This is a genomic window from Pseudomonas sp. MIL9 (assembly GCF_016887925.1).
Classification (GTDB): domain Bacteria; phylum Pseudomonadota; class Gammaproteobacteria; order Pseudomonadales; family Pseudomonadaceae; genus Aquipseudomonas; species Aquipseudomonas mohnii.
This window is the reverse complement of the sequence record NZ_JAFEHE010000027.1, coordinates 1-57,671: the sequence shown is the minus strand read 5'-3', so window position 1 is coordinate 57,671 and position 57,671 is coordinate 1. Positions and strand designations below refer to the sequence as shown.

Sequence of the window (57,671 nt, the reverse complement as noted above, 5' to 3'; positions counted from 1 at the left end):
GCAATATTCTTGATGGCACCGACCATCGCCTGTTCGTGGTCATCGGGCCTTGCTCGATCCACGACATCAAGGCAGCGCACGAATACGCCGAGCGCCTCAAGGTACTTGCCGCGGAAGTGTCCGATACCCTGTATCTGGTCATGCGCGTGTATTTCGAGAAGCCACGCACCACCGTCGGCTGGAAAGGCCTGATCAACGATCCGTACCTGGATGACTCGTTCAAGATCCAGGACGGTCTGCACATTGGTCGCCAACTGCTGCTGGACCTGGCCGAAATGGGCCTGCCTACCGCCACCGAAGCCCTCGACCCGATCTCCCCGCAATACTTGCAGGACCTGATCAGTTGGTCGGCCATCGGCGCGCGCACCACAGAATCCCAGACTCACCGCGAAATGGCCTCCGGCCTGTCCTCGGCCGTCGGCTTCAAGAACGGCACCGATGGCGGCCTGACCGTGGCGATCAACGCCTTGCAATCGGTTTCCAGCCCGCACCGTTTCCTGGGTATCAACCAGGAAGGTGGCGTGTCGATCGTGACCACCAAGGGCAATGCCTACGGTCACGTGGTCCTGCGCGGTGGCAACGGCAAGCCGAACTACGATTCGGTCAGCGTCGCCCTCTGCGAACAGGCGCTGAACAAAGCGAAGATCAAGCCGAACATCATGGTCGATTGCAGCCACGCCAACTCCAACAAGGACCCGGCCCTGCAACCGCTGGTGATGGAAAACGTCGCCAACCAGATCCTCGAAGGCAACAAGTCGATCATTGGCCTGATGGTCGAAAGTCATCTGAACTGGGGTTGCCAGGCCATTCCGAAAGACCTCGCCGACCTGAAATATGGCGTTTCGATCACCGATGCCTGCATCGACTGGTCGGCCACTGAAACGACCTTGCGCAGCATGCACGCCAAGCTCAAGGATGTGCTGCCTAAACGCGATCGCACCTGATCGCGCCATTGGCTGCAGACAAAAAAACGCCGGGCTGAACCCGGCGTTTTTTTTATGCGTTCGTTTTTTTCAAGCTTACTGGCTCAGCTTGGCGGCATGCCGCTGGTGACGCTCCATGTAGCGCTCGACGTAGGAGCACGATGGAATGACGGTGTAGCCCATTTCCTCGGCGTACTGCAGCGCCTGTTCGGTCAGCGCCGCCGCGATGCCACGACCACGCAATGCGTTGGGCACAAAGGTGCGATAGATATCCAGGGTCTGCTTCCCCAGATCCATATAAGTCAGGTAGGCACGATGACCGTCCACATTGGTCTCGAACTGATGACCAGCCTGGTCATGGTGGATGGACAACGCCTCGCTCATCACTACTCCTCGCGGGTCTTGGATTCCGACCCCTACCTTACCGATGTTTTTCCGGCGAAGAAACATCTACGCCACCCCGTGCCTGAATGGACACCGAGAAGAGCTACACCGATCTCGCGCAACCGAGCACGTACAAATAGTAGGCACCATTGGCAAAAATGCTCAAGGTACACTCGTCATCATGCTGGTTGGCGGGTGCCGCTCCGGGTGACGCAGGGCTGGCTCGACCGAAGATCGCCCCAAGGTCGATAGCCTGAACATTGCCGGATGTTGAGACTTAAGACGAACGCCCTTTGTTAAAGTCACCTGAAGATAGAGAAAGATATGAGAGGCGCCACCCAAGATCCGAACAAAAGTGTAGACGAATCCATCTAGACACTCTTCAGCCAAGACAGAGGAAAAGTGCTACGAGAGCGGTAAGCTTTTCCTCACTGGATCGCTCAGCTCGGGCTTTGCAGCTGTATATTTTTTAAACAGAGCAGTTAAAAGTTGCTCGAAAAAGAATCAACGCCTACAATTTTTTTGGCTTCTTGCTTTACGTCAGTTTACTTACGACAAGTAATGGGTAGTATGTACGCCGGCTAATTCCTCACTGTGAGGAGATAGCTAATTTAATGGAAAGTCCTTGAAGGGGAACACGATGAACAACGTTCTGAAATTCTCTGCTCTGGCCCTGGCCGCAGTTCTGGCTACCGGTTGCAGCAGCGCATCGAAAGAAACCGAAGCACGTCTGACTGCTACTGAAGACGCAGCAGCTCGCTCCCAGGCTCGTGCAGACGAAGCTTACCGTAAAGCTGATGAAGCTCTGGCTGCTGCTCAAAAAGCACAACAGACTGCTGACGAAGCTAACGAGCGTGCTCTGCGCATGCTGGACAAAGCTAGCCGCAAGTAATAATCCTTCGGGATTGTTATCAAGCCGACCCATTTTTGGGTCGGCTTTTTTATTGCCCGGCGTTTGTCGCAAGCAATAAAAAACCCGCCGACGCGGCCTGCGTCGGCGGGTCCTTTTCCAAGCTTACTGCATCGGGTCGAGCGGTGCGCTTGTGACCATCGGCGCGGAAGTGCTCGGCACGGCGATTTCCACCGGCAGGCCGTCTTCAGCAGCAACGACGTCACGCACCACATCCCAGTTCATGCGCAGATTGTTGGTAATGTCTTCACGCTTGAGCATCGCGTTGATGACCGCCGTGTGCTTGTCGACCACCGACGGGTTGCCATTGTCATCCAGCGGGGTGTGCGCTTCGAGATACACCTTGCCGCCACTGACGCCGAACTTGTACGGGTCATTGATAATCCGCACCGACGTACCGACCGGCACCATGCTCGCCATTTCCAGCACGTTGTTGTTGAACATGCGGAAGCAGCCGTGGCTGGTGCGCATGCCGATGCCGAACTTCTTGTTCGAGCCGTGAATCAGGTAGCCAGGTGTGCCCAGGCTGAACTTGAACGGCCCCAGCGGGTTATCCGGGCCCGCCGGCACCACGTTCGGCAACGGATCACCGTCGGCGGCGTGCTCAGCCTTGATCGACGCTGGAGGCGTCCAGGTCGGGTTAGGCGTTTTCGCGGTGATGGTGGTGTGGGCGATGGGTGAGCCCCAGCCCTCACGCCCGATACCCAGCGGGAAGGTGTACACCACATTCTTGCCTTTCGGGTAGTAGTAGAGGCGGTATTCGGCCAGGTTGATCACAATGCCTTCACGCGGACCCGGCGGCAGGATGAAACGGGTCGGCAGGATGACTTCGGTACCGGCCCCCGGCAGCCAGGCGTCGACGCCCGGGTTGGCCGCGACCATTTCCGTGTAGCCCAGGTCGTAGGTGGTACCAAGGTCGGCGAAGGTGTCTTCGTACTTGGCCTTGATGACTTGCACCTGGCCGACGATATCTTCACCGGGCGGTGGTAGTGGCAGCTCCAATGCTGCAACAGGACCCGCCACACAGAGGGCGGCAAGTGTCAGGCAGCGGGTGACGGCAGGAAAGCGCGGCAACATCCGGAAAATCCTTCGCATGATCAACAGAGGGTATAAGGACGCGATTGTACACTGACGCCCGTTATTTCGGGGAGCTGGCCGATAGCTTGCTATCGTTGATGATTTACAGCTCGAACCGCAGCTCTGGCCAGATCGGCGAGGTGCCGCGCTTTTGCGACTCGAGAATCGCCCGGCACAACGAGCACAGGCGCTGGTCCTGAAACACCCGGCGATCGACACTCGACCAGCGTGGCTGCGCCGGCAACAGGCTGCCGCACAAGGTACGGTCCGCCGAGCCGCCCAACTCCAGCTGACGCGTCACCAGATGCACCCGCACTTCCTGGCAGGCGAACAGATCCAGCTGTTCGTCAGGCTCGATCAGTTGATAGGCAAAAAGTGACCAGGCGGGACGCGGCATCGGGGGCTCCAAATCGGGGGCGCCACCTTAGCCGAAAGCCCGCGCCTAGAAAAGAGTCATAACAGCGGTTTTAGGGTAGGCCAGACATTCTCCAGCAACTTGTCCTGGGCCCCGGCTGCCGGGTGTATGCCGTCGGCCTGCATCAAGTCCGGATGACCGCCCACGCCGTCGAGGAAAAACGGTACCAGCGGGATGTTTTTCTCGGTGGCCAGATTGCTGTAGACCTCGGCGAAGGCATCGGTGTAACGCTTGCCATAATTGGGCGGCAACTGCATGCCGAGCAACAGCACCTTGGCACCGCTGGCACGGGAGCTGTCGATCATTGAGGCAAGATTTTGTTGCAATTGAGTGGGCGGCATTCCGCGCAGGCCATCGTTACCCCCAAGTTCGAGGATCACCAACTCCGGTTTATGCTCTGCAAGCAGCGCTGGCAGGCGCGCCTGGCCTCCAGCACTGGTGTCGCCGCTGATGGACGCATTGAACACCTTGTCGTCGAAACCTTCGCGCTTGAGCCGCTGTTCAAGCAACGACACCCACCCCACCCGGGTATCCAGGCCGAAACCGGCGCTGATACTATCGCCAACGATCAGGACTGTACCCGCCGCTGCGTTCTGGGCCATGCACATCAAGGCCAGGCCAGCACTCAAAAACCACACACGCATCGGATTCTCCATGGGCGCAAGCATTCTCACCGCGAAGAACCTCAGCAAAGTGGTCCCCAGCGCGGAAGGTGAACTGACTATCCTGCATGAACTCAGCCTGGAACTGAACAAGGGTGACAGCCTGGCCATCGTCGGCGCCTCCGGCTCCGGCAAATCCACCCTCCTCGGCCTGCTCGCCGGACTCGACCTGCCGAGCAGTGGTGAAGTCACCCTCGCCGGGCAAAGCCTGAGCCACCTCGACGAAGACCAGCGCGCCCGCATTCGCGCCGAACACGTGGGTTTCGTCTTCCAGTCATTTCAGTTGCTCGACAGCCTCAATGCCCTGGAAAACGTCATGTTGCCGCTGGAACTCGACGGCCGCAAAGATGCCCGTGAACGCGCCACCGAACTGCTCGAGCGCGTGGGCCTTGGCCAGCGTCTCACCCATTCGCCACGCCAGCTCTCCGGCGGCGAACAGCAGCGCGTGGCGATTGCCCGTGCATTTGCCGCCGAACCGGACGTGCTGTTTGCCGATGAACCCACTGGCAACCTCGACAGCCACACCGGCGAGCGCATCAGCGACTTGCTGTTCGAACTCAACAAGGAACGCGGCACGACCCTGGTGCTGGTGACCCACGACGAACGCCTGGCACACCGTTGCCGGCGCCTGATCCGCCTCGAAGCCGGCCTGCTGGTCGCCCCCCTGGAGCCTTGATGGCACGCCTGCCGTTTGTGCGCCTGTTCAGCCTCGCCATTCGCCAATTAACGCGCGACGCCCGCGCCGGCGAATTGCGCGTATTGTTTTTCGCCTTGGTGGTGGCCGTGGCCGCGAGTACGGCCATCGGTTATTTCGGCGCCCGCCTGAACGGCGCCATGATGCTGCGCGCCACCGAGTTTCTCGGCGCCGACCTGCTGCTCGAAGGCAGCTCACCGGCGCGCCCGGAGCAGATAAGAAGCGGCACCGATCTGGGCCTCGAACATGCGCAAGTGGTGGAGTTTTCCAGCGTCATCGCCACCGACAACGGCATTCAGCTGTCGAGTATCAAGGCTGCGGATAGTGTCTACCCATTGCGCGGCGAACTGAAAAGCGCCCCAGCGCCATTCGCCCCGGAAACGTCCGGTGGCGGGCCGAAACCCGGCGAAGCCTGGGTCGAAGCACGATTGCTGACTGCATTGGATTTGAAGATCGGCGACAGCATCGATGTCGGTATGAAAACCCTGACCCTGTCACGGGTGCTGACCTACGAGCCCGACCGCGCCGGCAACTTCTACAGCCTGACGCCACGGGTGCTGATCAATCTCGACGACCTTGCGGCAACCGGCGTGGTGCAGCCGGGCAGTCGGGTCAGTTATCGCGAACTCTGGCGTGGCAATGCCCGGGCACTGGAAACCTATCGCCAACTGATCAAGCCTGGCCTGGCAGCCAACCAGCGCATCCAGGATGCCCGCGATGGCAACCGGCAGATCGGCGGTGCGCTCGGCAAGGCCGAACGTTATCTGAACATGGCCAGTCTGGTGGCGGTCTTGCTCGCCGGCGTGGCGGTGGCATTGTCAGCGACACGCTTCGCCACCCGCCGCTTCGATGCCAGCGCGCTGCTGCGCTGCCTGGGCCTGTCCCGGCGCGAAACCATGATGCTGTTCAGTTTGCAATTGACCGTACTCGGATTGCTCGCGAGCATCAGCGGCGCCGCGATCGGCTGGCTGGCGCAACTGGGGTTATTTGCCTTGCTGCACGACTTGTTGCCCAGCGACGTGCCACCGGGCGGCCTGTTCCCGGCCTTTGCCGGAATCGGTACCGGGCTGGTGGCATTGGCCGGGTTTGCCTTGCCGCCATTGGCGGCGCTGGGCCGGGTGCCACCGTTGCGGGTGCTGCGCCGCGACATGCTGCCCATTCCGTCCAGTACCTGGATGGTTTATGGCGCCGCGTTGGCTGCACTGGGCCTGATCATGTGGCGCCTGAGCCTGGATCTGCTGCTGACGTTCGCCCTGTTGGGCGGCGGTATGATCGCCGCGCTGGTGTTGGGTGGCCTGCTGTTACTGCTGCTGAAAAGCCTGCGACGCATGCTCGCCCGAGCCTCCCTGCCGTGGCGCCTCGGTCTGGGCCAATTGCTGCGTCATCCGCTGGCGGCCGCAGGCCAGTCCCTCGCGTTCGGCTTGATCCTGCTGTCGATGGCGTTGATCGCGCTGCTTCGCGGCGAATTGCTGGACACCTGGCAAAACCAGTTACCCAAAAATGCACCGAATTATTTCGCGCTGAACATCCTGCCCGCGGATAAACAGGCCTTTACCGATCGCCTGATCTCACTGTCGGCGCAATCGGCGCCCCTTTACCCGGTGGTGCCAGGGCGGCTGATCAGCATCAACGGTGAACCGGTGCAGCAAATCGTCAGCAAGGATTCGGCCGGTGATCGGGCGATCCAGCGTGACCTGAGCCTGACCTGGGCGGCGGACCTGCCGGCGGGCAACAAACTCACCGCGGGCAACTGGTGGCAAGACCAGATTCCGGACGAGGTGCCTGGCGTATCGGTCGAAGGCAAGGTCGCCGAAAGCCTGAAGCTCAAGCTCGACGACCACATGGTATTCAGCGTCGGCGGGGTCAACCGCGAGGCGAAGGTCACCAGCCTGCGGGAAATCAACTGGGACAACTTCCAGCCGAATTTCTTCATGATCTTCCAGCCCGGCACCCTCAAGGATCTGCCGGCGACCTATCTGACCAGCTTCTATCTGTCAGCGGGCCACGATCAGCAGATTGTCGATCTGTCCCGCAGCTTTCCAGCGGTGACGATCCTGCAGGTCGAAGCGTTGCTGGAGCAACTGCGCAGCATCCTCGCCCAAGTCACCCTGGCGGTGGAATACGTGTTGTTGTTCGTGCTGGCGGCTGGCATGGCGGTGTTGTTTTCCGGCCTGCAGGCGACGCTGGATGAACGCATTCGTCAGGGCGCGCTGCTGCGGGCACTGGGGGCGGAACGCCAGTTGCTGGTCAAGGCGCGGCGGATCGAATTTGGTTTGCTGGGCGCCGTCAGCGGATTACTGGCCGCGCTGGGGTCGGAAGTCGTGAGCCTGGTGCTCTACCGGTTCGCCTTTGACCTGCCCTGGCATCCGCACCCATGGCTGTTGCTGCTGCCACTGATCGGAGCCGTGCTGATCGGCGGCGCCGGCGTGTTCGGCACCCGTCGCGCCTTGAACGCCAGCCCCCTGACAGTCCTGCGCGAGGGTTGATCCATCAACCCTCCTCCACCCCATGACGATGCCGTTATCCGAGTGTTTCATCCTGTTTTCGGTATGAAATCCCGTTGATCCACCACAGCACTTCTCCACTGGGTGTCTGCACAACGGCCTCGTCCCCCACCTCTTTCTTCAACAGCGCACGGGCCATGGGGGAATCTATCGAGATGTAATCGTTGCGACCGTAGATCTCGTCATACCCCACGACCCGGAATTTCTTGATATCCCCGGCCTCGTTTTCGATCTCGACCCAGGCCCCGAAAAACACCCTTCCTTCCTGTTCGGGTGAATACTCGACAACCCTTACATCCTCGAGCCGTTTGCGAAGGTAACGGACGCGCCGATCGATTTCCCGAAGCAGCTTTTTGTTGTACTGATAATCCGCGTTCTCACTGCGGTCGCCGAGCGATGCCGCCCAGGTGACCTTGCGTGTCGTGTCCGGGCGTTTTTCTCGCCAAAGGAAATCAAGCTCCTGCTTCAAAGCCTCATGACCTTCCTTCGTGATGATGTTGGTGCTCAAGACGGGCCTCTCACTTACGGTTATCCGGGCACGATTGTGTAGCGCCCTGTCCACAGGTTCACAGCGAAGACGCCAGCATCCCGGCGCGTTCGTATCATAACTTCAGCCAGCTGCATTCAGGTAAACCGCATCAGGGATGAACCTTAGACGCTCCTGGCCATGCAGGTTGCGTGTCGCTTATACGGCCCACACCGGGAGCCAATGACACGGAGAAGAGTGACGACCATTGTCAGTCGGTTTTTTTCGGCCTATCTTATACAAAACCTATACAAGTAGTTATGACATGTATAACAAACAGCCATGGCCACTCACACTGTACTTTGACGGTGAATGCCCGCTCTGCGCTCGGGAAATCAGGTTCCTGAGCCGACGCGCGATTAACGCCCGACTGCTGTTTGTTGACATCAGTGACGAAGCGTTTGACGCAAAGGCCCTGGGGTTCACTGTCGAGCAAATGCAGTCCTCCCTTCATGCCAGATTCGCCGATGGCCGCTGGATGACGGGCCTGGACGCCACGCTCTGGAGCTGGCGAGCAGCCGGCCTGGGGATTTGGGCCACAGGGCTTTGACCAAACCCGCGTAAAACCTTGAGTGACCAGCACTCCCCTGCTCCAGGGGTGTCCCTTTCCTGAAGGCCGTATGGCTGAGAAAAATCAACGTGACCCCATCATTAGCCGAGCACTACCGTGAAATTCTCGTCAGCGTCGGCGAGAACCCTGAGCGCGAAGGACTGCTGGACACACCCAGGCGCGCAGCCAAAGCGATGCAATACCTGTGCAACGGCTACACGACGCGCCAGGAGTTCCTGCAACTGATTGGGCGCCGATAGCGGCAGTTTCTTTGCTTTTGACGGCGAACGCCTACCCGGGTAGGCAAGGAGTGCACCTTGAATCTGCAAGCGTTGACCGAGCGGGCCTTGAAGCGTGAAGTCCGCGAACTGGAGCTGCTGTCGCTGGAGGGCGGTTTTTATCTGGCTCGCGTCAGGCTGGATCACGGCCAGTTCACCCTGCTGGATGATGCAGCGAAGCCGATGCACCTGCGCTCTGTCAGTCATCTGCGTGAAATGCTGCAGCTTGTCCCGCCCTTTCCCTGCGTGCTGGTGCAGCAATGTGTCCACGATGAGATGTGCGGCGTGCGTGAAGGCCCCATCGAGTCGATGCGCATTCCTTTTTCACTGGCTGCGCCCTGGTGAACCTGTGACCCCGGCCCCTGCCTCATGAAAAACACCCGTCGGCTGTGCCTGGTGCTGGGCGACCAGTTATCGTTTGATCTGGCCTCATTGAAAGGGCTGGATAGCAAGCTCGATGCCGTGTTGCTGGTAGAGGTGATGGAGGAAGCCAGCCATGTCCCTCATCACCCGCAAAAAATCACGCTCGTCTTCAGTGCCATGCGCCATTTTGCCGAGGCGTTGCGCCAGCGTGGCATCCATGTGCAATACGTTGCCCTCGATGATCCGCACAACACCGGATCAGTGCCCGGCGAGCTACGGCGCTGGCAGTCACTGTTGCAGCCGCGCGAACTGCACCTGACCGAGTGCGGTGACTGGCGTCTGGAGCAGTCGCTCAAGGATGGCGGGCTACCGATTCAGTGGCATGCCGATACACGCTTTCTCTGTTCCCGTGACGAATTCTCGGCGTGGGCGAACGGCAAAAAGCAGCTGCGCATGGAATTTTTCTACCGGGTAATGCGGCGCAAGAGTGGCCTGTTGATCAATGGCGATGGCACGCCGGTGGGCGGCGCCTGGAACTTTGATGCAGAAAACCGCAAGGCCTTGCCCAAAGGCGTGAAACCGCCGTACCCGGCACGCTTTGGCGCAGACTCGATCACCCGAGACGTGATGGCACTGGTGGGCAAGCATTTCTCTCACCACTACGGTTCCCTGGATAGCTTCGACTATCCCGTGACCCACGCCGAGGCACAGGTGCTGTGGGACTACTTTCTAGACTATGGCCTGGCCGCCTTCGGCGACTATCAGGATGCCATGGCCAGCGACGAACCCTTTCTGTTCCATGCCCGCATCAGCGCCGCGCTCAATATCGGCCTGTTGGACCTGCGCCAACTGTGCAGTGATGTGGAGGCCGCCTATTGGTCAGGCAGCATTGCGCTGAATGCGGCCGAAGGGTTTATCCGGCAACTGATCGGCTGGCGTGAATACGTGCGTGGCGTTTACTGGCTGAAAATGCCGGACTACGCCGATGGCAACCTGTTCGGCAACAGCAGGCCGTTGCCGGCGTTCTACTGGACCGGCGACACACAAATGAACTGCATGCGCCAGGCAATCGGCCAAAGCCTGGAACTGGCCTATGCCCATCACATCCAGAGGCTGATGGTTACGGGCAACTTTGCGCTGATCGCCGGCGTGGCCCCGAGCCAGGTTTGCGACTGGTACCTGGCGATCTACATGGATGCCTTCGATTGGGTCGAGCTCCCCAATACACTGGGCATGGTGATGCACGCCGATGGCGGATATCTGGGCTCGAAACCTTACTGCGCCAGCGGACAGTACATAAAACGCATGTCTGACTACTGCCGTGACTGCGTGTACAAGGTGAGTGAAAGCACAAGCGAAGATGCCTGCCCCTTCAACTCGCTCTACTGGCATTTTCTGATGCGTCATCGCGACCTGCTGCGCGGTAATCAACGCATGGCCATGGTTTACAAAAACCTCGAACGCATGCCTGACGCCAAGCAGCAGGCGCTCTGGCAACGGGGCCAGGCCCTGCTCGCCAGACTGGACGCCGGGGAATCGTTTTAACACTCTGAGTTTCAGCGACGGGTGATAAGTCCTTGGCGAGCCACACGGGTCAGCTGCCTGATCACTTCGACCGCCTCGGCGGCGCTGGGCGATTGAATCACCGCCAGATCGAAACTGTCGCTGGCAAACCGGGCCAGGGACTCTCCGTCTTCGACGAACTGGATCAGAAACGCTGCGGGCCCACCGGTACGGCGTGGCCAGCCATCGAGATAACGCAAGAGCGTTGGCTGGTGTTTACCGCCAAGCAGGATTTTTGGATTGCGCTGGGTGAGATGTGCCGTGATCGGCGCGGGGCGTACAACGGGGCTTAGTGCATTCATCGTGTCGTGTCTCTGCCTCAAAAGTCTGCATGGCAGGTGAGAGGCAACACCGAACCAGCGCTTTAGCGGTATTTCGAAGCCTGTTTCAAGCTTCTATCAGCAACTCAATGAGTCACCTGGCGCCCCGCAAGTAGCTGTTTAAATCGGCGCATGGGCAACATCCTATTGAAGCTGACCGGACAGTGTCAAGAATGACGCGCAACAAAAAGGCCCGCTCGAAGCGGGCCTCATTCGTTGAGCCAGAGCGGTCAGCCGGCGATGGCGCGGTCGGCTGACAGCTTGCCGGCACCTTCGATCATCACGGCGATGCTGCCACCCAACAACGCCAGGGCGAACTCATAACCGTTGTTCGCCATAAACAGACCGTTGTGGATGTGCACCGAGAAGATGGCGACCAGCGACAGAAAAGTCAGGCCCAGTGCCGCCGGACGAACCAGCAACCCGATGATCAAGGCCAGGCCGGCGAAAAACTCAGTGCCACCCGCCAGTGTCGCCATCAGATAGCCCGGCGCCAGGCCGATGCTTTCCATGTACTGTGCAGTGCCGGCCAGGCCATAGCCGCCAAACGCGCCGAAGAGTTTCTGCGAGCCATGGGCAGCGAAGATGATGCCGACAAAAATTCGCAGAACGGTCAGGCCGTAGCCAGCGCGGGTAGACAGAACCTTGTTAATCAGTGTGCTCATGCTGCGTCATCCTTAGAGAGTATGGGTGGGTTGGCCGCTATATTAATCAGTAAATTTCATGTTAAAAGCGCAAAAAATCCGCCATAACAATCAGTTTATTCGATCACTTTCGTAGGGCAACCTTCTGCCCCTGGGGCTCCAACGACTCCCGCTCCCGATCGAACGCCAAGTAATACTTGTTCACACTATTAACATAGCTGACAGGTCCCATCCCCACCTGCTCCATGGCGATGCGTTCAACCTGAAAAAACCATTGATTCGGATTCAACCCTCGACGCCGTGCCTCGGCGCGCATCCCCTGGACCCGCTCCGGCCCTATGTTGTAGGCCGCGAGCACGAACGCCATGCGCTCACGTTCGTTGAGTTTCGGGCTGGAGAAGAACTTGCGGCGAATCATCGCCAGGTACTTGGCGCTGGCCTGCACGTTCGCATCCAGATCCTGAATATTGTTGACCCCTACCCGCTGAGCCGCGGACGGGGTGATCTGCATCAGGCCCGTCGGCCCGCCACCACCTCGAGACGAGGGCTGCAAGGCGGACTCCTTGAACGCCAGTGCCGCCAGGTTCAGCCAGTCGATGCCTTGGGCATCCGCGTGTTTCTGCAGCACCGGTCGCAGCTGTTCCAGGCGCTGCCGGTGAGCCTTGGCCAATGGATCGTGCACTTGATACAGGCGCCGATAAATCCGCAGGAAAGCGACATCCTGGTCCGACGGCTTCTTGTAAGTGGTCAGGAAGCGATCGATGCTGGCCCGCAACATCGACGCATCGCGGCGCACGAACCAGAACTCCTCCCCAGGATTGCTGATGTGCACCTGACGATCGAAACGCAACTTCGGCAGAATTTTGCCCCAACGTTCGGCGATCGGTTGTTCGACGATGGTCAGGTGAAAAATCCCGCCCTGAATCATTTCCAGCACATCCTCGACCGCCAGGGTCGGATCGACCCATTCGATCTTCACTGGCGGCAGTTTGTGCAAGGCGAGTTTCTGATTGATCTGGCTGATGGCGTCCCCGGCGGCGCTGCCGGTGGGCAAGGCCAGGGTTTTACCCGAGAGTTGTTCGAGACGGGTGTAGCTGCGCTCGCCCTTTCTGCCGACCAATACCAGCGGAATGCCGCTGGCAATCGGTTCACTGGTGCTGACGGCTTGACCCGCTTGCATATCGAGCAGTTCCCCTGGAGCCACCAGATCCCCTTCCCCACGCTGCAACGCGCCGAGCAATTGATCCTTGGCTTTGGGAATGATCTTCAGGGTGATGCCCTGACCGTCACGGGCATACCCATTGAGGTATTGCTCGAAGGCGCGCAAGCGATGGTACTCGACGCCGATGGCCTGGCCCTGGACTTCGCCGGAGCTGTTGCGGCTCTGGTTGACCAGCACCCGCAGGACGCGACTGCTGCGGATTTCCGTCAGATCACGCGCCTTGCCCGCCGGAGCGGCTTGCAGCGGCCCGGGCAGACGCGCAACCGCCGGCATCGGCAGTAGCAGCGAACAACACAGCAGTAGCAAAACCGAGGAACGCTTCATCCACTCTCCGGAAAGAATTCGGGTTGATCCCATGAGTTTTTTCATGAAATCAAACGAAAAAAACAGAGCGCCTGAAGCGCTGGCAACGGGCGAAAGACTGGCACAGTGATAGCACACTAACCACTCCCTCCTGGCTCGCAGCATCAAAAGACAGCTTTAACTCGTTGTAGTTCTTGGCTTTTCTTATAAATCGACAGCTCTGATATGCTTTCCGGCCTTTGGTCCGAGGTAGCACCATGCAACTCATCGATATCGGCGTCAACCTGACCAACCCCAGTTTCGCCGACAAACACCAGGCTGTACTCGACCGCGCCTACGCCGCCGGCGTCTGCCAATTGGTGCTCACCGGCACCAGCGTCGAGGGTAGCGAACAGGCGCTGGAGTTGTGCCAACAACTGGATGAAAGCGCTCAACGGCTGTTCGCCACCGCCGGTATTCACCCCCATTCGGCCAGCGACTGGAATGCAGACAGCGCCCGGCGTCTGCGCAGCTTGCTCAAGGAACCGAACGTGGTTGCCGTGGGCGAGTGCGGACTGGACTTCAATCGCGACTTTTCTCCGCGCCCGCAGCAGGAAAAAGTCCTCGAGGAACATCTGGCGCTGGCAGTCGAATTGCAATTGCCCGTGTTCCTTCACGAGCGCGACGCCAGCCAGCGTTTGCTGGACATCCTGCGCGACTTCCGCGATCAACTACCCGCCGCCGTGGTGCATTGCTTCACCGGCGAACGCAAGGCGCTGTTCAGTTACCTCGACCTGCACTTGCACATCGGTATCACTGGCTGGATCTGCGACGAACGCCGAGGCACTCATTTGCATCCGCTGGTGAAAGAGATCAAGCGCGGACGCCTGATGCTGGAAAGCGATGCCCCCTATCTGCTGCCACGCAGCCTGCGACCCAAGCCGAAGAACGGTCGCAATGAACCGGCCTACCTGACCGAAGTGCTGCGCGAAGTGGCGTTGCATCGCGCAGAGAGCCTGGAAGATGTGGCCGCCCACACGACCGCCTGTGCGCGGGCGTTCTATGGTCTGCCTTCCATCCCGGAATAAAACACACCTCCTGTGGGAGCAAGTTTGCCCACAGGGTAAAGGGTGGCCCATTGACGCATGTCAACATTCGTCAGGCTGCATAGCGGCACAATAATGGCACCTTGCCAATGCTGTTTCCGCTATCAGAGAAAACCTCCATGGGTGCCTGGCTTAGCAATATCTCGCTGAAATACAAATTCTGGGCGGTGAATGCCGTCGCCTTCGTCACCACGCTGCTGCTGGTGCTGTACGCCGTGCAGCTCGAACAGCAAGCCCGGATTCAGACCGCCCAGGCATCGGCCCAGGCCCAGGCACGATTGCTCAGTGCCTGGCCCATGGGGCAGCCACTCCCGAAAGCGGACAATGTCCTGATCTCCGATCACGGTCGTGCCCCGCTGCTCAACGAGCAGCCTGTGCTGGAACTGACCGATGCCAAGGGCTGGGTCGAGATCGACAGCATGCCCTTGTTCGGTGACAACCTGCTCATAGGCGCCGAGGTATTCACCCGCGCCGACGGCCAACAAGTCGCGGTGATTGCCCATGGCCCGAGCCTCAGCCAAGTGTTCAGCGAGCGTTTTGCCAACTACGCGGTCGCCGTGTTCATCCTGATGCTGGCGATGCTCGGTGCTTCGCAACTGCTGATCCGCTTCCTGCTCAGCCAGCTCAACACCTTGAAAGACGTGATGCTCCACGTCGAAAAAACCGGCGACCTCTCGGCCCGCGTCCCACTGGCGTGCAGCGACGAAGTCGGGCAAATGGCCAATGCCTTCAACGCCATGCAGGCCGGCTATCAACGGGTGGTCAACACCGTCGCCAATACCGCCCGGCAACTGGATGACGGCGCCGCGCAGCTGGCGTCGAGCATGAATGACGTGCGCCAGGGCATGCTCGGTCAGCAAAGCGAAACCGATCAGGCCGCCACGGCAATCAATGAAATGACCGCCACCGTCTACCACATCGCCCAGCACGCGGGCGCCACCCGTGACCTCTCGCAATCGGCCGACACCCTGGCCGGCAGCGGGCATGAAGTAGTGATGCGCGTGCAGAAGTCGATTGCCGGGTTGTCGACCGGGGTGCAGCAGACCGCCGAAATGATTCAGCGCCTGGCCGAGGACAGTCAAAAAATCAATGGTGTGGTCAATGTGATTCACAGCATTGCCGAGCAGACCAACCTGCTGGCGTTGAACGCTGCGATTGAGGCGGCCCGTGCCGGTGAAATGGGTCGAGGATTTGCCGTGGTCGCCGATGAGGTACGCAACCTGGCCAAACGCGTGCAGACCTCCACCGACGAAATCACCGTGATGGTGTCCGCGTTGCAGGCCGGTACCCGGGATGCCGTGGACTTCATGCAGGAGAGCTCGTTCAAGGCCGACGACTGCGTGCAACAGGCGCAGGAAGCCGGCGCGGCGCTGGCGGAAATCACCGGCGCGGTGGCGCAAATGCGTGAAAGCAATACGCAGATCGCGGTGGCGGCCGAGCAGCAGAGTCAGGTGGCGGAGGAGATGAATCGGGCGGTGGTGAGCATTCGCGATGTCACCGAGAACACGGTGCGGCAGACCGTCAATTCGGCAACAACCAGCAATGACCTGGCGGCGTTGGCCGGGGAGTTGAGCAGGGCCATAGGGCAACTCAAGCTCTAAGGGACTCATCGCGAGCAGGCTCGCTCCCACAGGGGATAATCAGCGGCCACATATTTTGTGTCTGACAAAACGCCATTGTGGGAGCGAACTTGCTCTCGAAGAGGCTGGCCCGCTCGGCATCAATATTGACCATGACCTCTATCACCTCCATAGCCAACCTTGATTCGCCGCTCGCATCAGCCAGACCTATTCTTTATTCATGTGTTCAACATGGATCGAGGATAAACATCATGGGTAAACGTCACCCCAACCTTCCCGCCTGGCAATGGCGCGCCTACCCGAACAATCATCAGCATCCGACCAATCTGGTGTTACACCTGATTGCCGTGCCGCTGTTCATCCTGGGGTTCCTGTTGATTGTTACCGGGGTGTTCGGCTTGAGTTTCGTGAACATCGCCATCGGCGTGATCGGCCTGTTGGCCGCGCTGGCCTTGCAACGTCACGGCCACAGCCTGGAGGCGCAAGCGTCCGAGCCGTTCAGTGATCGCAAGGATGCCGTCTCGCGCCTGCTGGTCGAGCAGTTCCTGACATTCCCACGGTTTTTCTTCAGCGGCGGCTGGTGGCGCGCCTGGCGGGAGCGCCACCGCCGTCATTGATCAGGCGAACACCGTCACGGTCTGCCGGCTCATGGCAATCAACCGCCCCCGCGCATCCCACAGGTTCGCGGCGGCATGGCCGTAGCCGTCGGCGGCGTGTTCGGTTTCGACGAGGTATTTGCACCAGTCCAGGGTGCTCAGTTCGAGCAATGGCTGCACGAACTCGATGGTCCAGGTCAGGGTGCTGCCCATCGCCGGCTTCTTCAGAAACGGCATCAGCGCCGGCGGCCAGGCGTCGACCAGGGCCAGGATGTGCGACTCCGTGACCGCCTCTTCCTTCACATCGCCACGCAAGCGCACCCAGCCGCCCATCTCACGGGATGTGTTGCCCGTGAACGGCAGCCCGCCGACACTCCAGCGCATCGCCAGATGCCGCATGAATTCCGGGGTCACGCCCTTGACGTAGGGCAGCTCCTGGCAGTCATCCCAGTTTTTCATTTCCGGGGCCGGTTGCGCCGTCACCGCCACTTCCGAAGGGCGCGAGGCGCCGAAACTGCCCTGGATCAAGGTCACCACCTGCCCCTTCTGCATCGCCCGGCCCAGCACCTGGCTGACGGCTTTGCCTTCGCGCAGCACATCGACTTCGAAACTGACCGGTACTTCCGGTTCGACCGGGCCTACGAAGGTGATCGCCAGCGAACGCACCTGCCGATCCGCTGGCACCCTGGCGCGCATGGCTTCGTATTGCAACGCAGCCACCAGACCACCGAAGCTGGCTCGCCCCTGTGCCCACTCAGCCGGAATCGACAACGCCAGGGGCTGGCGGCGGACGGCGTCAAGCAAATCGGAAAAACGCATGCAAACCTCAAGGGCAGGAAAAGGATCAGGGAATCTTAACCAGCCGGCGCGTCGGCCACAGTGATGATTACCGCCAAAGTGCACGACAGATAAGCCGTGCAGGAGGGCCGAGGAACAGTCAGGACTTGAAGCAGGCCTTGCTGAACTTGTCCAGGACACGATCGGCACGGAGCTCTGCCTTGACCATGGTGGTTTTCCAGACCGCGACACAAGGATGCAAATCCGCCTCCTGCTCGGCCCTGACCAGCCATTGCCAGCAATCGTGCCAATCGCCCAATGCCGCCTGGGCCGATCTCAGCCTGGGCAACGCCGCCTTCGGCAAACGGTCCAGCTCGGGGTAAGCTTCGATGCCATAGCGCACCCGCTTGATCAGCAGGCGCAAACGATGGCGGTCGTGGGCAGGATCGTGCAGCGCCTCGTCGAGTTTCTTCCACTGCTTGGCCAGGCGCCTGACGATGCGCTTGCGCAGGCCCTTGAGCAGATCCTGACGCTGGGCGGCCCGCAGGAAGCGCGGAAAGGCATCGAGAATTATCAGCAGCTGGTTGAGCTCGGGGCTTGCCGCCACCGCCGGATAGGCTTCGTCCATCTGCGCCATGCGTCGCTGAGCCGCTTCGGGTTGACCGTGCTGGAGCAAATACGCCGCCAGCACTTCGCGATCACGCAAGGGGGTGGTCAGGCTGCCGACCGCAGACGCTGCCGCTTCCAGCTGTTCGACACCGGGCAAGCCACGCAAGGGACGTAACAGGCTGCGCATGCGGCGCACCGTGGTACGCAGATCGTGCAGCGCTTCCGGATCGGTGCGGGCACTCAGGCGAGCCTGACAGGCCAGCAGACGAACCTCCAGCCCTAAAACCTGCGCCACCAACCGATCAATCAAGTCAGACATTGCTAGCTCCTTGAATCGAACTTCCCCAATGACCTTACATCATGCCTCAACGCCCTGCCCGTGACTCACGAATATAGAACCGGGCTTTCTCGGCCTTTTTGGTGCAACCTTCGAACCCTTCGAATTGCTGCTGGGTCTTGGCCGCAGTCAACAGCGACAAGGCCTTGGAGTAACTGACCGTCCCGGCGAAACCCTCGGCTTTGGCCAGGTCCAGTTCATGCCACGCCGCGTCAAGGTTGCTGCCACAACTATCGCGGTACGCGGTTTTTCCGGCGCAACCGGCCAGTGCCAGGGCAATCAAAGGCACACAAATCCAGGCTTTCATCACTCACACCTCAAAGATAGGTAAACAATTGTGCAGGTAGGACGGCCTGGGGCATGAAAAGTGCCGTCCATCGCCACCGCAAACTATAGCGTTCGAGAGAATAACCATCTGCCGCCATGGAGTATCGAAATAACGACGCGTTGACCCATCGAACGACCTTAACGATTGAAGCACGCCCCTCGATGGGTGCATTGTTGAACCATTCAAAACGAGGGCGATTCATGAAGAAGCGTGTCGCACTGGTACTGGGCTCAGGTGGAGCCCGCGGCTATGCCCATATTGGCGTTATTGAAGAGATCGAGCGGCGTGGCTACGACATCGCCTGCGTCGCCGGTTGCTCCATGGGCGCGGTGGTGGGTGGCATTTATGCCGCCGGCAAACTCAAGGAGTATCGCGACTGGATCGAGAGCCTGGATTACCTCGACGTATTGCGTCTGGTGGACGTCAGTTTTCGTCTGGGGGCGATTCGTGGAGAAAAGGTCTTCGGACGGATCCGCAAGATTGTCGGCGAGATCAATATCGAAGAGCTGCGCATCCCCTACACGGCGGTGGCCACCGACCTGACCAACCAGCAGGAAATCTGGTTCCAGGAAGGTTGCCTGCACCAGGCCATGCGGGCTTCGGCGGCGATTCCCAGCCTGTTTACCCCGGTGATGCAAGGCAATCGCATGCTGGTGGACGGCGGCATTCTCAATCCGCTGCCGATCGTGCCGGTGGTGTCGAGCCATTGCGATTTGATCATCGCGGTCAACCTCAACTCCACCAACCAGCGCCATTACCAACTGCCGGTGATCCAGCGGCCCGCCGCGTTCAGGAGCCGCTTCGACAGCCTGATCAGTTCCCTCGGTTCGAAGCTGCCGTTCCGGCGCAAGCAGGCCGAACAATTGTTGCTGCTGGAAAGAGAAGCGTTGATGGCCGAAGCCGCCGAGATCAACCCCTGGGTCGAATCCGCCGAACCCGAAGCCCAGCAACCGGCTGCCGCGCCGGAACGCGACGGAGCACCGAAGTCAGCCACCGGTTCATTCATCATCGACAACGTCGGGCCGGCGTCGTTGCTGGATTTGATCAACCAGAGTTTCGAGGTGATGCAGACGTCCCTGGCGCAGTACAAGATTGCCGGGTATCCGCCGGACATCCTGATCAACGTGCCGAAGCGGGTGTGCCGGTTTTTCGAGTTTTACAAGGCGCCTGAGCTGATCGCACTGGGACGGGAGATTGCGCGGGATACGCTGGATCGGTATGAGAGCGAGCGCGAGTCCTGAGATTTCTCGAGTCGACGCAATGGCCTCATCGCTGGCAAGCCAGCTCCCACAAGTTCAGTGGCCTTCACAAATGTTGTGTTCAGCTCAAGCCTGTGGGAGCCGGGCTTGCCCGCGATGGGGCCCGATCAGCCAGAACCTGCCTGAAGACCACCCTCACTCAACAACCGATACCCCACGCCCGCCTCGGTCACGATAAACCGCGGCTGGGTCGGGTCGTCCGCCAGCTTCTGCCGCAAATGCCCCACCACGATCCGCAAATAGTGACTGTCCTCGGTGTGGGTCGGTCCCCAAATGTCCTTGAGCAATTGCTGCTGGGTGATGACCCGCCCCGGATGCCGCGCCAGTTGCGCCAGCACCGCGTACTCCTTACGGGTCAGCGCGACTTCGGCGCCCTCGAGCAATACCCGGCGATAGGCCAGGTCCACGGTCAACGGGCCGAAGGTCAGCGCCGCTTGCTGAGCCTCACCCGCCGGCGCTTGCCGTAACAACGCACGTATTCGCGCCAAAAACTCTTGAATGCCGAACGGCTTGGTCACGTAGTCGTTGGCGCCACCATCCAGGGCTTCGACTTTCTGCCCTTCGCCGGCGCGAACCGAGAGCACCAGCACTGGCACCGTCGACCACTCGCGGAATTCGCGCAGCACTTGTTGGCCATCCATATCCGGCAGCCCAAGGTCGAGCACCAACAGGTCCGGTTTGTTCAAGGCTGCCTGGGCCAGGCCTTCGGTGCCAGTGCCGGCCTCCAGCACTTTGTAGCCCTGGGAAGCGAGGCTGATACGCAGGAATTTGCGGATCTGCGGTTCATCGTCGATGACCAAAATGGTCGCAGTCTGGCTCATGGTTTCCGGTCGCGGCATAGAGAGATCCAAAGGGTATCAGGCTTCACTTTCAACGTTCACTTTCAAAGGCAGGCTGTTCCTGCAACGGCAAGTGCAAGGTGATGCAGGTGCCACGTCCTTCGATGCCGTCGGCGACGCTGATACGACCGCCATGGGCGCCGACCATGCCCTGACAGATCGCCAGCCCCAGCCCTGTGCCCTGCCCGCCGCGATCACCGCGCGCGGCGGTGTAGAACATGTCGAAAATCTTCGCTCGCTCAGCCTCGGGAATGCCCGGTCCTTCATCGCTTACCGAGAAAAACAGCTCTTGGTCAACGACACCGGCGCGCAATTGCAGACGGCCATGCAACGGCGAGAAACGTGCGGCGTTTTCCAGCACGTTGATCAGTGCCTGTTCGATCAGTGCGGCGTGGACATACAGCAGCGGCAACTCCGCCGGGACCTCGACACTGACCTGCAACGGCGCCAGCACCGCACGCAGGCGATTGAGCGAACTGCCAACGATGTCGGCCGGCGACACCCAGTCCCGCGCCAGCTTCAAGGCACCGTGACCGAGGCGGGTCATGTCCAGCAGATTTTGAATATAACGGTCCAGGCGCTCGGCCTCATCGCGGGTGCCTTCGAGCAATTCGCGGCGATCCTCCAGCGGGATCGCTTCACCGAGGGCCAACAAACTGTCGATGCTGCCGCGCATGGAAGTCAGGGGCGTGCGTAAATCGTGGGACACCGAGGCCAACAAGGCGCTGCGCAGTTGTTCGGTCTCGCCGTGCAGCCGTGCGGCTTCCAGATCATCGGCCAATTGCGCGCGAGCCAGAGCCTGGGCCAACGGTTGACTCAACGCGGTCAACAAACGACGACGCTGGCCGCTCAAGGTCTGGCCTTCCTTGGCGCACACGCCGAGCAGCGCCAGCGGTCCATCCTCCACCGACAATGGCCACCACCACCAGCGCCCAAACGGCAGCGTGCCGGTGCCGGCACCGGCCGGTTGATCGTGTTGCCAAGCCCAATCGGCGGCGGCGCGTTCGGCCTCGGTAAACTCCAGCGGACCACCGGTTTCGACTTTCCAGCCGCTTTGACCGTCGCGATTGAGCAGGCACAGTTGCAGGTCACTCCAGCCGTTGAGGTGCTGGGCGGCGGCGCTGATCACGGCCTGACGGTCAGTGGCGGCGGTGAGCTTGCGTGACAGGTCGAGCAGTTCGGTGGTTTCTTCCTGGGTATCGCGCAAGGCTTCCAATTGCCGGCGCTGGCGCGCCGCGAGGTTGCCGGTGAGGGCCGCCATCAGCAGGAAGAACAGCAAGGTGAGCACGTCTTCTTCGCGCTGGATGCTGAAGGAAAAATTCGGCGGAATGAACAGGAAGTCATAGGTCAGAAACGACAACGCGGCGCAGGCCAGCGCCGGCCCGAGACTGCTGCGCACCGCCACCAGCAACACCGCGGCGAGGAACACCAGCGAGATGTTCGGCAACGGCAAAATACTGGCCACTCCCCAGGCCAGGGCACTGGCCAGAATCGTCGCCACCACCGCCAGCGCATAATCGAACCAGACCAGCGAGTGCGCCGGTCGTTGGCGGGGCAGATAATTTTCTTCGTCACTGGCAAGGATGTTGATTTCCAACCCGTGTGCATCGCGCAACAAGCGTGCCGCCAGCCCGCCACCAAACAACCGCCGACGCAGTCGCGGCCGGGACTGGCCGACCAATACCAGGCTGGCGCGGCGCTCGGCAGCGTGCTTGATCAGCGTCTTCGCCACCTCGCCAGCGCGCAGTTGCACCACCTCGCCGCCCAGGCGTTCAGCCAGTTGCTGGGCACTTTGCAGACGCAGGCGCGATTGCTCGTCACGCACACTGCCGTTGTCCACATGCACCAGGCTCCAGGGCAGGTGCCGGCGCTGGGCGACACGGCTGGCGTGTCGTACCAGGCGCTCGGCCTGGGCATCGCCGTCGACCCCTACCAACAGGCGTCCCCGTACGGCCGGCGCGGCTTGACCCATCTGGCGATAACCCTGGGCCAGATCGTTATCGATCTGGGCCGCCGCGGTTTGCATCGCCAGTTCGCGCAGGGCGGTGAGGTTGGTCTGGGTGAAAAATGCATCGATAGCCGCCCGCGCCTGCTCCGGCACGTAGACCTTGCCGTCGCGCAGACGCTCGAGCAGTTCCCGTGGCGGCAGGTCGATCAGCAGCAGTTCGTAGGCTTCTTGCAGCACCCAGTCCGGCAACGTCTCGCGCACCTGCACGCCGGTAATGCCACGGACCTGATCGTTGAGGCTTTCCAGGTGCTGGACGTTGACGGTGGTGAACACGTCGATGCCGGCGGCGAGCAATTCCTGAATGTCCTGCCAGCGTTTGGCGTGGCGACTGCCGGGGGCGTTGCTGTGGGCCAGTTCGTCCACCAGCACCAGTTTCGGTTTGGCCGCGAGCAGGCCGTCGAGGTCCATCTCTTCGAGCATCACGCCACGGTATTCCGAGCGCACCAAGGGTTGCTGTGGCAAGCCGCCGAGCAACGCTTCGGTTTCGGCGCGACCGTGGGTTTCCACCACACCGGCAATGACTTTCACGCCTTGGCGCAGTTGGGTGTGCGCTGCTTGCAACATGGCGTAGGTCTTGCCGACACCGGGTGCCGCACCGAGGAAAACCTTGAGTCGGCCACGGCCATCCCGGGGCAGGTCTGCTAACAGCGCGTCGGCGCGGCCGGAGTCGCTCATGCTTGAAGCTCACTTATTCAGATATTGATGGGGCGATTGTTCTATTGCCATCGCGGGCAAGCCCGCTCCCACAAGGTTCTCCAAAAACTGAAAAACCCTTTGGGAGCGGGCTTGCCCGCGATTGGCGGCGCCATTCACTTACAGCTTTTCGAGGGCCAGATTCAACGCCAGCACATTCACCACCGGCGGCCCTACCAACGGTTGCTCGATGTGCGCATTCATCAATTGCTCAAGCGTAGACACCGGTACGTTGCGCGCCGCCGCGACACGCGCCAGTTGATAGGCAATCGCCGCCGGTGGCAAGTGTGGATCGAGACCACTGCCGGAGGTGGTAATCAGCGCCAACGGCACCGGGCCCTGACCGGGTACGAGCAGTTTATTGGCATCGTCGATCACCCGAGTGGCCAGCGCCGGGTTGCTCGGCGACAGGTTGCTGGCACTGCTCGACACGGTGGCAAATGCACCGGCCGATGGCCGTGGGTGGAACCAGGCGTCGCCCACGAAATCCTGGGCGATCAGTGCAGAGCCCCGAACCTTGCCCTGGGCATCGCGCACCAGGCTGCCATTGGCTTGATCCGGGAACGCAACCTGGGCCACGCCAGTGACCACCAAGGGGTAAGCCACGCCGGTGATCAGGGTCATCAAAACCAACAGGCTCAAGGCCGGACGTATCATTGTGGACATTTCAAAAATCCTCGAATTCGCAGGAAAACCTGTAGGAGCGAGCTTGCTCGCGATGGATCTGAAGGCGCCGCGCTTTGTCAGAAAGGGCGCGTTATCGTTGACCACCATCGCGAGCGGGCTCGCTCCTACAGTGGGGGGTGTCAGATCAAACCAGGTGCAACGCCGTCAACAACATGTCGATCGCCTTGATGCCCACGAACGGCACCAGAATCCCGCCCAGCCCGTAGATCAGCAGATTGCGTCGCAGCAATGCCGCTGCACTGGCCGCCTGGACGCGTACACCGCGCAACGCCAGCGGAATCAGCACCACGATGATCAAGGCGTTGAACACGATCGCCGAGAGAATCGCGCTCTGCGGGCTGCTCAGGTGCATCACGTTCAACACGCCCAGTTGCGGGTAGATCGCGGCAAACAGCGCCGGCAAAATCGCGAAATACTTGGCCACGTCGTTGGCGATCGAGAAGGTCGTCAGCGCGCCGCGGGTCACCAGCAATTCCTTACCGATCTGCACCACGTCCAGCAGCTTGGTCGGATCGCTGTCGAGGTCGACCATGTTCGCCGCTTCACGGGCGGCCTGCGTGCCGTCGTTCATCGCCATGCCGACATCCGCCTGGGCCAGGGCCGGGGCGTCGTTGGCGCCGTCGCCGCACATGGCAACCAGGCGACCGTCGTTCTGCTCGTGACGGATGCGCGCCAGTTTTTTCTCCGGCGTGGCTTCGGCCAGCACGTCATCCACGCCCGCTTCGGCGGCAATCGCCGCAGCGGTCAGCGGGTTGTCGCCGGTCACCATGACCGTGCGAATCCCCAGTTTGCGCAACTCGGCGAAACGCTCGCGGATACCGGGCTTGACCACGTCCTTGAGGTGAATCACGCCGAGCAGTTTGCCGTCGGCACAGACCAGCAACGGGGTGCCGCCGCTCTGGGCGATCTTGTCGATTTCCCGCGACAGGGCCGGGGCCAGCTCGGCGCGTTTCTGACCAACGAACGCGAGCAGCGAATCCACCGCCCCCTTGCGGTACACGCGACCTTGATAGTCGACACCCGACAGGCGTGTTTCGGCGCTGAACGGCACGCCGGTGAGCAACTCAGCCCTCGGTTCGGGTTGTGGATGCAGGGCACGCAGGTATTCGACGATGGATTTGCCTTCGGCGGTGTCATCGGCCAGCGAGGCGAACAACGCACCTTCGGCCAGCTCTTTCGAGCTGACGCCCGGGGCCGCGTAAACTGCCGTGCAACGACGGTTACCGAAGGTGATGGTGCCGGTCTTGTCCAGCAACAGGACGTGCACGTCCCCCGCCGCTTCCACGGCGCGACCGGACTTGGCGATCACGTTCAGACGCACCAGGCGATCCATCCCGGCAATACCAATGGCCGACAACAGACCGCCGATGGTGGTCGGAATCAACGTGACCAATAACGCCACCAGGAACACCAGCGGCAGGCTGCCGTTGGCGAAGTGGGCGAACGGCTGCAGGGTGACGACCACCAGCAGGAAGATCAGGGTCAGGCCGATCAGCAGAATGTCGAGGGCCACTTCGTTCGGGGTTTTCTGGCGTTTGGCGCCTTCGACCAGCGCGATCATGCGGTCCAGGGTCGACTCACCGGGATTCGCGGTGATCTTCACCAGCAGCCAGTCGGACACCAGCCGTGTGTTGCCGGTGACAGCCGAACGGTCGCCGCCGGATTCGCGGATCACGGGTGCGGATTCGCCGGTAATCGCCGCTTCGTTGACCGCAGCGATGCCTTCGATCACCTCGCCGTCACCGGGGATCATCTCCCCCGCTTCGACGCGCACCACATCGCCCTTGCGCAGGCTGGTGGCCGGCACCACTTGAAAGGTGCCGTTGCTGGTTTTGCGGCGAGCGCTGAGGCCTTCACTGCCGGCCTTGAGGCTGTCGGCGCGGGCCTTGCCACGACCTTCGGCCAGGGCTTCGGCAAAGTTGGCGAACAGTACGGTGAACCACAGCCACACGGCGATTTGCGCGGCGACGAAGGTCGGCACCGCCGTGTCTGGAATGAAGCACAGCACGGTGGTCAGGATCGCAGTCAGTTCGACCACCAGCATCACTGGCGCACGCTGCAACTGGCGCGGGTCGAGCTTGACGAAGGCTTGCACCAGCGCCGGGCGCCAGAGGGCCGATATCGCGGTTTTCGGTTGCTCCGGCGCTTTCGCGGCGACGGTTTTGGTTACGGGCATATTCATCAAATAGTCCTCAGAAACCCATGCTCAAGTGTTCAGCGATTGGACCCAGCGCCAGGGTCGGCAGGAAGGTCAAACCACCCACCAGCAAAATGGTCACGGTCAGCAGGGTCACGAACAGCGGGCCGTGGGTCGGGAAGCTGTTCTGGCCGATCGGTGCGCTTTTCTTCATCGCCAGGCTGCCGGCCAGGGCCAGTACCGGGAGGATGTAGCCGAAGCGACCAATCAACATGCCCAGGCCCAGCATCAGGTTGTGGAACGGGGTGTTGGCGCCGAAGCCGCCGAATGCCGAACCATTGTTGGCACTGGCCGAGGTGTAGGCATAAAGCAACTGACTGAAACCGTGGGCACCCGGGTTGCTCACTGCTGCTACCGGGCCTGGCAGGCTGGCGGCAATCGCACCGAGTACCAGCACGCCGATCGGCATGACCATCAACGTCACCACCAACAGCTGCACTTCCCTGGCCTGCAGTTTCTTGCCGAGGTATTCCGGGGTACGGCCGATCATCAGGCCGGCCAGGAACACGGCGATCAGCACGTTGAGCAGCATGCCGTAGAGCCCGGCACCCACCCCGCCGAAGATCACTTCGCCGACCATCATGTTGACCAGCGCGACCATGCCGCTCAGCGGGTTAAGGCTGTCGTGCATGCCGTTGACCGAGCCGTTGGAGGCCGCAGTGGTAGTCACCGACCACAGCACAGTGGCGGTGGTGCCGAAGCGCGCTTCCTTGCCTTCCAGCGGTGCGGTCTGTTCGACAGCGACGTTGGTCAGTGCCGGATTCGGCTGGTATTCAGCCCACAGCGAGGTGGCGCCGCCGATCAGGAACAGCGCCAACATGCAGGCGATGATCGCGCGGCTCTGGCGCAGGTCTTTCACGTAGTGGCCGAAGGTGAACACCAGTGCTATGGGGATCAGAATGATCGACGACAGTTCGAACAGGTTGGCCCAGGCAGTCGGGTTCTCGAACGGATGCGCCGAGTTGACGCCGAAGAAGCCACCACCGTTGGTGCCCAATTGCTTGATCGCAATCTGGCTGGCAGCAGGACCGAGCGGAATCACCTGATCGACGCCTTGCATCGTCACGGCATTCACATACTGCGCGAAGGTTTGCGGCACACCCTGCCAGACCAGGTACAGCGCCAGCAGCAGGCACAGCGGCAACAAGCCGTAGAGGGTGGCGCGGGTCATGTCGACCCAGAAGTTGCCGAGGCTTTTGGTCGACTTGCGGCCAATGCCACGGCACAGCGCAACCAGCACAGCCAGACCAGTGGCGGCGCTGACGAAGTTCTGCACGGTGAGGCCGACCATCTGGCTCAGATAGCTCAACGACGCTTCGCCGCTGTAGGCCTGCCAGTTGGTGTTGGTCATGAAACTGACGGTGGTGTTGAACGCCAGTGTCCACTCCAGACCCGGCAGGTTTTGCGGGTTGAGTGGCAGGTGATCCTGGAACACCAGGATCGAGAACAGCAGCAAGAACCCTGCGAGGCTGAAGGCGAGCAAGGCCAGCGCGTACTTCTGCCAGCTCTGTTCGGCCTGCGGATCGACACCGGCCAACCGATAACAGCCACGCTCGACCGGGCCGAGGATCGGCGTCAACCAGGTACGCTGACCTTCCATGACCTTGTAGTAGAAGCGCCCGAGAAACGGCGCCGGGACCAATACCAACGCGAAAAACGCGAGGATCAGCCAATAGTCATAACTGTGCATAGCCGCTCCTAGTTCCGGTCCGCGCGCAACAGCGCAACCAACAGATAAATGAACAGCCCCACTGCCAGCAGCAGTGACACCCCGTCCAGAACGCTCATGGAAATTCTCCGTGTTACGGCGCATTGCCGCGTGTGGAGTCATTGTCGACAGGGAGGCTGTAAAGGAACGAGATCGAGGGGTGTGGCGGGGCATAAAGAAAGCGTAAAGAGTGGGTTTATGGCTTTATTACAGCGGTGTTCTGACGGGCGTTATCGCGAGCAAGCTCGCTCCCACCGTTGGAATGCGTCCGCCTTTTCAATGCGACACCCTGTGGGAGCGAGCTTGCTCGCGATGGCGGCATAACTGACGACGACGCTCTCATCTGGAGCAAAAAATACCGGCATACAGAGCCGAACATCCCCGATACGACAGCTTTCATCGCTTTACGACGGCAAATCACGAAATGGCACGCCCACTGCACACGCCCTCCCCCGAGCTGTCCAATCCGTTCAGGGAGCAAACGCATGAACACACAACTCAAACCCACGCTGGGCACCCTGCACTTGTGGGGCATTGCGGTCGGGCTGGTCATTTCCGGTGAATACTTCGGCTGGAGCTATGGCTGGGGCGTGGCCGGGACGCTGGGCTTTCTGGTGACCTCATTCATGGTCGCCACCATGTACACCTGCTTCATTTTCAGCTTCACCGAGCTGACCACGGCAATTCCCCATGCCGGTGGTCCGTTTGCCTACAGTCGCCGAGCCTTTGGCGAGAAAGGCGGATTGATCGCCGGGCTGGCGACGCTGATCGAGTTCGTCTTCGCCCCGCCGGCCATCGCCCTGGCCATTGGCGCCTACCTCAACGTGCAATTTCCCGCCCTCGACCCGAAACACGCTGCGGTCGGCGCGTACATCGTCTTCATGGGCCTGAACATCCTCGGAGTGAAACTCGCGGCGACCTTCGAACTGGTGGTCTGTGTGCTGGCCGTCGCGGAACTGCTGGTGTTCATGGGTGTGGTTGCGCCGGCGTTCAGCTTCAGCAACTTCGCCCTCAATGGCTGGGCCGGTTCCGATGTGTTCGGCGCACCGGCGATTGCCGGGATGTTCGCGGCGATTCCTTTCGCCATCTGGTTCTTCCTGGCCATCGAAGGCGCAGCCATGGCCGCCGAAGAGGCCAAGGACCCGAAACGCACGATTCCCAAGGCCTACATCAGCGGGATCCTGACCCTGGTGTTACTGGCGATGGGGGTGATGTTCTTCGCCGGTGGCGTCGGCGACTGGCGCACCCTGTCGAACATCAACGACCCGCTGCCACAGGCAATGAAAACCGTGGTCGGCGAAAGCTCGGGCTGGCTGCACATGCTGGTGTGGATCGGCCTGTTCGGGCTGGTGGCGAGTTTCCACGGGATTATCCTCGGTTACTCGCGGCAATTTTTCGCACTGGCCCGCGCCGGTTACCTGCCAGCCTCCCTGGCCAAACTGTCGCGTTTCCAGACACCGCACCGGGCGATCATTGCCGGCGGCGTGATCGGCATTGCAGCGATCTATAGCGATGGCCTGATCAACCTTGGCGGCATGACCCTGACGGCGGCGATGATCACCATGGCCGTGTTCGGCGCCATCGTGATGTACATCATGAGCATGCTCAGCCTGTTCAAACTACGCAAAACCGAGCCGAACCTGGAGCGCACCTTCCGCGCCCCGTGCTACCCACTGGTGCCGTTCATTGCATTGGTGCTCGCCGTGGTTTGCCTGGTGGCGATGGCGTGGTTCAACATGTTGATCGGGCTGATCTTCCTCGCATTCATGGCGGTTGGGTTCGTGTACTTCATGCTCACCGGGCAGTTACGTGCCAATGCGCCGGCGGATGCGATGTTGACCGGGCTTTAAAACAATCACAGTGCAGCTGACCTATCAGGCATAGAATGGAACCACTGCGAAAGTCATTCGCTCAAAGTGGTATGCACGCGCGGTTGTCGAACCTCGCCAACCGGCCTGCCTTCAAGGAGAGTCCTATGCCCTGGTATGCCTGGTTGATTCTGGTAATAGCCATCGGCTCCATCGTTGGCGGTTTGATGATGCTGCGTGACACCGCCAACAAGGTCGATCTGACCGATGAGCAACGTCGACGCGTAGCCGAGCGTAATGCGGAAGCGGACGCCAAGGATGCGCAGGACCGCTGAACAAAAAAACGCTGTGACTGACGGTTTTGTTTTGTGTGCGCAAATCAATGTGGCGAGGGGCCGCTTCGCGCCCCGGCGGGAGCAAGCTCCCTCGCCACAGCAGCTCTCCAAGACGTTTCTACTTTTCCCACTCAGCCTTCGCGATGTGCAAGCCGTGCATGCCTTTGTACGCTGCACGCTCAGGCTGGCTCCACCCCTCCAGCAATGATTCCTCCAACCGATAAATCTCCACGCCCAACGGACGGCAAACGCTGAGCGGATCCTGCGCGTCAGGCCCCCACATGGCCAACGACAGGTCTCCCCCCGGACAGGTCGACAGTGCACACAGCAAGTCGATCTCGGCGAAAAATTCCAGGTAATCGCCCTTCTTGGCCGGACAGGCTTTCATGAAGTACATGTCGTCGTGGTTCAGCCCCGTGCACTGGAAAATATTCAACACATCGTGCACGTCGAACTCGGTCAGGCCATGGGGCAGCACTGCACGGGTCAGGTTGGAGTGGCAGTGGTGGTGAAAATCTTCGCCGGTGAGCATTTTGTTCACATAGGGATCACAACGGGTGCCAAGCAAGTCGTGCAAACGACCTCCGTGTTCGTCGATGCCGTAGCCAGCCAGGCTGTCATCGGTGATAGTCACCAGCGGCCGCAAAAACGGCAGGTTCGACCAGAGCCGGTCATGGGTGCTGACGTGTGCGCCCTGTAGTTGCCGGGTGCGCGACGCCCACAAGCGCTCGCGCGGGTCGTTGGCATTCCAGACGTTGAAATCACCCACTTGCGGCCCGATGGGCGTCGTCACGCGAAACACATGGCCGGCCGGGACTTTCCAGGCGCGGCCGGTGCGAATCGGTACTTCGAAGGACTCGATCAGCGTGCGTCCGTCCTTCGCATCACGCACCCGCTCATAAAAGGCTTTATCCACCTGCAAGGCGGAGCCTTTGCTGACTTGATAGGCCGCCGGATAGTCTTTGTACATGGCACGAATCCTCGATCAGTGATGGGAAGAAGGAGCAAGCATTTGCAACAGCAGGTGTTCGGAATCGTCGAGGTACAGGCCCATGGCCTCCTCGGCCGCGCGCTTGTCGCCTTCGACCAGAAGTTCATGGATCTGTCGGTCGCGGGCCAGCCATGGCGCCTGAAAACGTGACTCATCGGGCGCGGTGCAAAACACCAGGCGCAATTGCGCGACGACATTGGTAAAGAACTCATCGAACAGCGGGCTGCGCAGCAACCCGACAATGTGTTGATGAAATTGCAGACTGTGGGTACCGACGGCGCGCCAGTCCTCGCGCTCCCGCGCCAACTCTGTGGCTTCCAGGGCTTCGAGCATCCGGTCGGACTGATAGTCACGCAGGGGGCGACTGGCACCGATGGCTTGCAGTTCCAGCGTGCGCCGGACCTTGAACAGGTCCCGCACATCATCACTGCCCAACTTGCGCACCATGACGCCTTTGTTGCGCACATAGCGGGTCAAGCCATCCTGACCAAGACGATGCAAGGCTTCGCGGATGGTGTTACGCGAGGCGTTATAGGCAGACACCAGGTCGTTTTCCACCAGCGCCATGCCAGGCAGCAAGCGTCCACCGATGATGTCGGCGCGCAACTCCAATGTGATGTGGTCAGCCAGTGACAGTCCGCTGTTCATACTCATTGCCTCGGGATTGTTCAACAATCGTCAGCCAACAGGTAATCACTATTCGTGCCAGTTGCAATGCATCACGATCGGGTTCGACGCATCTGCATGCTTTTTAGAAATAGAAGTACAGTCACCATGCAATTTTCATTGGTTAATATGGCGCATTGATGTGGAGATATCAGATGCGTTATTCGCAGGACCATAAATCCCAGACCCACCAACGCATCATCAAGGAAGCTTCAGCGCGCTTTCGCCGTGACGGCATCGGCGCAACCGGCCTGCAACCTTTGATGAAAGCGCTGGGCTTGACCCACGGTGGCTTCTACTCGCACTTCAAGTCCAAGGATGAATTGGTGGAAAAGGCGTTGCAGGCGGCAGGGGACGAGGTTGATATCGTTTGTGCAGAGCTGTTCGCTCAGGATCGACCGCTGGACGCCTTCATCGATGCCTACCTGTCGCAATGGCACCAGAATTGCCCCAATGAAGGCTGCCCATTGCCCACGATGTCATCGGAGCTCGGCATGCGCGGGCAGCCGAGTCCGACTTCAGATGCGGTGCTCAATGCACGACTTCGACAAATCCAGAACACCCTTGAGGGCGACGATGCTGAAGAACGCAGCATCGTCATCATGTCCACGCTGGTCGGGGCGTTGCTGCTTTCGCGCTGCGTCGAGAATCCCGAGCTGGCCCGGCAGATTCTCGACGTAACCCGCGCGTCACTTAAACAATCACAAGGCTAGCCTTCCCAGCGCTTGAACAACACGCTGGCATTGACCCCACCAAACCCGAAACCGTTGGACAGCGCATATTCGATGGCCATCGGTCGAGCCTGACCATGGACGATGTCCACCCCGTCGGCAGCGGGGTCAGGATTTTCGAAATTGAGAGTCGCCGGTACGATCTGATCACGGATCGCCAGCAGCGTGAAAATCGCCTCGACCCCGCCTGCTGCGCCGAGCAAATGCCCGATCGCCGACTTGGTCGATGTCACGGCAATTTTGTTATCCGTGCCAAACAACGCCTTGATCGCCGCCAATTCCCCCAAATCGCCAACCGGCGTCGAGGTCGCATGGGCATTCAAATGCTGGACCTGCTCTGGCGCAATACCGGCCTGCGCCAATGCCAGCGACATGGCCCGGCGCGCGCCGTTGCCATCCTCAGGCCCTGCAGTCAGGTGATAGGCGTCTGCACTGGTGCCGTAACCGACCAACTCCGCCAAGGGTTGAGCGCCCCGGGCCAAGGCGTGTTCCAGAGACTCGATCACCAGCAGGCCGGCGCCCTCGCCCATGACAAAACCATCGCGCCCACTGTCGAACGGCCGTGAGGCACGCTCCGGGGTGTCGTTGTAACCGCTGGACAAGGCACGAGCAGCTGCAAAACCGGCGAGACTGACCCGATCGATCGCCGCCTCTGCTCCACCACACACAGCGATGTCCGCCTCACCGCAACGAATCAGGCGCGCCGCGTCGCCGATCGCTTGGACCCCGGCAGCACAGGCTGTCACCGGCGCCCCCAACGGCCCTTTGAAACCGTGTTGAATTGATACATGTCCCGCTGCCAGATTGACCAGAAACGACGGGATGGTGAACGGTGACAAGCGTCGCGGGCCACGAGTGTCAGTGGTCCGCACCGCATCGGCTATCGCACCGAAACCACCGATGCCGGAACCGATGATGGTGGCCGTGCGCTCCTGGGCAGTAGCGGTTTGCGCTTGCCAACCGGCCTGTTCAATCGCCTGCCGCGCCGCTTCCATGGCGAACAAAATGAAGCGATCCATTTTTTTCTGCTCTTTGGGCGGCGTTGCCCGATCCGGATCAAAACCGGCCTCGGCATCCTCCGTCAGCGTTGGCACCGCACCGCCGACCTTGGCAGGCAAATCGGCAACCACCTCATCCGGCAATTTCCGCAATCCGGAGCGTCCCGCCAACAGACGCGACCAGACAGCTTCGATCCCACTACCCAGCGGGGACACCAGGCCCATGCCCGTTACAACCACTCGACGATTACTCATTACGCAAATACCTCATGCCGATTACTGGCGCTTCATTTATAACGCGCGGCGGCCTGGCTTCTGGACAGATTCGGCGCCATCGCATGACGCGCCGCTACATAAGACTCCCACTCAGAGAGATTCGGCAAGGAAGGAATGGTGATCAACTCACCTTGATCCAGACCCGACAGCGCCGCATCGACCATCTCTCCTGCTTCCATGACCATATCAGCGGGAATCTGGGTCGCATCGATACCGGAACGCTCCCAGATCTCGGTGCGTGTAACACCCGGCAACACAGCCTGGACCTTAACCCCGGTGCCGTCGAGTTCGGCATTCAATGACTGGGTCAGGCTCAACACGTAGGCCTTGCTGGCGCTGTAGGTCGCGTTGAAACGCTCGGGAAACAAAGCCACGACCGAGGCAATGTTGATGATCGTGCCCCGACCCGCCTTGGCAAAACTGGCGGCCGCTGCCGATGCCAAGCGCGTGACGGTAGTGACATTCAACTGGATCAATCGCTCCAACTGATCGGTATCGGCATTGGCCAGCAAACCGTCCGCCGCAACACCGGCGTTATTCAGCACCAGACTGATACTCGAGTCGCTGCGCAGACGCTGCTCGAGTTTCAGCACATCCTCCTTTTGCGTCAGGTCGGCCTTCAACACTTCGACCTGAACCCCATGCTCGGCGCGCAACTGGCTCGCCGCTTCTTCCAGCCGCTGCAGATCGCGAGCAACCAACAACAAATCAAAACCACGCGCCGCCAGACGCTGTGCGTAAACCGCCCCGATACCGGAGGAAGCACCGGTGACGAGGGCCGTACCTTGGGATTGGGTGGAAGTCATGACTGTGCTCCTGGAAATGCTTGAGAAAAGGTCAGCGCATGAACGTCAAAGCGCCTCGACGGGAAAGCAATTTATTATATGCATAATTTAAACGCCATATGATAGTCATAATTTTTAGGCGGCGGACGGAAGGCACAGCTTTGCGAACGCCAGAGCGCAAAAAGGCCGGTCAATGACCGGCCCCCTTGGCGTTGAATGTTTAGCTTAGTTCACTTCCAGCTTATCGCGATTACGATCCAGAATTGCCTTGCCGATTCCTTTCACTTCGAGCAACTCGTCCACCGAAGCAAACGGCCCATTGATATCACGATACGCAACGATCGCCTGAGCCTTCGCCTCGCCAATTCCGGAGAGTTCTTTTTGCAATGTGGAAGCATCGGCAGCATTGAGATTGATTCTGCCCGATTGTGCTGCTGGAGAAACCTCCATCACCATGGAGGCATTGTTGCTCTCCGGCTTTGCAGCGGGAGCCGCAGTAGCAGCGATAGAGGCAGTGGTCAGAAGGGCAAAAACCAGGGAGTTGAAGTAGCCAGTACGCATAAATGACGCTCCATGACATCAATTGAGAAAACAGCTTTCCGAAGCTGCCTCCCAAACTTAGGTGATGTCTGGAGCCTGTCAAAAATGTGTCCGTTACCGGATGTGAAACAATCAGGGTTCGAGGCGACGCTCTTGGTAGATCCAGTCGACTATTTCCCCGTCGGGGCTGTAACCGCTGACAGTTTCACGCAGGAGTTGGCGCACACGGGAGTAATCATCCTGCTCCACGGCAACCAGCAACTCGGTCAACCGCCCCTTGAGCACATCCCATGGCAAATGATCCTCGCTAGCGCTCATGATCATCGGATGCGGCGTTGCCGATACGTTGTCGCCAATCAGCAGTTCTTCATAAAGCTTCTCGCCGGGACGCAGGCCCGTAAATTCGATCGAGATGTCGCCCTGAAGGTTCTTTTCGGAACGCACGCTCAAACCGGAGAGATGAATCATTTTTTCCGCCAGTTCGACGATCTTCACCGGTTCGCCCATGTCGAGCACGAACACATCACCGCCCTGCCCCATGGAACCCGCCTGGATTACCAGTTGTGCAGCTTCGGGAATGGTCATGAAATAGCGGGTGATTTTCGGGTGAGTGACCGTCAACGGTCCGCCTGACTTTATCTGACGGTGAAACAGCGGAATGACCGAACCGGACGAACCCAGTACGTTGCCGAAACGGACCATCGTGAAGCGGGTCTTGTTGACTCGGGACACATTGGCTTTGTCACCGAACAGCACAGGGGCGATCTCGCGGCTCAAGGCCTGCAGCGTCAATTCGGCAAGACGCTTGGTGCTGCCCATCACGTTCGTGGGACGAACCGCCTTATCGGTGGAGATCAATACAAAGTTCGAAACTCCCGCCTGCAAAGCCGCCTGAGCAGTGTTAAGCGTGCCGATGACATTGTTTAGCACACCTTCAGCGATATTGTGCTCAACCATGGGCACATGCTTGTAAGCCGCTGCGTGGTAGACCGTGTCCACGCTCCAGGTCTTCATAACATCCAGGAGTTTGTGTTGGTGGCGGATGGAGCCAAGGATCGGCAGCAATCGAACGCCGACAGACTCCCGACAACCGCGAGCTTCCAGCTCCGATAAAATACTGTAGAGATTGAACTCACTGTGATCGAACAAAATAAGCGTGGTTGGTCCGAGCGCAAAAATCTGGCGACAGAGTTCCGCACCGATCGACCCACCGGCGCCCGTCACCATCACGGTCTTGCCTTTGATGCAGCGCTCCAGCAAGTCCGGCTGCGCCGGCACTGAATCGCGTCCCAGCAAGTCCGCGATATCCACTTCCTGAATGTCTTCGACCTTCACCCGACCGCTGGCCAGGTCGGTGAAGTTTGGAACACTACGGATGTGCAGGGGGAAATGCTCCAACAGCGTGAGGATTTCCCTGCGGCGTGCGCGGGTCGATGATGGCAGGGCCAGGAGGATTTCCTGCGCGCCGGTTTCGTCGATCATTTGTTGGATATGTTTGGGTTTGTAGACTTGGAGGCCGGCAATCGAACGATCGGCAATGCTGGGGTCATCATCGATGAATGCCACCGGACGCATCACTCGCCCCATACGAAGGGCCGCCACCAGCTGATTCCCGGCCACGCCTGCACCGTAGATTGCAACCTTGGTGAGGCCGTCATCGCGATTGGAAAAGGGTACATGGGAAGCGCCATTGAACCAGTCACCCATGAAGTACTGGCGCATGCACAGCCGCAGGCCTCCAATGATGACAAGGCTGAGCCACCAGTAATTGAAGACGATAGAGCGCGGTACTACGGCTTCGTGATTACTGTACCAATAGACAACGAGCGCCAGAATGAGCGAAGAAAGGCTGACGGCTTTGATAATGGCAATCAGTGCATCATTGCCGAAATAGCGCATGACAGCACGGTACATGCCGAAACGAATGAATAGAGGAATGGCAACAAGGGGCGCGCAAACGAACAGCCAGAAATGGACCCTGAACGGGTTGTACATATCATCGACACCCAGACGTACGATGAACGCCAACCACAGAGCCGCCCAGACCAGAATAATGTCTGTGACCACCTGAATCAGTCGCTTACGACGCCTCGGAAGCCCTAATAAGCGAGCCCTGATCTTGTCCATAAACTCTTCAAACACCTCAGTTTTCTCCCTACAACTGCCTCATCACGGTAGTGGAACCTTATAAGCGCTTCTGATCCACTTTTAAACCTAAATGACAGAACGGTTACTCAGTTTTTCACCGATGGTGCTTCAATCTCACCCGCGCGGAATCTGATAGCCAGCGCGACTAAGGGAGCATAGGCCAGAATCAAACCCAAACTTGAATCGAGGCCGAATCGCACAACGCCCAATGCGATAGGCAACAGCCAAAGCAAATTGATCAATGCGACGACGCTTGTAACCTTCAAATGGCTGCCAAACCGACGAGAGGCATATTGGTAGGCATGACTGCGGTGCGCTTCATAGACCTTGTCCCCCCTGAGCAAACGTCGGAACAAGGTGAACGTAGCATCGACAATGAACACGCCCAGCAGGATTAGCCAGCCCCAAAGCATTTCGGCAGAGGCCCACGCAGCCTGAATTGAAAGTGCTCCAAGCACAATTCCGAGAAAACCGCTTCCGGCATCGCCCATGAATATTTTGGCTGGGGGAAAATTCCAAAAAAGGAAGCCCGCCACCGCAGCAGCCAACAACAACGGGGCCCAGATCAAATCCAGATCCTCAGCAACCCAATACAGAAGGCATGCCCCCAGGCAGACGCAAATCGCTTCGACGCTGGCGATACCGTCAATACCATCCATGAAGTTATACAAGTTGAGCAGCCACACCAGGTAAAACGCCGCCAGCACATTACCCAGCCATCCCAGATCAAATGTGTGCCCGAAGAGCTCAACAGCAGGCAAGCCCCCCATCCAGGACAACAACCAGATCGAAGCGGTGAAATGCCCCAATAAACGCCAACGCGCAGCGATGTGCCCGTGGTCATCCATAAATCCGATAATCGCAATCACGGAGCCGGCGCCGGCCATGGCCGCAAACACCGGAGAAGCCATCAATCCTGCAAACAAAAGCATGAACAGTGCCAATGTAAATGCCAGGACTATCGCCACGCCTCCCCCCCTGGGCGTGGGGACCGAGTGAGAGCTACGAGCATTGGGTATATCCATGAGGCTTCGCGACAATGCGTAACGGCGCAGAGCCCAAGTCAGGGAAAAAGACACAGCGACAATGACGGGGATAAACCAGCCATAACTCATGATTTACGGGAATCCAGAAAATGTTGCGCTGTCAGGGCCAACGCTTGTTCAAGAGTGACCGGAGGTGTCCAGCCCAATAGTTGTCGGTTCTTGCTGATGTCGACCTGCAAAGAGCCAAGAATGCGGTCGGCCAACGCTCGCTGCCCCAACATTGTTGCTACACCGCTCATCAGTCCCGCTGGCACAGGCAGTAACCTGGCTGGTTTCCCCAAAGATGCCGCCAGTTTGCGCAACAGTTCAGTGGTTGAAACGTCTTCACCATCGCTTGCCAGAAATACCTGGTTGGCGGCGGCCGGATGATCAGAACAGGTCACGATCAAGTCAACCAGATTGTCCAGAGCAACGAGGCTTCGTTGATTTTGAACTGCGCCGAAGGGTAACGGAACGCCACGATAAAGCCACCGCATCATGCTGAGAAAGTTGGCCTTGACGCCTGGGCCGTAGACCAACACTGGGCGGATGATCACTACCTCCATCCCCGTGGCGGCAGCGAGCGCTGACAATCCCTGCTCGGCTTCAAGCTTGGAGATCCCGTAAGGGTCGATGGGTGCTGGCAAATCATCAGCATGGTATGGGGCACCAAGATCAGTACCTTCACCATTGACTTTGATTGAGCTGATGAAAATAAAGCGTTTGACTCCGCACGCCGCAGCCTGACGTGCCAAATTCAAAGTCGCCTCGACATTGACTTGCCGAAATGCAGCCAACGGGTCGTGAGCCAAATCGTTCATGACATGAACGCGGGCAGCCGTATGCACGACTACATCTATGCCCGTCAGGGCCGTCTGCCAATCGTTTGTGCCATTAAGATCGCTCATGGGCAACGAACGCACGCCCGTCGCCAGCGTTATAGATTGATCACGCAGCGGCGCGACTACGGAGCAATCGGGGTAGCGCGCCAACCGCTCAATCAGCGCCCGCCCCAGAAAACCACTCCCACCCGTCACCAGAAATGCTTTAGATCTCATGCTTGGCCCTTGGAATACAAAACAACGTCAATGCCCGAGCACTGTGCTGCAACACTTCAAAGCAAAGAGCGATAAATCTCTGCATAGGATTTTGCCATCGAATCGGATGAAAACACTTCTTCGAAGCGACACTCAGCAGCCTCTCCCATCGCTGCCGCCAGATCGGGTTGATTCCAGAGCTGGGTCATTGCAGCCGCCAATGCGACAGAGTCTCGAGGAGGAACCACCAGTCCGGTCTCCCCTGCGATGTTGATATACGTGGTGCCCGAGCCGATCTCGCACGAGATCATCGGCTTGCCGTACATCGCGCCTTCCAGCAACGAAATACCGAAAGACTCGGATCTGAGATGCGAAGGAAAAACGAACGCGTAGCACAATGTCAGCAGAGCAGCCTTGTCTTCATCGGGCAAACCGCCAAGGAAATGCACATTGGTCAGGCCTAATTGGCTGGCTTGTGCCTTGAGTTCAGCCTCTAGATGCCCACCACCCAGGATCACGACGGGTAACTGGGTTGTCTTCGCTGCCTCAAGGAGATAGTCCAATCCCTTGTAGTAACGCAGTGCCCCAACGAACAAAAAGAAACGCTCACCTAAACGCTCGCGCCAGAATGCCAGCTTTTCAGGCGATGGCTTCGGATAAGTCTGTCGATCCAGACCGTAAGGCACTACACGCACTTTGTTTTTAAACTGCGTTAGCACCGGACTGCTTTCGGCGTAGTTGGGCGATGAGGCCACCACACAATCGACGCTCGATAAAAAACGACTCATCAAGGGCTGATAAAGTTTAAGCAGCGTCTTCTGTTTAACGATATCCGAGTGATAACTGACTACGGTGGGCTTTTTGATTCGGCTGTAAAAATGCACCAGATCCATGTAAGGCCACGGAAAATGGTAATGAACAATGTCCGCCTTCTTCGCCAACTCGGCAAAATCCTTGAATGCCGATAACGAGAAGCCGGTGGAGGCTACGTGCAAATCGAGCTTGGATCGATGCGTCAGATGGTGCCCGACTTTCTCATTGCGTGCCGCACCTCGCTCACTGAGATAAAGCACTTCGGATTCGAAGCCGTGACGAATTCCGCCCTCGGCAATCTGGAAAATGACTTGTTCGATACCACCCATTGTTTCCGGGTAGTAGGTTTTGAAAAAGTGCAGAACCTTGATCATTGTCCTTTGACCACCTTCTGGTAAACATGAAGAGTTTCCAGGGCGCAGCGCTCCCAAGAAAAACCGGCCGCATGCAGCAGACCTTGCTCAACAGCACTGGCACGCCATGCGTCGTCTTCGAGGCCTCGCCGAATAAGATCAGTCAGCGTCTCGGTGTCTTGGGCATTGCACATCAAGGCTGCATCACCGGCGACCTCGGGCAATGAAGAACTGTTCGAGCAGACCACCGGAACGCCTGAGCTCATGGCTTCAAGTACCGGCAATCCAAACCCCTCATAGAGCGATGGAAAAGTGAAAAGGCGCGCGCCCGCAAACAACAAAGGCAAGTCTTCACTGGGTACAAACCCAAGGTAATAAGCCCAACCTTCGCGCTTGGCACTCTCCAGGCGCTGGTGAATACTTTCGTTTCGCCAGCCGTGATAGCCGGTCAACACCAGCGGCCAACGCTTACGAACGTCAAGCGGAAGCCGGGAATAAGCATCGAGCAATGTCTCGATGTTCTTGCGAGGCTCAATTGTCCCGACAAACAGACTATACCCGCCCACTTCGAGACCATGACGCGAAAGCGTGCTTCTCAGTTCTTCAGCGCTGCGAGGATGAAACTCAGCTGAGCTGGCTAGCGGTACCGTGTGGATACGCTCGATTGGCCAGGAAAAGTAATCCGCCAACTCTTTGCGCGTGTACTCGGAATCCGTAATCAACGCATCCGCTCTTACCAGAGTGGTTTTGAGCTCTTTCTGCAAATAGCGCACAAGCTGCGGCGCATGACAGTGAGACCAGGTAAAAGGCGACAAATCATGGAAGGTTGCAACACTGCGGCCGGTAAAGGGTGGCAGATAATAATTAGGGCTGTGGTAAAGATAGTCACCATGGCCTTTTAATGCTTGCTTCCTGAGCAATGGCATAAGGAGGCGATAGGCCTCGACTGCCAGGAAGTTTTTTTGCACGGCGCGTTTAAGGCCGTAACCGCTGCCAGATGCTTCTGCGGCCGTTGGCAGCGAAGGCAAAAACCGTCGACCCGCAAAAAATTGCAGGTCAGCGATTTCCGGACTCTGCTGCAGTCGCAGCGCCAATTCGTAGGTGTAACGACCAATACCGGTTAGCGGGAAGCGAACCGGTTCAACAGAGAGAATTAACTTCATTTATTCAGCCGTCAGCATCCAGCTCAATGTTTCGCCCAAGGAAGGTGTTGTCCAGCCAGGGACCAGTGCCCGCAATCTGGCATTGTCCCCGCATAGGGTTTTCACCTCATTGGCGCGAACAAAGGCAGGATTTACCTCAACTTCAATATCGTGCCCGGTGAATTCTTTGCACATTTCGATGACTTCACGCAGCGAATGGGTATGGCCTGAACTGACGTTGATAGTCTGTCCAAGCGGATTGACTTCGATTAAACCTCGATAAGCCCCCACCAATGCACGAACATCGCTGAAATCACGCCAGACATCGAGGTTACCCAGCTCAATCTTTGGCGCCTTACGACGGAAATGCGAAACGATTTTCGGCAATAGAAAGTTTTCTGCCTGACCAACGCCCGTGTAGTTGAAGGGGCGAGTGATAACAATAGGCAGGCGATCATGCCAAAGGCTGGCCATGTACTCCATGGCCAACTTGCTCACAGCGTAATCATTGGCCGGCGCCGGTAGGGTGGTCTCTGAAAGAAGTCCACCCGAGGCATTGCCATAGACATTCGCACTGCTGGCGATCAGTACGCAATCCAGTGATTTGCCACTGGCCGCGATGGCTTCCAGCAGATTGCGTGTACCTATCAGGTTTACCTGATAGAACGCATCTGCTGCGCCGTGACCGACAAAGGCCAATGCAGCGAGATGCACAACAACATCCGGCTGAATCTTTGCCAGCAACGCGCGCAAACCCGGGCCGTCGGCCAGATCTACCTGATGATAATTTCGCTCATCGGACGGTTGACTACCCAGTCCGACAACCTCGTAGCCCTGAGCCCGAAGTTCATCAGCCATGTAACGACCAGTGAAGCCTTGAATACCCGTAATCAGTGCGCGTTTGCCAGCAATGGTCATCAGAACGAGAATCCTTGCTCATTTCGACGCAGATCAGCTTCGACCATCATGCGGCACAGCTCTTCCAGGGATGTTTTAGGTTCCCAACCGAGAACTTCCTTGGCTTTGGCAGGGTTGCCGATCAGCAACTCAACTTCAGTCGGACGATAGAATTTCGGGTTGATGGTGACCAACACTTTGCCAGTGGCCGCATCAGTACCCTGCTCGTCTTCTGCAGTGCCGGCCCAGGAAATGGTGATACCCACTGCCTTGAACGCCATGGAAACGAAGTCGCGAACAGTTTCGGTGCGATTGGTCGCCAGCACGAACGTATCCGGCTCATCGGCCTGCAGCATGCGCCACATACCTTCCACGTACTCTTTGGCAAAACCCCAATCGCGCTTGGCGTCCAGATTGCCCAGTTCCATCTTGTCCATCAGGCCGAGTTTGATCTTGGCGACGGAGTCGGTGATTTTACGGGTTACGAACTCACGACCACGCAAAGGGGACTCGTGGTTGAACAAGATACCGCTGGTCGCAAAAATGCCGTACGACTCACGGTAGTTGATGGTCATCCAGTGAGCGTAGAGCTTGGCCACACCATAAGGGCTACGTGGGTAGAAAGGCGTGCTCTCGACCTGAGGAATAGCCTGCACCTTGCCAAACATCTCGGAGGTAGATGCCTGATAGAAACGAACCTTCGGGTTCACGATACGAATCGCTTCGAGCAGGTTTACTGCACCCAGACCGGTGATTTCTGCAGTGGTGATCGGCTGTTCGAACGAAACACCCACGAAACTCTGCGCAGCGAGGTTGTAGACCTCGGTGGCTTCGGTGGTTTGCAGCAGGCGGATGCTGGCCGACAGGTCGGTCAGATCGTATTCGACCAAATGCAGATTAGGGTTGGACTGAATGCCCAACTCTTCGATACGCCAGAAATTGACAGAACTGGTACGACGGTAGGTACCGTAAACGGTGTACCCCTTCTCCAGCAGCAGTTCCGCCAGGTAGGCGCCATCTTGACCAGTGATGCCGGTAACGATTGCTTTCATGCGAATCCTCTAAACTCCATTTTGAGCCTTGGTTGGCTTGCTCATCAATATTCAAAGCGGACGCCGTAGCGACCATTCTAGTTAGTAATGATACCTAAATTGCCGCATCCGATCCACGACCCCCACCTACCGCAACAGGGCCTGCCGCGTTTATGCGGCATCGCTGACAAGAAGTACCACGACAGAAGCCCCCACACACAACCGATAGCACCCGAGACATCCGCTTCAGTAGGTGGCGTTCAGCCCCCTGCCTTCCGGACCTCCCGACACATTTGGGCACGCCATAATTTTCGTTGATTTCCTTTAGACCCTTCCTTCTCTATAGGGGAATACAATGCGTGCAGCTCATTACCTGAAGGGCTTTCTTACTGACAAAAATTCAATAACAACCCGCTCGGCGCCACCGTCAACCGGTACATCGAAGCCCTGATTAACAAATGCTACGTTAACTTCACGATCCACCTCTATTTGAATGCTCTAGCCCACTTCGATCACTAAATGAAGGCCATGAACGTCAGCCTGACGAGAATAGGCAGAATGCTTAACAATTGGCCAACGCTTAGTGGGAAAGAATAGCCATAGCTGGCTTGGTGCGTTTTGGTGAGTTCAAGCAGGATCTCGCCGAGAAGACTGCTGACAAAAACAACCTGCTCAGCCCCCCCTATTCCAGGGTGGTGCGACGTTTCTGACACAGCAAGAACATCAGCAAAGATGTCGCTAGATAGACGCATGTTTCATAGAGTTGTGCAGGGTGCCTAGACAGCGTATCAATTAGGAAAAATACAATTGCCCGCAGGATGTCGGCCGGAACACCGGAGATCTCAGAATTGAAGAAATTGCCCCCCCCGATCAGGCATCCGTCCAAAAGAGCTACTGCGGCAATTCTGTCCAGCAGCCAGAGATAGCCAATATCGGAACGACGCCGGCAGAATAGATGAGGCTAAGGGGGGCCAATAGCGCCACCGCAGCTTGCTAGCCCGCCTTTCCAAATGGCTAGAATTTCTGCAGGATTGCTGAATTAAAGCGCTGAATAACAAAACAGCACGCCCCCCCCCCCACCATATCGGGCGCCCAACACTGTACCGAAGCCGAGCTAGGTCAACCGCCCCCCCCCCTTCAAGCGAACCTTCTCACCTGAAGATAATCATCATGATCGCCATACCGAAGCCAAAGGCGACTGATTTACAGGACGCCATACCAATGGATATCGAGCACTCCGAACCGCATCGGTACAGGGTCGGAGCTCCATAAAAATACTGATCCATCGCATAACCACTCCTTGGCTAGCAGACGCCTCCACTTGTAGCTATTTTTTTCCTTTTAAATCAATGCACTACAGATGAAGCCTCGTGGGTCGCAGGCCCTGTCACAGGAATCAGTTAGCAACCACATCAGCTCATCGCCCATGGAGCACTTAGCCGCAGGGATCAGGATAAATGACATAGAGGTGGCTAGCCGCTTGAGTCACCCGATGCAAGTTTAGTGCACGCTTACAAACAAACATGCGCTTACCACCATTGATCCACGCGAAGCCAAGCGCATAAGCTGGCGGCCGACTCACGCCCTATTGAAGTTTCAAGACAGCTCCTGAAATCATGCACTGACGACAGAAGTAGGCAGCCAGTCGCGCTGCCAATGCTGCCGCATGCTGGAATTTCCGACTTCAGATTATTGCACCCGATGACAAGCGACTTTATTGCTATTCTATTCGCGTTATTGTCGATCCGCAAAAAGGTTCTGCATAGCGCTCCTGCCGGATCCAGTTGTTCGCCAGATGATTTAACGCGTTACCCAGAGCACTTTGTACCATGACCTTCAGTTGAGTTTTAACCAGCCAGATGTTGATCCTAGGGAGGATCGGCAGTTTTTTGACGACCCGCGAAGCGATACCCCTAATTGCGCCACCTTAGGACAATCAGCCCGCATAACAACGGATACACTGGACGGATCACTACCGCCCTTCAGGTAATGTAGCCTGATCAAGGTAATCAAGCCCATCCGCAGCGCGACGTGATCAAACTTTCTCTAGCGAGGTAAAAAGGATGACGCCGTCATAGCTTCGGACTAGAATACAACCTTTTTTGCTATTGATCGCATGGTTGGCACAATGTCTGTGTACAACCTTAACGTCAACACAGTACGTAAACGAGTATATCGTGCAGATAATCATTCCAATGTCAGGTTTCGGCGAACGCTTCCGCCGGGCCGGCTACACGGTGCCCAAGCCCCTTATTGAAATAGACGGCAAGCCAATCATTGGGCATGTCATAGATATGTTTCCCGGTGAAACGGATTTTATTTTTATTTGCAATCAGGACCACTTGGACAACCCTGATTACCGCATGGCTTCTATCCTGCGGCATTACTGCCCTACTGGTCAGGTTATTGGCATTCCGGCTCATAAACTCGGGCCGATCCATGCCGTGCGCCAGGTAGAGCACCTGATAAAACCCGACAGCCCGGTGATCGTTAACTATTGCGATTTTACCTGCTACTGGGATTGGCAGCATTTCAAGCAATTCGTAAAGACTACGGCATGCGTCGGTGCAATCCCTGCCTATAAAGGCTTTCACCCGCACACCCTGGGTAGCACGAACTATGCCTACATCCGCGAAACGCAGGGTTGGGTGCAGGACATTCAAGAGAAGCAACCCTACACCGACAATCGCATGGAAGAGTTCGCATCCAGTGGGACTTATTACTTCGACTCGGGCAAAACCATGAGCGAAGCGTTCCGCAACACCATGGACCAGCAACTCAATGTCGGTGGCGAGTACTACGTCAGCTTGGCCTACAAACCTCTGCTGGCGGAAAAACGGCCCGTCGCGGTTTATCCCCTCCAGCATTTCATGCAATGGGGTACGCCGGATGACGTCCGGGAATACAACGGCTGGTCGGCGGCTTTTGAAACGATGAACCGCCAACTGAAGCATTCGCAGACTTCCCCGACAGGCGCCCTTGTGATCCCAATGGCGGGAATGGGCCAGCGCTTTGCAAATGAGGGTTATGCACTGACCAAGCCGCTGATCCCGGTGTCAGGCAAACCCATGGTCACCCAAGCCACTGGGGACTTGCCCAAAGCCGAACACCACGCCTTCGTTCTTCGCCAGGACATGCCCGGTTACGCCGAGATCGCCAAAGAACTTGAGCGTGTATTCCCCGGCACCGTGATTGAAACAATCCCGCAAGTAACGGAAGGCCAAGCCTGCACCGCGCTGCTCGGGCTAGAGGCTCTGGAGCGTGCCGTCACGGATGTTCAAGGCCCTATTACCTTTGGTGCCTGCGACAACGGCGCCCTTTATGATGAACAGGCATTTCAGGCCTTGGTCGACAACCCTGAGATAGACGTGATTGTGTGGGGCGCGAGAGGGCATGCAAATGCTATCCGTCATCCGCAAATGTTTGGCTGGATCGATGCCGAGAGCGGTCGGATTCGTCGAATCTCCGTGAAGACCCCACTTGAATCCCCGGCGACAGATCCGATCGTACTGGGAACCTTCACATTCCGCCGCGCAGAAGACTTCCGGAATGTGGTTTCGCGGCTGATTCAGCGTGACGGTCGTATCAATGGCGAGTTCTACATTGACTCGACGATTAATGATGCCATCGAATCGGGTCTGCGCTGCGAACTGTTCGAAGTCGATAGTTTCCTGTCATGGGGTACCCCGAACGACCTGCGTACTTTCGAATACTGGCAGTCCTGTTTCCACAAGTGGGCAGGTCACCCTTATCGGCTGCAGAACGATGGTCGAATCCCGCAAGACGCCATTGCCGGACTGGAGTCTCGCTATCAAGCGATGGTGCCCGCGCTGCCAGGCACAACAGCATGATCAAGCGTGAGCTTGCAGTCTTTCTGGTCGTAGGCTCGCTGACTGTCCTGATCGATTTCCTGACCTATCGCGGCCTGGTCTGGACAGGGTGGTTGACTGTCGATCTGGCCAAAGCAGTCGGTTTTCTGACCGGCACCCTGTTTGCGTACTTTGCCAACAAGGTGTGGACTTTCGGCCACCAGGAGCATGCACCTGGCAGCGCATGGCGCTTTGTCCTGCTGTATGCAATCACATTAGGCGCCAACGTTCTGGTCAACGCCGGATGCCTGGCACTGCTCAGCACGCTGCCTATTGCAGTCCCAGTTGCATTTTTGATTGCCACGGGTGTATCGGCCGTTCTCAACTTCCTTGGAATGAAGTTGTTCGTGTTCAAGGCCAGCAACCTTACGGAGAAGTCATGAAGTTTTCGCTAATCATCCCCTGCTACAACGAGTCGGCCAATTTGCCACTGCTGCTGGAACGCTGCAAAGGCCTGGTCGAACAACCTGGCGTAGAGGTGATTCTGGTCGACAATGGCTCCACCGACGACAGTCCGCAGGTTTTAGAGCGCCTGTTACCGTCCTACCCCGGATGCAGAAGCGTTCGGGTCGAGGTCAATCAAGGTTATGGCTTCGGCATTCTTTCCGGCCTGCGTGCAGCTGAAGGCGAGATTCTCGGCTGGACCCATGCAGACCTGCAAACCGACCCGATGGATGCGTTGCGTGGCCTTGCGTACTTTGACCAGCATGGGCCAGACATTTTCGTAAAAGGACGTCGCTTCGGCCGACCATTGGCCGATGTCGTGTTCACCTTCGGCATGAGCGTTTTCGAAACCGTTCTGCTCGGCAAACCGATGTGGGATATAAACGCTCAGCCCACCATGTTTTCCAAAGCCTTTTTCCAGCGCTGGCAGGCAGCCCCATCGGATTTTGCACTCGACCTCTATGCGTATTACCAAGCCCACATGCAGGGTTTGAAGGTTTATCGGTTTGCTGTGCGTTTTGGTGAGCGCGCCCACGGCGTTTCACACTGGAACGTGAACTGGGCAGCCAAAAGAAAATTCATTCGCAGAACTGTTGATTTCAGTTTGCAACTTAAGAAGAGTCTAAGGACATGAAACTCATCTCGCATCGGCGTAACACCCGTCAGGAACTCAATGCCACCGAAGGAAAATATGGCATTGAAGTCGATATCCGCAGCTACGGTAACGACCTGATTATCCACCACGATCCCTGCGTACCAGGTGAATCGTTTGACGAGTGGATTGCCGACTATCGGCACGGAACACTGATTCTGAACGTCAAGGAAGAAGGCCTGGAAGCACGCTTGATCGCGCTAATGAAAGACAAGGGGATCGAAGATTACTTCTTCCTTGATCAGTCCTTTCCTTTCCTGATCAAGTGGTCCAAAGCCGGCGAACGCCGTTGCGCCGTCCGTGTGTCCGAATTCGAATCGATTGAAACGGCACTGACGCTGGCAGGCAAGGTTGATTGGGTGTGGGTTGATTGCTTCACCCAATTCCCACTCAGCCATGACGACGCCAAGCGATTGCAGGATGCGGGCTTCAAACTGTGCCTGGTATCCCCGGAACTCCAAGGCCGTAACGCCGAAACAGAGATTCCAATGCTGGTAAAACTATTAGCTGACCGGAATATCGTTGCCGAAGCGGTTTGCACCAAACGACCGGACCTCTGGGAAACGTTGGCTGCGATCGAATGAATATAAAGCTTCTTTGCCACCCGACCTTTTTGATCGGGTTGGTGCTTCGTCTTGTACTTGTACTATGGATAGCCCCCACACCAGTGACCGAGTGGTATCTGCCATTCCTGGACACCAGCACCAACACGCTGACACTGAACCCGTGGGGAACATGGCTGGATCAAGGTGGCGCAATTACTGCGTTCCCCTATGGCTATGTCATGTGGGCGGCTTTCCTGCCCGCGATTTTGCTATGCAAGGCGCTCTCGCTCCCTCTGATACTCGGCTACGGCCTGACACTGATTGGCGCAGACCTCCTGCTTCTGAACGCACTCAGAAAGATTGTTCCCAACCGCGATAGATTGCTGATCGCAGTGTATTGGCTGTCGCCGATCGTGATCGTTGGTAGCTATGTACTCGGGTTCAACGACCTCATCCCGGTACTCTTGCTTGCAGGATCACTTTACTTCCTCAAGCGTGCACGACTGATACTAACAGGGCTCATATTTGTCACTGCGATCTCGGCCAAGCTGAGCATGGTGCTGGCACTACCGTTTTTCCTGATCTACCTGCAACACAACCGATCTCTGCGCCAGCATCTGCCACGTTTGTTGATCGGCTTGGCCGTGGGTGCAGCAGTGACGATCCTGCCATTTCTGTTGTCCAGCGCAGGCGTCAGCATGCTCCTCAACAACCCGGAAATAGGGAAAGTCTACAAGCTGGCATTCAGCATCGGAGATACCACCCTCCTTTACGTAGTACCCCTCGCCTACTTGCTGATGCTCTATGCTGCCTGGCGGATCAAACGTCCGAACTTCGAGCTCTTCCACTCCATGCTCGGCCTGGTTTTCCTGCTCGTTGTCCTGATGACGCCGGCGTCCCCTGGATGGTTTATCTGGGCCATCCCTTCCTTGGTGGCCTATCAGGCAGCCAGCAACCGGGTTGCGGTCGCCATCACCGGGATCTTCTCGCTGCTCTATGTGGTGAGCGCTCTACTGATTACCCCGGACGCCAAACTGATCGTCGAGCAGACTTCATGGCTGCCGCAAGCGGCCAGCCAATGGTTGTTCGCCGGCAAACTGTCATCGTTGGTTCACACAGCGATGGTCGCGACAGGCGTAGTTCTGGCCATTCGAATCTGGCGAGAGTCCGTCAGCCGCAACGATTACTTCCGCCTCAGCCGCAAACCATTCGTCATCGGCGTGGCCGGCGATTCTGGTGCAGGCAAGGATACCTATTCGGATGCGATAAAAGGGCTGTTTGGTGGCCACTCGGTCACAACCCTTTCCGGTGATGACTACCATTTGTGGGACCGTCAAAAACCCATGTGGCAGGTCATGACTCACCTGAACCCCATGGCCAACGACCTCGAAGGCTTCGCCAATGACCTGGTGGCATTGACCGACTCGAAGAATATCCACTCCCGGCACTACGATCATCAAACCGGCCGCATGAGCCGCCCCTTCATGATCAAGAGTAATGACTTTATCATTGCCAGCGGCCTGCACGCGCTGTACATGCCGATTCTTCGCGAATGCTACAACTTGAGTGTTTACCTCGACATCGACGAAGGCCTGAGGCGCCACTTCAAGCTTCAGCGCGACGTACATCAGCGCGGGCACACCGAAGAGAAGGTGCTGGCCTCCTTCGAACGCAGAGAGCCGGACTCGGCACGCTTTATTCGCCCACAAGCCGCTTATGCAGACCTGGTGCTGTCCTTGCAGCCCATTCATCCGCGCATTCTGGAAGGGGCCGGCAAAAACCACCCCCTGCACTTCAAGATCGTAGCGCGCTCACGTAACGGCCTGAACGAACTCTCGCTCACCCGAGTACTGGTTGGTGTTTGCGGTCTGCATGTCGACATGTCAACACGTAACGACGCGAATGAAGTCGAGCTGACCATAGAGGGCGAAACATCGGCCCAGGACATCGAAATGGCCGCGCGGATGATCTGCCCACGCGTCTTCGAATTCCTCGACCTAAAACCAGAATGGCAAGACGGCGTCATGGGGCTAATGCAACTGATTACCCTCTCCCATATCAACCAAGCACTGACAAAACGGTTTATATAGTGAAGATTTTTGCACCTGAGCGATTCAATCGCCTCCCCGACGCCATACTGTTCGACACCGACAATACTCTGTACCCCTACGATCCGGCACATGCCGCTGCACAGCAAGCCGTCAGGGACAAAGTGGTCAATACCTTTTCCATCAAACCGGAAGTGTTTGACGCAGCCTTCAAGGACGCACGTCAACAGGTAAAAACTCGCCTGAAACACACCGCATCGTCCCATAGCCGTCTTCTGTACCTGCAGCGCATGCTCGAGATCATGGGCCTGGGTTCTCAAGTGCTACTGGCTCTGGATTTCGAACAGACCTACTGGCGCACCTTCCTCAGCAACGCCGTGCTGTTCGATGAAGTAAAAGACTTGTTGGACGACCTGAGACTGCTAGGCATTCCTACCGCCATCGTTACCGATCTGACGGCCCAGATCCAGTTCCGCAAAGTAGTTTACTTCGGGCTCGATCATTACTTCGATTACATCGTCACCAGCGAAGAAGCTGGCTTCGACAAGCCCCACGCAGCCCCCTTCGAAATCGCTCTGGAAAAAATGCGCCCTAAAGGCGATTGCATCTGGATGATTGGCGACAATCCAATCAATGACATCCGGGGTGGTCGAGAAAAAATCAATGCAGTCACCCTACAAAAAATCCACGAAGGAACGCCCCAAGGGGTTGGAGAAAATGCTCCTGATGCTGCGTTTAGTGAGTTTCGTGAACTTCGAAACTTAATTTCCAGACTTGGAGAATGAATATGACCACTAATCCGAGCGCTCTGAGAGACTCTGTCAAAAAATTCTGTACTGATATAGGGGCCGACCCGCTCTTAGTACAGGGCGCGGGCGGAAATGTCTCTTGGAAGGATGAAGATGTTTTATGGATCAAGGCATCAGGTACTTGGCTAGCCGAAGCACAAGAAAAAGACATTTTCGTCCCAGTTGCGTTATCCAAACTACGTTCATCTATAACTTCTGGTGACTTTTCAGCCAAACCGGAGTTGCTGATCGAGACATCGCTCAAGCCTTCTATTGAAACAATTTTGCATGCACTTATGCCTCACAGGGTTGTTGCGCACCTGCACGCCATTGAGATACTTTTCCATCTAGTAAAAAACAATTTCGTCGACCTATTTGAGACTCACATCCCGAAATCTGTTCAATGGGTATACGCAGAATACAAGAAGCCGGGCGAAGAATTAGCGCGCGTAGTAAACAATGCACTTAGCTTAAAAAATGCGAATGTGGTTTTTTTACAGAACCATGGCGTGGTTATTGGAGGAGATTCGACAGATGAAATATTTTCAACTCTAAACATACTCATTGATGGGCTCAAAGCAACCTTACCTCGACAAATCAATAAACAGATCGATTTCGACTCCATCACTACCGGTCCAGAAGCCACATATATACTTTTCCCTGACAACGAAATACATGAACTAGTGCACCATCCAGAGTATTTTTACTCACTAAAAAAACAATGGGCACTATATCCTGACCATGTTGTTTTCTTAGGCGCCCGGCCATTCACCTACACAAGCAAAGACCAGTTTCTTTCATCCATACTTAACAATAAAGAGACACCTGACCTTGTCTTCATAAAAAATACTGGCGTATACATAAAGGAAAATTTCAGTATCGCAAAACGCGTACAACTCCGATGCTATTACGACGTATTGATAAGACTACAAGGCAATGAAAGCCTTCATAGTCTCACGCCTAAACAAATCGCAGAGTTGCTAAACTGGGATGCAGAACAGTATCGAATGAGCATTGCAAGATAATGATGAAAGAAAAATCTACGGACACACTCTCGAATAGGCATTGGCGTCCATTCCTGATCACATTAATCTTTTCAATCTACACACTAGTATCTTTTGGATTTTATTATGAACGCACGCTAAATGGCAATATAGATAACCATATATTATCAAGCGAAATTTTCGGAATTCCAAAGAACATCGAAAACCATGGTGTGAAGCCACTATATCAAGGAGATAAAGATACTGGCTGGGACGGACAATTTTACTACTACATGTCAAACGACATTTTTGGCACCAAAGATGCCGCTGCCCACATAGACACCCCCCCTTATCGATATCAGCGAATTGGCTTATCGCTTTATACAGCTATAATTGCTAAATCAATAGGAAAAAGATGGGTATCGCCTGCCGTTTTTTTTTCAAGCTACTTCTTGTTACTACTAATTGCCACTTGGGCCGGCGCTCGTTTATTTGTAAATCGTGGTGCACCTCCGGAATTGATCCTGCTATGGGCTTTGAGTATCGGAACCCAAATAACATTATTCAACGCATTACCTGACGCAGCAGCTGATGCATTCCTTATCATTGCGTTCCTGACCTGGTTCAGCGAAAGACGGTTTATATCGAGCATACTCTTCACTTTTGCCGCCCTATCTAGAGAAGTTTACATAATATTTCCGATATCTATATTACTCTTGAACTACTTACAAACCTTAAGCATCTTTCCAGACAAAAGCATTAAAGGCCTGATCAGCAACACCTCAAGGCTTATTCCAAAGTACATCCTAACATGGCTTACCCTCCCCATAATTATAACAACCGCCTGGCACGCCTATGTATATTTTCACTTCAAAAAATTGGATTCAAAAGAAGTTGAAGGTATTTTAGGTTTCCCCCTCAAGGCATGGATTGAATATTTCATTTCAGGCGTAAGTGGAAATCATCTACTGCTTGGTCGTGGACTTCCAGCCTATGCAGAAGCGGCATCACTTTTAGTATTCATAATTATTTTAATAATTACATTTAGTCTTGCAATAAGAACATTATTCCTCAACAAAAACAAAGCACCTGATTTCATCAAAGGCGCGGCGTTAACTTGCATTTTGCTCACAGCAATCTATCTCTGCTTCGGCGCCACGGTAATAGCACATTACAGCGGATACTTGAAAGCCATCGGAGTCTTTTTTTTCCTTATACCTTTAATGCTGGAAACTTCGACGACCCGAAAAAAAACAAAAACAATTATCTATCTAGCATTGATAGCTTCAATAATGGCCACATCCACATATAACTTCAGAGCGAGGCTATTGCCATTCCCCCCCGATGACAACATAACTAACATGTCAAAAAACAACGAAACGCGTAGCTTTTCTTGCCTAAAAAAATATGACGCGCAAATAACAATCGACAACATCAAACTGCACAAAGCAAGCTTCTTAAGCAATGCATTCGGCGCCAAAAACAAGATAGTTATAACGCTCAACCTAACTAACACCAGTGATGAATCTTTTGTCTCCGGAAGAAACGCTGGCAATGTTAACATGAGCTCCAACTGGATTGATGATCAAGGTGTCGCAGTCACTGATGGTGTTCGCTCTGCACTGCCTTTTGAACTCCCGCCTGGCCAATCCGTCACGGTAACTGTCATCAGCTATTTGCCGAAAGATAAAGGCCATTACCGCCTAAAATTGAGCCCCGTACAAGAAGGCTGTGCTTGGTTTTATAATGCAAACCCTAATATTGCAGAAACCATAGGATTTGAGCTCAACAACGGATAAGCAATTACAGGCCGAAGATTGAGCTAGTCTCAACTCGGCCTTTCACTTCAAACATACAGCTAAATCATTATAGCCCTTCATTTTGATGTAAACTAAAGCGGAAACTTAAAGATTTTTCCCTCTCACAAGGAACCACTCGATCAGACGCCGAGTCTTAGGAAGATCAGAGACCAAAAATGAAACGTGAAGCTGAAATAAAGCAGTCAATCGTCACTACCATTTTACTCTAGGACTTTGCAATGCAAGCGCCTTTAAACCTCCTAAAAAAAGCCAATAAATACAAACATATATTTGCAACATTTCTGATAACCGCTTCATTCTATTGGGTCCTGGCACTAGCCAATACCTATGGCCCTCTCTTGGGGCAGTTCGATCAATATCTACAACCCGGCGGAATGTGGGCGGCTCCTAACAATATCAAACTTCACGGATATGAGGCGCACTTAAATCCGAGAAAAGATAATCCAGGTTGGGATGGTGAGTTTTATTACTTTATTTCCGACGACCCCTTAATATTAAAAGATACGACCAGCCATCTAGACATGCCTGCATATCGGTATCAGCGCATCGGACTGGGAATTACTGCCAAAATAGTTTCAACCCTAACCCTTTCAAATTGGGTCTCACCAACTCACTACTTTGTCGCTTCTGTGCTCGTTCTTCTTTTAGCTACAATTTCCGCTGCTTTTTTTTTATTCAAGCATGGGCACAAACCTTATTGGGTGCTTCTATGGTCTATGGGAGGAGCACCATTATTTACTATTGTATATGGCTTTACCGACGGAGCAGCTGACGGTTTTTTGATAATCGCAGTAACAGCTTTATCTTCAAAAAGGTACTGTACTTACGTTATTTCAATGTCGCTTGCTGTCTTATCCAGAGAGGTATACGTTTTATTGCCGATACTAATCTTAATATCAACATCTCTCGTACAGTTTAAAAATCCACCGACTGATGACTATATTTCACTGATCAATAAAATACTTAAGAAAATTTCGCCTCATATGCTTGTAATCCTGTGCATGTGCGCATGGCACTTTTACATACATTACCGTCTTGGCACATGGCCGAGTGCATATGCACCATCATCTCAGTTCGCCTTCCCATTCGAAAGTGCAATGAAATATGCCAGCCAAAGTGCCATGGGCCGGACAGTTGCACACTATGGCGACTTAACATCGACCACACCGAAATTCTACCAAGCCATCGGCATCACACTATTTTCACTCATGTTAATTATTGTCATTTACAGCACTGCAAGACAAATCCATAGAAGCTATAATCAGCTCCTTACTGACAACGGTGAATATATCGGAACCCTTATAGGGTTCACGGCTATAGCATTGCTATATAGCGCCCTCGGCGATGTAATGTTCTGGGAACCTGTTGGATACATCAAAGCAGGCACTGTTCTGTGTTTTTTTACCTTATTTGCACACACATCACAAAAAAGAGATATACCATTTTACTTTCTACTCATAGCCATACTTAACACAGGTTTTTCTAGCCACTCTATTTGGAAGCGGATACAAGCGCCTATTACCTCGCTATCCAGCCAATCCAACGCGAATTTCTCATCCGAGCAACCAGGCTGCTTAGTAAACCCATCGGCTACGCTTGAGATAGTAAGTAACAGCAAAATCTCCCCCCCCTTCCCTGTCCTCTCATCGATAATCCCAAAGAGGAACTTAATAACGTTGCATATCACAAACACATCAAAAAACGAAACCTTCTCACCATTTCGCGGGGCAGGCTCAGTCAATGCCAGCTATATTTGGATGAGCTCAGATGGCACCCAAGCAATACAGGAAGGTATACGATCTTTTCTACCCACATCTCTTGATCCAGGAGAAAGCACAGAAGTCCCCGTACTCGTGGAATACCCGAACCACAACGGAAGATACATATTGAGAATGACGCTAATACAGGAAGGGTGTGCGTGGCTTTCTAAACTAAACCCGAGCATTTCGCTGGATATTCCTTACAACCTAGAGTAGCCATTCCAAACAAAAAAGGGATCTGAGAATAATATCGCAATATGCGATCCATAAACCCCACCTACCGCAAGACGGGGCAACGGCTCACCGTGGCATCTCTGGCGTGCAGTTCCACAGCAGTAAGGCTTCGTAGTGTTCGACCGATGAGGCATGCGGCAACCGTTCCAGTACGTGGCGTAGCCACGTACTGGGCTCCTGGCCGTTGATCTTGGCGGTTTCGACCAGGCTATATATCTGCGCACTGGCCGTGGCGCCCTTGGGCGTATCGCTGAACAGCCAAGCCTTGCGGCCGATGACAAATGGCTTGATCGTATGCGATCCATAAACCCCACCTACCGTATGGCCGTGGTATGAAGTCAGGTATCCAAGTCGGATTCATGCTCCACTTGAGTTCTTACCCCAAATAACCGGTCGGCTATCTGCCGGCCGCGCTCCAGCCCTTCAGCCGTCAACCAAATCGATTTGTTCTTGTTCACCGGATTGCTGATGAAACCATGTTCATGCAATCGGCTCATGGTCTCGAAGTCGAACCCTTTCCAAGCATTGCCGTTATCAAAACTGAAGGTTACCAACAGGGCAAGCACGGCTTCTTCAATCAATTTATTGTCGTACTCCATGATCGTTGCTCCGCTTGTATTCTTTAAACTCATCGTAAACCCCACCAGCGATCAAGATGGATCGCGCGTTTAACTATACGATACCGGCGAGCAGTTCCAGGGCAGTAAAGCTTCGTAATCCTCAACCGAAGAAGCTGTCGGAAGGCGCTCAAGTGCGTGGCGCAGCCACGCATAGGGCTCTTGGCCGTTGGCTTTAGCCGTCTCGACCAAACTGTAAAGTTGAGCACTGGCCGCTGCGCCTTTGGGCGTGTCGCTGAACAGCCAGTTCTTGCGCCCGACAACGAAGGGCCTGATCGCACGCTCTGCCGCATT

General features: G+C 56.8%; 53 protein-coding genes and 3 pseudogenes (1 of these 56 running past the window's edge). 24 read left to right on the top strand and 32 right to left on the bottom strand.

Annotation, left to right across the window (positions count from 1 at the left end; translation table 11 throughout):
* A protein-coding gene (locus tag JQF37_RS25725; RefSeq protein WP_130210851.1) for a 3-deoxy-7-phosphoheptulonate synthase crosses the window boundary here: on the top strand, positions 1-944 show its 3' portion. Its footprint begins 133 nt before the window's first position; only the last 944 of its 1,077 coding nucleotides appear in the window; the start codon falls outside the window, past its left edge; its stop codon occupies positions 942-944.
* Between the two features lie 75 nt (positions 945-1,019).
* On the opposite strand, the gene JQF37_RS25720 is transcribed toward JQF37_RS25725, so the two are convergent.
* Complete coding sequence (locus JQF37_RS25720; RefSeq protein ID WP_020800382.1) at positions 1,020-1,307, bottom strand: GNAT family N-acetyltransferase; 288 nt, start codon at positions 1,305-1,307, stop codon at positions 1,020-1,022.
* A 640-nt stretch (positions 1,308-1,947) separates the two neighbouring features.
* Between JQF37_RS25720 and oprI the strand changes: the two genes are divergently transcribed.
* Complete coding sequence (oprI, locus tag JQF37_RS25715; RefSeq protein ID WP_003199355.1) at positions 1,948-2,199, top strand: outer membrane lipoprotei OprI; 252 nt, start codon at positions 1,948-1,950, stop codon at positions 2,197-2,199.
* A 123-nt stretch (positions 2,200-2,322) separates the two neighbouring features.
* On the opposite strand, the gene JQF37_RS25710 is transcribed toward oprI, so the two are convergent.
* The 3 genes from JQF37_RS25710 to JQF37_RS25700 all read right to left on the bottom strand — a co-directional run bounded on the left by JQF37_RS25710 (position 2,323) and on the right by JQF37_RS25700 (position 4,353).
* Positions 2,323-3,294 carry a L,D-transpeptidase family protein gene (locus JQF37_RS25710; RefSeq protein WP_047527148.1) on the bottom strand — a complete coding sequence of 324 codons (972 nt, stop codon included), beginning with the start codon at positions 3,292-3,294 and terminating at the stop codon, positions 2,323-2,325.
* Positions 3,295-3,397: 103 nt separating this feature from the next.
* Positions 3,398-3,691 (bottom strand): hypothetical protein, encoded by a 294-nt coding sequence (locus JQF37_RS25705; protein WP_003226812.1) that lies wholly within the window; start codon positions 3,689-3,691, stop codon positions 3,398-3,400.
* Positions 3,692-3,747: 56 nt separating this feature from the next.
* Positions 3,748-4,353, bottom strand: coding sequence for an arylesterase (locus JQF37_RS25700; RefSeq protein WP_103405318.1), 606 nt, complete (start codon positions 4,351-4,353; stop codon positions 3,748-3,750).
* Between the two features lie 10 nt (positions 4,354-4,363).
* On the opposite strand from JQF37_RS25700, the gene JQF37_RS25695 reads away from it, so the two are divergent.
* Together JQF37_RS25695 and JQF37_RS25690 are read left to right on the top strand one after the other, a co-directional pair.
* Positions 4,364-5,047, top strand: a complete 684-nt coding sequence (locus JQF37_RS25695) for an ABC transporter ATP-binding protein (RefSeq protein WP_047527144.1) — start codon at positions 4,364-4,366, stop codon at positions 5,045-5,047.
* Entirely contained in the window at positions 5,047-7,551 is a 2,505-nt protein-coding gene (locus JQF37_RS25690; RefSeq protein WP_204149816.1) for an ABC transporter permease, read from the top strand. Before JQF37_RS25695 ends, JQF37_RS25690 begins: the two co-directional genes overlap by 1 nt.
* Positions 7,552-7,585: 34 nt before the next feature.
* On the opposite strand, the gene greB is transcribed toward JQF37_RS25690, so the two are convergent.
* Entirely contained in the window at positions 7,586-8,077 is a 492-nt protein-coding gene (greB, locus tag JQF37_RS25685) for a transcription elongation factor GreB (RefSeq protein WP_130210854.1), read from the bottom strand.
* Between the two features lie 283 nt (positions 8,078-8,360).
* Between greB and JQF37_RS25680 the strand changes: the two are divergent.
* The 4 genes and pseudogenes from JQF37_RS25680 to JQF37_RS25665 all read left to right on the top strand — a co-directional run.
* Positions 8,361-8,633: pseudogene (locus JQF37_RS25680) on the top strand (DUF393 domain-containing protein); the annotation flags it as partial.
* Positions 8,634-8,734: 101 nt separating this feature from the next.
* Positions 8,735-8,866 (top strand): annotated as a pseudogene (locus JQF37_RS25675) (GTP cyclohydrolase I); the annotation flags it as partial.
* Between the two features lie 96 nt (positions 8,867-8,962).
* Positions 8,963-9,268 (top strand): DUF6482 family protein, encoded by a 306-nt coding sequence (locus tag JQF37_RS25670; protein ID WP_130210858.1) that lies wholly within the window; start codon positions 8,963-8,965, stop codon positions 9,266-9,268.
* A 24-nt stretch (positions 9,269-9,292) separates the two neighbouring features.
* Positions 9,293-10,831, top strand: a complete 1,539-nt coding sequence (locus JQF37_RS25665) for a cryptochrome/photolyase family protein (protein WP_204149814.1) — start codon at positions 9,293-9,295, stop codon at positions 10,829-10,831.
* A gap of 11 nt (positions 10,832-10,842) precedes the next feature.
* Here JQF37_RS25665 and JQF37_RS25660 read toward each other — a convergent pair whose 3' ends face one another.
* The 3 genes from JQF37_RS25660 to JQF37_RS25650 all read right to left on the bottom strand — a co-directional run bounded on the left by JQF37_RS25660 (position 10,843) and on the right by JQF37_RS25650 (position 13,359).
* Positions 10,843-11,151 carry a class I SAM-dependent methyltransferase gene (locus JQF37_RS25660; protein WP_130210862.1) on the bottom strand — a complete coding sequence of 103 codons (309 nt, stop codon included), beginning with the start codon at positions 11,149-11,151 and terminating at the stop codon, positions 10,843-10,845.
* A 248-nt stretch (positions 11,152-11,399) separates the two neighbouring features.
* Positions 11,400-11,834, bottom strand: coding sequence for a DoxX family protein (locus tag JQF37_RS25655; RefSeq protein ID WP_047527135.1), 435 nt, complete (start codon positions 11,832-11,834; stop codon positions 11,400-11,402).
* 103 nt (positions 11,835-11,937) lie between these two features.
* Entirely contained in the window at positions 11,938-13,359 is a 1,422-nt protein-coding gene (locus JQF37_RS25650) for a transglycosylase SLT domain-containing protein (protein WP_204149813.1), read from the bottom strand.
* Between the two features lie 236 nt (positions 13,360-13,595).
* Between JQF37_RS25650 and JQF37_RS25645 the strand changes: the two genes are divergently transcribed.
* The 3 genes from JQF37_RS25645 (at position 13,596) to JQF37_RS25635 (ending at position 16,620) form a co-directional block, all read left to right on the top strand.
* Positions 13,596-14,405 carry a TatD family hydrolase gene (locus JQF37_RS25645; protein ID WP_204149812.1) on the top strand — a complete coding sequence of 270 codons (810 nt, stop codon included), beginning with the start codon at positions 13,596-13,598 and terminating at the stop codon, positions 14,403-14,405.
* A 137-nt stretch (positions 14,406-14,542) separates the two neighbouring features.
* The gene (locus JQF37_RS25640) at positions 14,543-16,024 is read left to right on the top strand and encodes a methyl-accepting chemotaxis protein (RefSeq protein WP_204149811.1); all 1,482 of its coding nucleotides are present in this window, start codon (positions 14,543-14,545) and stop codon (positions 16,022-16,024) included.
* Between the two features lie 230 nt (positions 16,025-16,254).
* Positions 16,255-16,620 (top strand): terminase, encoded by a 366-nt coding sequence (locus JQF37_RS25635; RefSeq protein ID WP_047527128.1) that lies wholly within the window; start codon positions 16,255-16,257, stop codon positions 16,618-16,620.
* Here JQF37_RS25635 and JQF37_RS25630 read toward each other — a convergent pair whose 3' ends face one another.
* From JQF37_RS25630 to JQF37_RS25620, 3 genes are all read right to left on the bottom strand, one after another.
* Positions 16,621-17,418 carry a thioesterase family protein gene (locus JQF37_RS25630; protein ID WP_204149810.1) on the bottom strand — a complete coding sequence of 266 codons (798 nt, stop codon included), beginning with the start codon at positions 17,416-17,418 and terminating at the stop codon, positions 16,621-16,623. It lies immediately after the preceding gene.
* A gap of 118 nt (positions 17,419-17,536) precedes the next feature.
* Positions 17,537-18,304 carry a CHAD domain-containing protein gene (locus JQF37_RS25625; protein WP_204149809.1) on the bottom strand — a complete coding sequence of 256 codons (768 nt, stop codon included), beginning with the start codon at positions 18,302-18,304 and terminating at the stop codon, positions 17,537-17,539.
* A gap of 46 nt (positions 18,305-18,350) precedes the next feature.
* Positions 18,351-18,629, bottom strand: a complete 279-nt coding sequence (locus JQF37_RS25620; protein ID WP_034150181.1) for a hypothetical protein — start codon at positions 18,627-18,629, stop codon at positions 18,351-18,353.
* Between the two features lie 221 nt (positions 18,630-18,850).
* On the opposite strand from JQF37_RS25620, the gene JQF37_RS25615 reads away from it, so the two are divergent.
* Positions 18,851-19,891: a patatin-like phospholipase family protein gene (locus JQF37_RS25615; RefSeq protein WP_103405306.1), complete on the top strand. Its 1,041-nt coding sequence runs from the start codon at positions 18,851-18,853 to the stop codon at positions 19,889-19,891.
* A gap of 125 nt (positions 19,892-20,016) precedes the next feature.
* Here the strand turns inward: JQF37_RS25615 and JQF37_RS25610 are convergent, their stop codons facing one another.
* The 6 genes from JQF37_RS25610 to kdpF form a co-directional block, all read right to left on the bottom strand.
* Positions 20,017-20,730, bottom strand: a complete 714-nt coding sequence (locus JQF37_RS25610; RefSeq protein ID WP_204149808.1) for a response regulator — start codon at positions 20,728-20,730, stop codon at positions 20,017-20,019.
* A 49-nt stretch (positions 20,731-20,779) separates the two neighbouring features.
* Positions 20,780-23,431 carry a sensor histidine kinase KdpD gene (locus tag JQF37_RS25605; protein ID WP_130210874.1) on the bottom strand — a complete coding sequence of 884 codons (2,652 nt, stop codon included), beginning with the start codon at positions 23,429-23,431 and terminating at the stop codon, positions 20,780-20,782.
* Positions 23,432-23,569: 138 nt separating this feature from the next.
* Positions 23,570-24,115, bottom strand: a complete 546-nt coding sequence (gene kdpC / locus JQF37_RS25600; RefSeq protein ID WP_204149807.1) for a potassium-transporting ATPase subunit KdpC — start codon at positions 24,113-24,115, stop codon at positions 23,570-23,572.
* 145 nt (positions 24,116-24,260) lie between these two features.
* Entirely contained in the window at positions 24,261-26,318 is a 2,058-nt protein-coding gene (gene kdpB / locus JQF37_RS25595; protein WP_204149806.1) for a potassium-transporting ATPase subunit KdpB, read from the bottom strand.
* Between the two features lie 10 nt (positions 26,319-26,328).
* Positions 26,329-28,023, bottom strand: a complete 1,695-nt coding sequence (kdpA, locus tag JQF37_RS25590) for a potassium-transporting ATPase subunit KdpA (RefSeq protein ID WP_204149805.1) — start codon at positions 28,021-28,023, stop codon at positions 26,329-26,331.
* A gap of 8 nt (positions 28,024-28,031) precedes the next feature.
* Positions 28,032-28,121, bottom strand: coding sequence for a K(+)-transporting ATPase subunit F (gene kdpF / locus JQF37_RS25585; RefSeq protein ID WP_007899818.1), 90 nt, complete (start codon positions 28,119-28,121; stop codon positions 28,032-28,034).
* Positions 28,122-28,526: 405 nt separating this feature from the next.
* Between kdpF and eat the strand changes: the two genes are divergently transcribed.
* Together eat and JQF37_RS25575 are read left to right on the top strand one after the other, a co-directional pair.
* Positions 28,527-29,891 (top strand): ethanolamine permease, encoded by a 1,365-nt coding sequence (eat, locus tag JQF37_RS25580; RefSeq protein ID WP_204149804.1) that lies wholly within the window; start codon positions 28,527-28,529, stop codon positions 29,889-29,891.
* A 125-nt stretch (positions 29,892-30,016) separates the two neighbouring features.
* Entirely contained in the window at positions 30,017-30,184 is a 168-nt protein-coding gene (locus tag JQF37_RS25575; RefSeq protein ID WP_198132692.1) for a DUF2897 family protein, read from the top strand.
* Between the two features lie 118 nt (positions 30,185-30,302).
* On the opposite strand, the gene JQF37_RS25570 is transcribed toward JQF37_RS25575, so the two are convergent.
* Positions 30,303-31,154, bottom strand: coding sequence for a DUF1989 domain-containing protein (locus JQF37_RS25570; RefSeq protein WP_204149803.1), 852 nt, complete (start codon positions 31,152-31,154; stop codon positions 30,303-30,305).
* A 15-nt stretch (positions 31,155-31,169) separates the two neighbouring features.
* Positions 31,170-31,823 (bottom strand): GntR family transcriptional regulator, encoded by a 654-nt coding sequence (locus JQF37_RS25565; RefSeq protein ID WP_204149802.1) that lies wholly within the window; start codon positions 31,821-31,823, stop codon positions 31,170-31,172.
* Between the two features lie 173 nt (positions 31,824-31,996).
* Here JQF37_RS25565 and JQF37_RS25560 point away from each other — a divergent pair, with 173 nt between their 5' ends.
* Positions 31,997-32,554 (top strand): TetR/AcrR family transcriptional regulator, encoded by a 558-nt coding sequence (locus JQF37_RS25560; protein ID WP_204149801.1) that lies wholly within the window; start codon positions 31,997-31,999, stop codon positions 32,552-32,554.
* Here the strand turns inward: JQF37_RS25560 and fabF are convergent.
* The 10 genes from fabF to gmd form a co-directional block, all read right to left on the bottom strand.
* Entirely contained in the window at positions 32,551-33,825 is a 1,275-nt protein-coding gene (gene fabF, locus JQF37_RS25555) for a beta-ketoacyl-ACP synthase II (protein ID WP_204149800.1), read from the bottom strand. The two genes, JQF37_RS25560 and fabF, sit on opposite strands and share 4 nt — an antisense overlap.
* A gap of 32 nt (positions 33,826-33,857) precedes the next feature.
* Positions 33,858-34,652: an SDR family oxidoreductase gene (locus tag JQF37_RS25550; protein WP_204149799.1), complete on the bottom strand. Its 795-nt coding sequence runs from the start codon at positions 34,650-34,652 to the stop codon at positions 33,858-33,860.
* A 204-nt stretch (positions 34,653-34,856) separates the two neighbouring features.
* Entirely contained in the window at positions 34,857-35,192 is a 336-nt protein-coding gene (locus JQF37_RS25545; RefSeq protein ID WP_198132698.1) for a ComEA family DNA-binding protein, read from the bottom strand.
* A 111-nt stretch (positions 35,193-35,303) separates the two neighbouring features.
* Positions 35,304-37,298 carry a nucleoside-diphosphate sugar epimerase/dehydratase gene (locus JQF37_RS25540; protein WP_204149821.1) on the bottom strand — a complete coding sequence of 665 codons (1,995 nt, stop codon included), beginning with the start codon at positions 37,296-37,298 and terminating at the stop codon, positions 35,304-35,306.
* Between the two features lie 107 nt (positions 37,299-37,405).
* Positions 37,406-38,434, bottom strand: coding sequence for a glycosyltransferase family 4 protein (locus tag JQF37_RS25535; RefSeq protein WP_204149798.1), 1,029 nt, complete (start codon positions 38,432-38,434; stop codon positions 37,406-37,408).
* A complete protein-coding gene (locus JQF37_RS25530) occupies positions 38,431-39,402 on the bottom strand; it encodes an SDR family oxidoreductase (RefSeq protein WP_204149797.1) in 972 nt (323 codons plus the stop codon). Before JQF37_RS25530 ends, JQF37_RS25535 begins: the two co-directional genes overlap by 4 nt.
* A 56-nt stretch (positions 39,403-39,458) precedes the next feature.
* Positions 39,459-40,568 (bottom strand): glycosyltransferase family 4 protein, encoded by a 1,110-nt coding sequence (locus JQF37_RS25525; RefSeq protein ID WP_275424147.1) that lies wholly within the window; start codon positions 40,566-40,568, stop codon positions 39,459-39,461.
* Positions 40,565-41,710 carry a glycosyltransferase family 1 protein gene (locus JQF37_RS25520; RefSeq protein ID WP_204149796.1) on the bottom strand — a complete coding sequence of 382 codons (1,146 nt, stop codon included), beginning with the start codon at positions 41,708-41,710 and terminating at the stop codon, positions 40,565-40,567. The genes JQF37_RS25525 and JQF37_RS25520 overlap by 4 nt, the downstream gene beginning before the upstream one ends.
* Positions 41,711-42,607, bottom strand: coding sequence for a GDP-mannose 4,6-dehydratase (locus JQF37_RS25515; protein WP_204149795.1), 897 nt, complete (start codon positions 42,605-42,607; stop codon positions 41,711-41,713).
* A complete protein-coding gene (gmd, locus tag JQF37_RS25510; protein WP_204149794.1) occupies positions 42,607-43,638 on the bottom strand; it encodes a GDP-mannose 4,6-dehydratase in 1,032 nt (343 codons plus the stop codon). Before gmd ends, JQF37_RS25515 begins: the two co-directional genes overlap by 1 nt.
* Before the next feature lie 2,156 nt (positions 43,639-45,794).
* Between gmd and JQF37_RS25500 the strand changes: the two genes are divergently transcribed.
* From JQF37_RS25500 to JQF37_RS25460, 9 genes are all read left to right on the top strand, one after another.
* Positions 45,795-47,468: a sugar phosphate nucleotidyltransferase gene (locus JQF37_RS25500; protein WP_204149793.1), complete on the top strand. Its 1,674-nt coding sequence runs from the start codon at positions 45,795-45,797 to the stop codon at positions 47,466-47,468.
* Positions 47,465-47,869: a GtrA family protein gene (locus tag JQF37_RS25495; protein ID WP_204149792.1), complete on the top strand. Its 405-nt coding sequence runs from the start codon at positions 47,465-47,467 to the stop codon at positions 47,867-47,869. The genes JQF37_RS25500 and JQF37_RS25495 overlap by 4 nt, the downstream gene beginning before the upstream one ends.
* Entirely contained in the window at positions 47,866-48,564 is a 699-nt protein-coding gene (locus JQF37_RS25490; protein WP_204149791.1) for a glycosyltransferase family 2 protein, read from the top strand. Before JQF37_RS25495 ends, JQF37_RS25490 begins: the two co-directional genes overlap by 4 nt.
* Positions 48,561-49,166: a phosphatidylinositol-specific phospholipase C/glycerophosphodiester phosphodiesterase family protein gene (locus JQF37_RS25485; RefSeq protein WP_204149790.1), complete on the top strand. Its 606-nt coding sequence runs from the start codon at positions 48,561-48,563 to the stop codon at positions 49,164-49,166. Before JQF37_RS25490 ends, JQF37_RS25485 begins: the two co-directional genes overlap by 4 nt.
* Positions 49,163-51,217, top strand: a complete 2,055-nt coding sequence (locus JQF37_RS25480) for a hypothetical protein (protein ID WP_204149789.1) — start codon at positions 49,163-49,165, stop codon at positions 51,215-51,217. Before JQF37_RS25485 ends, JQF37_RS25480 begins: the two co-directional genes overlap by 4 nt.
* Complete coding sequence (locus JQF37_RS25475) at positions 51,217-51,960, top strand: HAD family hydrolase (RefSeq protein ID WP_204149788.1); 744 nt, start codon at positions 51,217-51,219, stop codon at positions 51,958-51,960. The genes JQF37_RS25480 and JQF37_RS25475 overlap by 1 nt, the downstream gene beginning before the upstream one ends.
* A gap of 2 nt (positions 51,961-51,962) precedes the next feature.
* Positions 51,963-52,988, top strand: coding sequence for a class II aldolase/adducin family protein (locus tag JQF37_RS25470; RefSeq protein WP_204149787.1), 1,026 nt, complete (start codon positions 51,963-51,965; stop codon positions 52,986-52,988).
* Positions 52,988-54,745 (top strand): hypothetical protein, encoded by a 1,758-nt coding sequence (locus JQF37_RS25465; RefSeq protein ID WP_204149786.1) that lies wholly within the window; start codon positions 52,988-52,990, stop codon positions 54,743-54,745. Before JQF37_RS25470 ends, JQF37_RS25465 begins: the two co-directional genes overlap by 1 nt.
* Before the next feature lie 239 nt (positions 54,746-54,984).
* A complete protein-coding gene (locus JQF37_RS25460; RefSeq protein ID WP_204149785.1) occupies positions 54,985-56,742 on the top strand; it encodes a hypothetical protein in 1,758 nt (585 codons plus the stop codon).
* Positions 56,743-56,826: 84 nt separating this feature from the next.
* Here JQF37_RS25460 and JQF37_RS25455 read toward each other — a convergent pair.
* From JQF37_RS25455 to JQF37_RS25445, 3 genes and pseudogenes are all read right to left on the bottom strand, one after another.
* Positions 56,827-57,051 (bottom strand): annotated as a pseudogene (locus tag JQF37_RS25455) (transposase domain-containing protein); the annotation flags it as partial.
* 47 nt (positions 57,052-57,098) lie between these two features.
* Positions 57,099-57,359, bottom strand: coding sequence for a DUF6429 family protein (locus tag JQF37_RS25450; RefSeq protein WP_204149784.1), 261 nt, complete (start codon positions 57,357-57,359; stop codon positions 57,099-57,101).
* Positions 57,360-57,428: 69 nt separating this feature from the next.
* On the bottom strand, positions 57,429-57,671 hold a 243-nt coding region (locus tag JQF37_RS25445; RefSeq protein ID WP_204149783.1), incomplete at its 5' end, for a transposase domain-containing protein.

Coding starts and splice junctions, on each gene's coding strand:
- JQF37_RS25720 (WP_020800382.1), bottom strand. CDS start 1,307: ATGAGCGAGGCGTTGTCCATCCACCATGACCAGGCTGGTCATCAGTTC.
- oprI (WP_003199355.1), top strand. CDS start 1,948: ATGAACAACGTTCTGAAATTCTCTGCTCTGGCCCTGGCCGCAGTTCTG.
- JQF37_RS25710 (WP_047527148.1), bottom strand. CDS start 3,294: ATGTTGCCGCGCTTTCCTGCCGTCACCCGCTGCCTGACACTTGCCGCC.
- JQF37_RS25705 (WP_003226812.1), bottom strand. CDS start 3,691: ATGCCGCGTCCCGCCTGGTCACTTTTTGCCTATCAACTGATCGAGCCT.
- JQF37_RS25700 (WP_103405318.1), bottom strand. CDS start 4,353: ATGCGTGTGTGGTTTTTGAGTGCTGGCCTGGCCTTGATGTGCATGGCC.
- JQF37_RS25695 (WP_047527144.1), top strand. CDS start 4,364: ATGGGCGCAAGCATTCTCACCGCGAAGAACCTCAGCAAAGTGGTCCCC.
- JQF37_RS25690 (WP_204149816.1), top strand. CDS start 5,047: ATGGCACGCCTGCCGTTTGTGCGCCTGTTCAGCCTCGCCATTCGCCAA.
- JQF37_RS25665 (WP_204149814.1), top strand. CDS start 9,293: ATGAAAAACACCCGTCGGCTGTGCCTGGTGCTGGGCGACCAGTTATCG.
- JQF37_RS25660 (WP_130210862.1), bottom strand. CDS start 11,151: ATGAATGCACTAAGCCCCGTTGTACGCCCCGCGCCGATCACGGCACAT.
- JQF37_RS25655 (WP_047527135.1), bottom strand. CDS start 11,834: ATGAGCACACTGATTAACAAGGTTCTGTCTACCCGCGCTGGCTACGGC.
- JQF37_RS25650 (WP_204149813.1), bottom strand. CDS start 13,359: ATGAAGCGTTCCTCGGTTTTGCTACTGCTGTGTTGTTCGCTGCTACTG.
- JQF37_RS25645 (WP_204149812.1), top strand. CDS start 13,596: ATGCAACTCATCGATATCGGCGTCAACCTGACCAACCCCAGTTTCGCC.
- JQF37_RS25640 (WP_204149811.1), top strand. CDS start 14,543: ATGGGTGCCTGGCTTAGCAATATCTCGCTGAAATACAAATTCTGGGCG.
- JQF37_RS25635 (WP_047527128.1), top strand. CDS start 16,255: ATGGGTAAACGTCACCCCAACCTTCCCGCCTGGCAATGGCGCGCCTAC.
- JQF37_RS25630 (WP_204149810.1), bottom strand. CDS start 17,418: ATGCGTTTTTCCGATTTGCTTGACGCCGTCCGCCGCCAGCCCCTGGCG.
- JQF37_RS25625 (WP_204149809.1), bottom strand. CDS start 18,304: ATGTCTGACTTGATTGATCGGTTGGTGGCGCAGGTTTTAGGGCTGGAG.
- JQF37_RS25620 (WP_034150181.1), bottom strand. CDS start 18,629: ATGAAAGCCTGGATTTGTGTGCCTTTGATTGCCCTGGCACTGGCCGGT.
- JQF37_RS25615 (WP_103405306.1), top strand. CDS start 18,851: ATGAAGAAGCGTGTCGCACTGGTACTGGGCTCAGGTGGAGCCCGCGGC.
- JQF37_RS25610 (WP_204149808.1), bottom strand. CDS start 20,730: ATGAGCCAGACTGCGACCATTTTGGTCATCGACGATGAACCGCAGATC.
- JQF37_RS25605 (WP_130210874.1), bottom strand. CDS start 23,431: ATGAGCGACTCCGGCCGCGCCGACGCGCTGTTAGCAGACCTGCCCCGG.
- kdpC (WP_204149807.1), bottom strand. CDS start 24,115: ATGTCCACAATGATACGTCCGGCCTTGAGCCTGTTGGTTTTGATGACC.
- kdpB (WP_204149806.1), bottom strand. CDS start 26,318: ATGAATATGCCCGTAACCAAAACCGTCGCCGCGAAAGCGCCGGAGCAA.
- kdpA (WP_204149805.1), bottom strand. CDS start 28,023: ATGCACAGTTATGACTATTGGCTGATCCTCGCGTTTTTCGCGTTGGTA.
- kdpF (WP_007899818.1), bottom strand. CDS start 28,121: ATGAGCGTTCTGGACGGGGTGTCACTGCTGCTGGCAGTGGGGCTGTTC.
- eat (WP_204149804.1), top strand. CDS start 28,527: ATGAACACACAACTCAAACCCACGCTGGGCACCCTGCACTTGTGGGGC.
- JQF37_RS25575 (WP_198132692.1), top strand. CDS start 30,017: ATGCCCTGGTATGCCTGGTTGATTCTGGTAATAGCCATCGGCTCCATC.
- JQF37_RS25570 (WP_204149803.1), bottom strand. CDS start 31,154: ATGTACAAAGACTATCCGGCGGCCTATCAAGTCAGCAAAGGCTCCGCC.
- JQF37_RS25565 (WP_204149802.1), bottom strand. CDS start 31,823: ATGAACAGCGGACTGTCACTGGCTGACCACATCACATTGGAGTTGCGC.
- JQF37_RS25560 (WP_204149801.1), top strand. CDS start 31,997: ATGCGTTATTCGCAGGACCATAAATCCCAGACCCACCAACGCATCATC.
- fabF (WP_204149800.1), bottom strand. CDS start 33,825: ATGAGTAATCGTCGAGTGGTTGTAACGGGCATGGGCCTGGTGTCCCCG.
- JQF37_RS25550 (WP_204149799.1), bottom strand. CDS start 34,652: ATGACTTCCACCCAATCCCAAGGTACGGCCCTCGTCACCGGTGCTTCC.
- JQF37_RS25545 (WP_198132698.1), bottom strand. CDS start 35,192: ATGCGTACTGGCTACTTCAACTCCCTGGTTTTTGCCCTTCTGACCACT.
- JQF37_RS25540 (WP_204149821.1), bottom strand. CDS start 37,298: ATGGACAAGATCAGGGCTCGCTTATTAGGGCTTCCGAGGCGTCGTAAG.
- JQF37_RS25535 (WP_204149798.1), bottom strand. CDS start 38,434: ATGAGTTATGGCTGGTTTATCCCCGTCATTGTCGCTGTGTCTTTTTCC.
- JQF37_RS25530 (WP_204149797.1), bottom strand. CDS start 39,402: ATGAGATCTAAAGCATTTCTGGTGACGGGTGGGAGTGGTTTTCTGGGG.
- JQF37_RS25525 (WP_275424147.1), bottom strand. CDS start 40,568: ATGATCAAGGTTCTGCACTTTTTCAAAACCTACTACCCGGAAACAATG.
- JQF37_RS25520 (WP_204149796.1), bottom strand. CDS start 41,710: ATGAAGTTAATTCTCTCTGTTGAACCGGTTCGCTTCCCGCTAACCGGT.
- JQF37_RS25515 (WP_204149795.1), bottom strand. CDS start 42,607: ATGACCATTGCTGGCAAACGCGCACTGATTACGGGTATTCAAGGCTTC.
- gmd (WP_204149794.1), bottom strand. CDS start 43,638: ATGAAAGCAATCGTTACCGGCATCACTGGTCAAGATGGCGCCTACCTG.
- JQF37_RS25495 (WP_204149792.1), top strand. CDS start 47,465: ATGATCAAGCGTGAGCTTGCAGTCTTTCTGGTCGTAGGCTCGCTGACT.
- JQF37_RS25490 (WP_204149791.1), top strand. CDS start 47,866: ATGAAGTTTTCGCTAATCATCCCCTGCTACAACGAGTCGGCCAATTTG.
- JQF37_RS25485 (WP_204149790.1), top strand. CDS start 48,561: ATGAAACTCATCTCGCATCGGCGTAACACCCGTCAGGAACTCAATGCC.
- JQF37_RS25480 (WP_204149789.1), top strand. CDS start 49,163: ATGAATATAAAGCTTCTTTGCCACCCGACCTTTTTGATCGGGTTGGTG.
- JQF37_RS25470 (WP_204149787.1), top strand. CDS start 51,963: ATGACCACTAATCCGAGCGCTCTGAGAGACTCTGTCAAAAAATTCTGT.
- JQF37_RS25465 (WP_204149786.1), top strand. CDS start 52,988: ATGATGAAAGAAAAATCTACGGACACACTCTCGAATAGGCATTGGCGT.
- JQF37_RS25460 (WP_204149785.1), top strand. CDS start 54,985: ATGCAAGCGCCTTTAAACCTCCTAAAAAAAGCCAATAAATACAAACAT.
- JQF37_RS25450 (WP_204149784.1), bottom strand. CDS start 57,359: ATGGAGTACGACAATAAATTGATTGAAGAAGCCGTGCTTGCCCTGTTG.